Source organism: Serratia sp. NA_112.1 (assembly GCF_052691715.1).
Genome location: NZ_JBQZFO010000002.1, coordinates 633,646 through 682,835, shown reverse-complemented (window position 1 = coordinate 682,835; position 49,190 = coordinate 633,646). Strand labels below are relative to the sequence as shown.

The window sequence follows — 49,190 nt, the reverse complement described above, 5'->3', positions numbered from 1 at the left end:
TATCGGCCTCTACTCGCTCTGGGCAGGAATGAGGTTTGTCATCAGTCTGAGGGCGCCATGAAAGGCGCCCTTTTTATTACAGCATTTTCCTGATCACGTAGTGCAGGATGCCGTCATTTTCATAGTAGGTCAGCTCATTGCCGGTATCGATACGGCAACGGGTATTAACCACTTCCTTACGCCCATCGGCATAAGTGATCAGCACAGGCACCACTTGCCCTGGTTTCAGCGTTTGTAACCCGCTGACGCTGATCTGCTCATCACCACTCAGCCCCAGGGTTTTGCGCGTCACACCTGCCGGGAACTCCAGCGGCAAAATGCCCATACCAATCAGGTTGGAACGATGAATACGCTCGAAGGACTCGGCAATCACCACGCGAACCCCCAACAGACGTGGCCCTTTCGCAGCCCAGTCACGGCTGGAACCGGAACCGTATTCTTTACCGGCTATCACCGCCAGCGGTACCTGCTCCTGCTGATACTGCATCGCAGCATCGTAGATCGACAACTGATTCTGTGACGGGATATGGCGGGTATAACCCCCTTCAACTCCCGGCACCATTTCGTTACGGATGCGGATGTTGGCAAAGGTGCCACGCATCATGACTTCATGGTTACCACGGCGTGAACCGTAGGAGTTGAAATCCAGCGCCGCAACGCCGTGATCGCTCAAATAGCGGCCTGCCGGGCTGTCGCGTTTGATGTTCCCTGCCGGTGAGATATGGTCGGTGGTCACCGAGTCGGCCAGAATTGCCAGGATGCGGGCGTCCTTGATGTCCTGCACCGGATCCGGCTGCACTTTCATGCTGCTGAAGAACGGTGGATGGCGAATATAGGTAGACTCCGCCTGCCATGGATAGGTGGCCGAACCGGCAACCTGAATCGACTGCCAGTTGGCGTCACCGTCAAATACCGCGCCGTATTCCTTATGGAACATCTCGGTACGCACTTCCTCGACTGCCAGGGCAATGTCCTGGCTGCTCGGCCAAATATCCTTCAGATAAACCGGCTGGCCGTCACGGCCTTCACCCAACGGCTCTTTGGTCAGATCAATCTTCATACTGCCGGCCAGTGCATAGGCAACCACCAGCGGTGGCGAGGCCAGCCAGTTGGTCTTCACCAGCGGATGAATTCGGCCCTCGAAGTTACGGTTGCCTGACAACACCGCACCTACGGTCAGATCGCCCTCTTTAATCGCCTGCTCAATAGGCTCAGGCAATGGCCCAGAGTTACCGATACAGGTGGTGCAGCCGTAACCCACCAGGTTAAACCCAAGTTCTTCCAGGTAGGGCGTCAGCTTGGCGCTGTCGAAATAGTCGGTTACCACTTTGGATCCCGGCGCCAACGAGGTTTTCACCCAGGGTTTGGTTCGCAGCCCTTTTTTCACCGCATTTTTCGCCAGCAGGCCGGCTGCCATCATTACGCTGGGGTTGGAAGTGTTGGTACAGGAGGTAATGGCGGCGATCACCACAGCGCCGTTATGCAGGTCGTGCTGCTGCCCATTAAGGGTGAAGGGCTTGAATTCGGATTTTCGTTGCTGATTGCTGATCTCCAGTTCGGTAGCGGCATTGAATGCCTTGGGCACCTCTGGCAGCGCCACGCGATCCTGCGGGCGCTTCGGTCCTGCCAGGCTGGCGACCACCGTCGACATATCCAGTGCCAGGGTACTGGTAAACACCGGTTCGTCGCCAGGATTACGCCACATGCCCTGCACTTTGGCGTAGGCTTCCACTAGCGCGATCTGCTCATCGCTGCGGCCACTCAGTTTCATATAGCCCAGCGTCACTTCGTCCACCGGGAAGAAGCCGCAGGTCGCGCCAAACTCCGGCGACATGTTGGCAATGGTCGCTCGGTCAGCCAGCGGCAAATCCGCCAGGCCATCCCCATAAAACTCGACAAACTTGCCCACGACTCCGTGCTTACGCAGCATCTGGGTGACGGTCAACACCAGGTCGGTAGCGGTAATGCCCTCACTGAGCTTACCGGTGAGTTTAAAGCCCACCACGTCCGGGATCAGCATCGACACTGGCTGGCCAAGCATCGCCGCTTCTGCTTCGATACCACCCACGCCCCAACCAAGAATGCCCAGGCCGTTAATCATGGTAGTGTGGGAGTCGGTGCCCACCAGCGTATCCGGATAGGCAATGCGCTGACCGTTTTCGTCGGTGTGCCACACCGTTTGGCCAAGATATTCCAGGTTAACCTGGTGACAAATACCGGTGCCCGGCGGCACTACGCGGAAACGGTTGAAAGCTTTCTGCCCCCAACGCAGGAAGGTATAGCGCTCGTGGTTGCGCTCCATTTCGATACGCACGTTTTCTTCAAACGCTTCATCATCACCGAACTCATCAACGGTGACCGAGTGGTCAATCACCAGATCGACCGGTGACAGCGGGTTAACCTGGTCAACATTGCCGCCCAATCGCTGCACTGCTTCACGCATCGCGGCCAGGTCCACCACCGCAGGCACGCCGGTAAAGTCCTGCATCAGTACGCGGGCCGGGCGGTAGGCAATCTCGCGGTCGGCATGGCCGGTCTGTAACCAGTCAACGATAGCTTTCAGGTCGTCAATCTGCACGGTGTCGCCATCCACATGGCGTAACAGGTTTTCCAACAGAACTTTCATTGATTTTGGCAGCCGGTCGATATCACCCAGCTGTCTCGCGGCCAGTGGCAGACTGTAATAGTGATACTCACTATTGAGCGCAACCAGCTTATCCATACTCGTTTCACGAAGATCGGACGACATAGCTCCTCCATTTCTTATTATGCATAAAACAGGGTAATCACTGAGGTCTTACTTAAAGATAACACAAAGATGATGTAACGTTTTGATAACAACACGTTTTGATCATAACGATAGGCAGAAGTAATCAAGAATGGAGAAGTCGTTTTTTCCCAACGAGTTAGACCTGGTCTGCACTGAGCACAGAAAAGCAAGGGAGTCATGTTCCCGCGTCGATAGCTATCTGTTAAGGTTCCTTTCCAGCCGTTCGATGAACAACTTGCGACTTACCGTGCAGCATTAGACGATAACGATTTATGGCCCAACGCCTTACTGATTACAGCGATATCCGCCCCATCTTCATATCCGATTGTAGGTTTAGATTTCCGCATGCTGTGAGTGGACAGGTTCAGCCCCAGCTTATACCCCGCGTGACTAATCTCCTCATGTAGTTTAGAACGGCTCACCGGCTTGCCTGTGGAGCGCTTGGAGCTTTGGAGCTTTGGAGCTTTGGAGCTTTGGAGCTTTGGAGCTTTGGAGCTTTGGAGCTTTGGAGCTTTGGAGGGAATGTGTGGCTAGATGGGTAACGTGTCGACAACGCCGTAGCACTGTGCTCCAACGATAAGCGAAATGGGAAGGGTTGAATTCCCCTTCCCGTTGAGGCAAGCTCACCGCCTGTTTAGATCAACAGGATCGAAACAGGACACAAACAGGTGAGCGAACACCAGAGAATCGAAACCTGCGGTAAGTAATTGGTTTATCGGATTATTTCTCCGGCAGCTTGATGTCTTTAAACATCGCTTCAATCTCTTCGTTGGAACGCAGCGCAACGGCGCTATCGACCACATCGCGCGTCAGATGCGGAGCGAAGCGCTGGATGAAATCGTACATATAACTGCGCAGGAAGGTGCTACGGCGGAAACCGATTTTGGTGGTGCTGTAGGTGAAGATATCACGCGCATCCACCGTCACCAAATCTGGATCCTGAACCGGATCCACAGCCATGCTGGCAATCACCCCCACACCAAGCCCCAGGCGCACGTAAGTTTTAATAACATCGGCGTCGGTCGCGGTGAACACGATGCGTGGCGTCAGACCGGCGCGGTTAAACGCAGTATCCAACTCGGAACGGCCAGTGAAACCGAAGGTATAGGTGACGATCGGGTAAGCCGCCAACTCTTCAATGGTGATGTGGCTTTTACCGGCTAATGGATGATCGGGCTTTACTACCACCGCGCGATTCCAGTGGTAGCACGGCAGCATGATTAAATCGTCGTAGAGGTGCAGCGCTTCAGTGGCAATGGCAAAGTCTGCGGTACCTTTTGATACGGCTTCGGCGATTTGCGTCGGCGACCCCTGATGCATATGCAGCGAAACACGCGGATAACGCTCAATGAAGCCTTTAATCACGTTAGGTAGCGCGTAACGTGCCTGGGTGTGGGTAGTGGCTACATACAGTGAGCCTTTGTCCGGGTAGGTGTGCTCGCCGGCAACGGCTTTGATGGCATCTACTTTGGACAGGACTTCACGGGCGATCCGGATGATTTCCAGGCCTGCCGGAGTCACCTGAGTCAGGTGCTTACCGCTACGGGCGAAAATCTGGATGCCCAGTTCATCTTCCAGCATCCGCACCTGCTTGCTGATACCGGGTTGTGAAGTGTAAAGCCCTTCGGCCGTCGAGGAGACATTCAGGTTGTGGTTAACCACTTCCACGATGTAACGAAGCTGCTGCAATTTCATATCTTATACCATCCTAGGTTAAACACTGCGTTGAGCCGCAGCCAGGTATATCGGTGTCGCCCCGGTATGCTGAAAAGTAACAAGCCCTAAACCCCGCGTTTCACCCAGACGCTGAAGAAACCGCCGTTGTTAATAAGCTTTAATCATAAAAAAAATTTTTATATAACCACTATATCACGCTACAGCTTCAAGTATAGATCCACGTCACACTGTGGTAACGATTATTTTGCATTGCGATCAAGATGGAACCCTGGCCCCAGGAGGAAAAAAACAGCCAAGAATAGATCCGTTAGCCCTCTTTGGCCAATAAAAAAACCAGCCACATGGGCTGGTTTTTAATGTTGCATGCAGGCTGCAAATTTACTTTTTGCCTTCAACCCATTTGCCATCGATGTAGAAAGCGGACCAGCCGGTGGCTTTGCCGTCTTTCTCTGCAGAGACGTATTGCTGCTTGGTCTTGCGGCTGAAACGCACCAGCGTTTTGTTACCTTCTGCATCTGCCACCGGCGCATCGGCCAGATAACGCAGTTTTTCAGGCAGACGGTCCTTGAAGCGGGCCAATTCTTCCACCAAGGGCGCACGAGTTTCACGCGATTTAGGGAAGGTATTGGCCGCCAGGAACACACCGGCAGCGCCGTCACGCAGGACAAAGTAAGCGTCCGACTTTTCGCATGGCAGTTCCGGCAATGGAACCGGATCTTCCTTCGGCGGTGCAACATCACCATTACGCAGGATCTTACGGGTATTTTTGCAGCTCTCGTTGGTGCAACCCATGTACTTGCCGAAGCGCCCCATTTTCAGGTGCATTTCAGAGCCGCACTTATCGCACTCAACAACAGGACCGTCGTACCCTTTCAGGCGGAATTCACCCTCTTCGATCTCATAGCCGTCGCACGCCGGGTTGTTACCGCACACGTGCAGTTTGCGCTGGTTATCGATCAGGTAGCTGTCCATCGCCGTGCCGCATTTCTGGCAGCGACGCCGAGCACGCAACGCGTTGGTTTCCGCGTCATCCCCTTCGAGAATGTTGAGCACTTCCGTTTCCGGCACCAGGTTAATGGTGGTTTTACAACGTTCCTTCGGCGGCAATGCATAGCCGGAGCAACCCAGGAAAACGCCGGTGCTGGCAGTACGGATACCCATCTTACGACCGCAGGTTGGGCAATCGATGCTGGTCATCACCATCTGATTCGGGCGCATACCGCCTTCTTCCGGCTCTTTCTCGGCAGTTTCCAGCTGTTCGCTGAACTCGGCAAAGAACTCATCCAGCACCGCTTTCCACTCAGCCTGGTTGTTGGCTACCTGGTCCAGACCGTTTTCCATGCGTGCGGTGAAGTCATAGTTCATCAGCTCGCGGAAATTTTCTTCCAGACGATCGGTAACGATCTCACCCATTTTTTCAGCGTAGAAACGGCGGCTTTCGACTCTCACATAACCACGATCCTGAATGGTGGAAATGATCGAAGCGTAGGTCGATGGACGCCCGATACCCCGTTTTTCCAGCTCTTTTACCAATGACGCTTCACTAAAACGCGCTGGCGGCTTGGTAAAGTGCTGACTTGGGATCAGCTTCTGCAGTTCCAGATCGCTGCCTACTTCAACATACGGCAAGGTGCGGTCTTCATCACCCTTACGCAGAGCAGGCATCACTTTGGTCCAGCCATCGAAACGCAGCGTACGGCCTTTGGCACGCAGCTGGTAATCAGCGGCTTTCACCGACAGCGTGGTGGAGTCGTACTGCGCCGGCGTCATCTGACAGGCAACAAACTGTCGCCAAATCAGCTGATACAGTTTTTGCGCATCCGCTTCCATATCTTTCAACTGCTCGGCCAGCACGTTGACATCCGACGGACGGATAGCTTCGTGAGCTTCCTGCGAGTTTTCTTTGCTGCTGTACTGATTCGGTGCTTTCGGCAGGTACTTGTCGCCGAAGTTGTCACCGATGTAACCACGCACCATCTCGAGCGCATCCTGGCTCAGGTTGGTGGAGTCGGTACGCATATAGGTGATGTGACCAGCTTCATACAGGCGCTGAGCCATCATCATGGTTTTCTTCACGCCAAAGCTCAGACGGGTACTGGCCGCCTGCTGCAACGTAGAAGTAATATAAGGTGCACCCGGCTTGCTGCTGGTCGGCTTGTCTTCGCGATCCAGTACCGTATAACGGGCTTTTTCCAGCACTTTGAGTGCGGCGTGAGTCTGCTCACGGTTAACCGGTTTGAAGGGTTTGTCGTGGACATGCGTCACTTCCATCTGCAGCGCGGTATCCCCCTTCGCCAACAGATCGGCGTGTAACTCCCAGTATTCTTCCGGCACGAAGGCTTTGATGTCGCGCTCACGCTCCACCACCAGTCGAACCGCAACGGATTGCACCCGCCCAGCGGACAAGCCACGGGCAATTTTTTTCCACAGCAGTGGCGAGACCATGTAACCCACTACGCGGTCCATAAAGCGACGCGCCTGCTGTGCGTTGACACGGTCGATATTCAGTTCGCCGGGCTGTTTGAACGCGTTTTGGATCGCGTTCTTGGTAATTTCGTTAAACACTACGCGGCTAAAGCGTTTGTCGTCACCACCGATAACTTCCCGCAGGTGCCAGGCAATGGCTTCCCCTTCGCGGTCAAGGTCGGTTGCGAGATAAATATGGTCGGCGTTTTCCGCTAACGACTTTAACTCGGCAACAACTTTTTCTTTACCCGGCAGGATTTCGTAATGTGCTTTCCAGCCATGGTAAGGATCGACGCCCATACGATTTACCAGCGCCGTCGTTGGATCTTTTTTAACTTTCTTCTTGGCTTTGTCTTCGGTTGAGTCAGCGCTCTTTTTGCCGGCTGAGCCACTGGTCGGCAAATCACGGATATGACCGACGCTGGACTTCACCACGTAGTCATTACCTAAATATTTATTAATAGTTTTGGCTTTTGCCGGGGACTCAACTATTACGAGAGCTTTACCCATATTTACCTTTACCTAATTTTATTTCTTCTAAAAAGAAGTCATTTATCTCGCCTTGCCGCAGCGATTCGTATCTCTTTTTTATATTGCGGCACTCTGGCAAGAGATCAACATGTTTTTTTCTATTGGCTGCTTAACTGCTCAACCTGAACGCAAGTTGTTGATCCTGGCCGCTATTCACCCATGCCCCAGAAGTATGGCTGTGTGAAACTCATTTATGGCGTAAACAAAACCTTCCACCCGACGCCGCAAAATCCCACACTGTACCTGATAAAAAGCGTCACGCAACCTAATTAGCACGGAAAGGCAGATTTCGCCAATCGGCAGATTGTGCTGGCCATCCAGACGGCAAATAACCCTTAGTCTGTTTGCGGATAAATGCGAACTGGCGTTAGAATATGTGCAGAATTTTTCATTGGAGTGTAATAAATGCGCACTGAAACCTCACCTATTGCCCGTGAAGCCCTGCTGGAAGAAGCCAATAATCTAATTCGTCAGCATGATGATTATCTGCAAGGTATGGTTGCCACAGATGTTGAACAAAAAGGCAGCGTTTTAGTTTTCCGCGGTGAATTCTTTTTGGATCCGGATGGATTGCCAACAATAAAAACTACCGCAGTATTTAATATGTTTAAACACTTGGCCCACGTGTTTTCTGATAAATATCATTTAGTCGACTAAGCATTAAAAAGGGGGTGTTAGCCCCCCTTGATGTTTAATCATCCGGTTTAAAACAGTGGCTTTTCACCACGCTGCCACCAGCGTAACAGCAGACGATCGACACTTTCTGCCGCACTGCCGGTAAAACGATCCATCATGCGTTTGCGACGTGCATAGCGCACCCCGACCACCTCGTGATTCTCCATTTCAGCGATCAGTAAATCATCACTGGTGCCAATGGCGTCAATCAGTCCTTTCTCTTTTGCCTGGGTACCGAACCAATGTTCACCGGTCGCCACGCTGTCGATATCCAGCGATGGACGTTGCTGATGCACAAACTGTTTAAACAACTCATGGGTGTCGTTCAGATCTTCACGGAATTTCTCACGCCCCTGCTCAGTATTTTCACCAAACAACGTCAGCGTGCGTTTGAACTCACCGGCAGTGTGCAGCTCTACATCAATATCGTTCTTTTTCAGCAGGCGGTGAAAGTTGGGGATTTGCGCCACGACGCCGATTGAGCCGATGATGGCAAAGGGAGCCGCAACAATGCGATCCGCCACGCAGGCCATCATATAGCCCCCGCTGGCCGCCACTTTGTCTACCGCTACCGTCAGGCGAATACCGCCGGTGCGTAAACGTGCCAGTTGCGATGACGCCAGGCCGTAACCGTGTACCACCCCACCCGGGCTTTCCAACCGCAGCAACACTTCGTCTTGCGGCGTCGCCACCGCCAGCACCGCCGAGATTTCCTCACGCAGAGAGGCCACCTCATGGGCATCCATGCTGCCTTTGAAATCCAGCACGTACAAGCAAGGCTTGGTGGCTTCAACCGCACCGGCTTTAGCACGTTGTTTCTTCAGTTTATCGTCGGCCTTGGTCTGTTTTTTAAACTGCTTGTTCCAGGCCTTTTGTTCCGCATCGCCCATGCGCGCAAGGCGCATATCACGCTGCATGTCGCGATATTGTTCACCGAGGTCAGTCAGCTGCAGTTCCCCTTTCTGGCGGTTCTTACGTTGCCCCAGGCTGACCGCCAGCAACGCCAGCGCGGCGATGGCAATCACTACCGTCGCGACTTTGGCCAAAAACAGGCCGTAAACAGATATAAACTCCACAGATTCCGCCTTTATTAACAGGTTGTTAGTATGATCTCATTCATTCTAGCCAACCGACGCAGTGGCTGTCGCGGCTAAATAAAAATTCCTTGTGATACCTCTTTACTATGTGGGCGCACTGGGGCTTAACCAAGCTGCTGCTGTTCCATTTTTGTTACAAAAGAATGCCGATTCTGCAGCCTAATCATTGAAAATACGATCCATTTAAGGCATATAACACGGATTATTCATCAACATGATGAGCCAAATTCGCTGTGGGGCCTGCATGCGGTCGAGCCTTAGCTCCTGTTATGGCCTCTCAACCCACTCCGCTCCCCGATACAAGCGGGAGACCAGCCACCAAGGCGCGAGGAATTATTGTGCATTACCAACCTAAACAAGATTTGCTGGAAAAACGTATTATTTTGGTCACAGGTGCCGGTGATGGCATCGGTCGCGAAGCGGCACTCACTTACGCCAAGTTCGGCGCGCAACTGGTGCTGTTAGGCCGAACCGAAAGCAAACTGCAGGCGGTGCAAGCCGAAATCGCCAAACTCAGCAGTGCGCCAACCTACATCATCACGCTGGATCTGCTGCATACCACTCAGGAACAATGCCAACAGGTAGCCGATAAATTGGCTACTCATGTCCCCCGCCTCGACGGTGTGCTGCATAATGCCGGACTGCTGGGCGATATCGCCCCGATGGCCGAACTGTCGATGGAGATGTGGAACGAGGTGATGCAGGTGAACGTCAACGCGACCTTGATGCTCACCCAGGCGCTGTTGCCGCTGCTATTGAAATCCAATGCCGGATCGCTGGTATTTACCAGCTCCAGCGTAGGCCGTAGTGGGCGCGCTAACTGGGGGGCCTATGCGGTGTCCAAGTTCGCCACAGAGGGCATGATGCAGGTGTTGGCCGATGAATATAAAAGTCGCAATCTTCGGGTAAATTGCATCAATCCTGGTGGAACGCGCACTCAAATGCGCGCAACTGCATTCCCGCATGAAGACAAAAGCAAGCTGAAAACCCCGACGGATATTATGCCGCTTTACCTCTATCTGATGGGCGATGACAGCCGCCGTAAAACCGGCATGAGCTTCGACGCCCAGCCAAACCGTAAACCCGGCGCCGCCGAATAAAAGGGGCTTTACCATGGCTGAAGATCGCCACCAACAACGTCAGCAGCGCCTGAAAGAACAGGTCGATGCCCGTATCGCTGCCGCCCAGGACGCACGGGGTTTGCTGCTGGTCTTCACCGGCAATGGCAAGGGCAAAACCACCGCCGCATTTGGCACCGTTACTCGCGCCGTCGGCCACGGAATGAAAGCCGCCGTTATTCAATTTATCAAGGGTGAATGGCCAAACGGGGAAAAAAACCTGTTGCAGCAACATGGCGTTGAATTTCAGGTAATGGCTACCGGATTTACCTGGGAAACCCAGGATAAAGCCAGCGATACCGCAGCTTGTCAGAGCGTATGGCAACACGGCAAGCGCATGCTGGCCGACAGCAGCCTGCATCTGGTGCTGCTGGACGAACTGACCTATATGGTCAGCTACGGCTATCTTGAGCTGGATGAGCTGCTGGAGGCATTACAACAACGTCCCGCGCACCAAACGGTGATTATCACCGGGCGAGGATGCCATCGGGAGCTGTTGGAACTGGCGGATACGGTCACGGAAATGCGGCCGGTGAAACATGCGTTTGACGCAGGTATCAAGGCACAGCAGGGAATTGACTGGTAACAGGACGAAAACGCCGCAGCCCGAAGAGGGTTGCGGCGTGATGATTAACTGCGCTTGCTTGGTTTACCAGGCTTGCTGCCTGCCGTGCTGCGGCGACCGCTGCCGGCAACCTGGGTATGGCGCTTGACGGCACGGCGGATCTGATTGGCTTTCACGCGGCGACGTTCGCGCTCAATCGGCATCTTGCTAACGGTTTCCGGCTTCAATTCAACCAGTTCACGCAGATAGTTAATCGCCGGCAAATCCAGTTCAGTCCAGCCACCACGCGGCAGGCCTTTTGGCAGATCGATATCACCGTAGCGTACACGGATCAGGCGACTAACCTGAACGCCAACCGCTTCCCAAAGACGACGAACTTCACGGTTACGCCCTTCGGTCAGGGTCACGTTGTACCACTGGTTGATGCCTTCGCCACCCTGGAAGCTGATGGTGCGGAAAGCGGCCGGGCCGTCTTCCAGTTGAACGCCCTTGCTCAGTTGCTTGATTTTTTCGTCATCAATCTGACCAAAAACACGCACCGCATATTCACGCTCAACTTCACGGCTTGGGTGCATCAGGCGGTTCGCCAGTTCACCGTCGGTGGTGAACAGCAGCAAGCCTGAGGTATTGACGTCCAGGCGCCCTACTGCCACCCAGCGTGAGCCACGCAGCTTAGGCAGGCGGTCAAACACCGTCGGGCGGCCTTCAGGATCGCTACGGGTGCAGAGTTCACCTTCCGGCTTGTAATACGCCAGCACACGGCAAACTTCTTCCTCGGATTCTTTAATCGAGACAACGTGACCATCCAAACGGATTTTCATTGAAGCGGTCACTTCAACGCGATCACCTAGTTTGGCGACTTTACCGTCGACGCTGACGCGGCCGGCTTCAATAATGGTTTCGATTTCACGACGCGAACCATGGCCGGCGCGCGCTAAAACTTTCTGTAACTTCTCGCTCATTGAGCAACCTCTAGTGTCGCCTTCACAGGCGTCGGGGGGATGACTGCTGCGGCGTCAGGCGCCACAGCAGTAACAATACGTTTACATAGATCGAACCGCACATTATACAGGCTTTCTATGGGGTTGAAACCCACTTTATTGCGGGTCGATTATCGAAATATCAGCACGCGAGGGTAAAACAGGCACGGAGCCGTTTAGATTAATAACCGCGGTCGATTAATTATCGAGGAAATTGACGACCTCGCGATACACCACCTCCGGCTGTTCGAGAATACCAAGATGGGTACGAGCATGCTCCAGCCGCGCCACCGAGAAAAAAGGATGGTTAGCAGCAAATGCCTGTTGTTGACGCAGGTTATCTTCGTCACGATCCAGTGAATAAATATGCCGACAAGCTGGAGGGGAGCTTAATTCGCTCAACCGGTTAAGCGGCGAGGAATATTGCCGATAGGCTTGTTCAATAGCAACACCAGCCGCCTGCCAGACGCGGAAGTCCTCCTGGGCCATTTCAACGGTCAAATGATGCTTTACTTGCGGTTGCTCAGTGCCACCCTGCCAGAAGTCAAACAAGGCATCACGCGCCGCCAGCCACTTTTCTGGCCATTGCATTTGTTGCACCAACGCGAAAAATGCCGGCTCGGGCGGTGTCATTATCCAATCGAGAAACACCATGCCTTGCACCTGCTGTGGCAAGCCTTCGGCCAGTGCCACCGCAATCCAGCTGGCGTGAGCCACCGACAAGGTGACAAATCGCTCCACCTGCAGCTCAAGTAACAGTTGACGGAGATCTGCCAGCAGATCTTCGGCGTCCAACGACAACGTGGCATCGCGCCCTGACAGGCCGTGCCCACGCCAGTCAAGACTGATCACCCGGTATTGTTGTTCCGCCAGGAGGATAAAAGGATCAAAAACGGTTTTTGGCTCACACCAGCCGGGCAGCAAAACCAGCGTCAGTGGGCCTGAACCGGAATCGTGATAATCGAGAGAAAGAGTGCCATGGCGAAACGCTGTCATTTTGTCTCCTAAACGTCCTGCCCCTAAATCAAACAGGGGCTTGTGTGCTAGGGGTAAAATGACAGCGTTTATCGAGCTCATCTATGGAAAATCGTGCTAACAAACAGGCTTCGCACCTAATGAAATAATACGCACTAAACGAACAATTTTAATGACGTTCGCATGGATAGGCGGAGGTTAACGCCAGCATAATCACCGAAGGTGCTGAATAGTGCAGTTGTTCCGGGTGTTCATTTAAATACTGCATGACCGCATCCGATGCCATGCCAACGCTCATACCGGCATCCGGGCAAATATTGCGGTTGCCTTGCATCGTAAAGGTATCGAATACTCCAGCCACATAGCCCATAAACAACCCGCCATCGAGCGCTTCGGCAACGGTGGCTGCCCCATCTTTATTTTTCACATAGCCGCTGGTCTCAGACAGCAAGGCGCTGCCAGAATAAAAACCTGCACTGGCCGCAGAGGAAAACAATATGGCCGCTAAAAGAGAAACGCGTTTAATCATCGCTATGCATCCTGCCTGATTATCAATTTTTGATATTGTAGAATAGCTGCTTTAACCCTAAATGACGCTGTCTCAGCCACTTTTCAGAATAATGAGCAAAAATCCCGGCAATGAATCAGCGAAAAGGCGCTGGATCGCCCGCGCCCTCGCGCACTACTTCCGGCGCGGACTCGGTCAGATCGATGACTGTAGTTGGCTGCTGGCCCAGGAAGCCGCCGTGGATCACCAGATCCACCTGCTTACCCAGATGATCGCTAATCTCTTCCGGATCGGATTCGGCAAAATCATTGCCCGGCAACATCAACGTGGTCGACATCATCGGCTCGTTTAAGACTTCCAGTAACGCCAACGCAATCGGGTTAGACGGCACACGCAACCCTATGGTTTTACGTTTGTCGTTCATCAAACGACGCGGCACTTCTTTGGTCGCTTTCAGAATGAAAGTGTAGTTGCCGGGGGTGTTGTTCTTGATCAGTCGGAACGCGGTATTGTCGACATAAGCGTAGGTCGACAGCTCGGACAGGTCGCGACACATCAGCGTAAAGTTATGATTGCCGTCCAATTGACGGATGCGGCAGATACGTTCCATTGCCGACTTCTCTTCCAGCTTGCAACCCAGTGCGTAACCTGAATCTGTGGGATAGACGATCACCCCGCCCTTACGCAGCACATCCACCGCCTGATTAACCAGGCGCGGTTGCGGATTGTCGGGATGAATATAAAAAAGCTGACTCATGACTTGCTCCTAAAAATGATGCACGCGGGCGGCGTCACCCACGTTAAATCAATCGATCTTGGCCAGTTGTGGCTGCGGCCAGTCACGCCACACGGGTTCAACACCACCGGGTAACCACAGTTTGCGGCCCAGTTCGATCCACGAGCAGGGTTGATGGAAATCAGAACCCTGCGATGCCAGTAATTGATATTCTTGCGCATACTTTGCCAGTTGCGAGCGCTCATGCGGTGCCTGCTGACACTGCGCAACTTCCATGGCATCACCGCCATGTTCAGCAAAGTGCGCCAGCAACCGCTTCAGCCATTTGGCCGTCAGATCGTAACGACCCGGATGAGCGATCACCGCCTGGCCACCGGATTGATGAATCACATCAATGGCTTGTTCTATTGTACACCACTGTGGCGGAACGTAACCGGTTTTGCCTTTGGCCAGGTATTTCTTGAACACCTGAGCCATATTATCGGCCATGCCGATCTGCACCAGATAACGGGCAAAGTGGCCACGGGTCACTGCACCACCGTCCGCCAGCTTTTGCGCACCTTCAAAAGCACCGTCGATACGCGCTTTAGCCAGCCGCACGCCTATTTCCTGAGCACGCAAGTTACGGCGTTCGGTCTGTTCGGCCAACAGTTGCACCATCGCCGGGTGTTCGGCCTCAATCCCGAGGCCCACGATATGAATCTCGTGATTTTCCCACAGCGTGGAGATCTCCACCCCGTTAACCAGCTGCAACGGCAGCGACAATTCAGCAATGGTGGCGGCCGCAGCAGCCAGGCCGGAGGTGGTGTCATGATCGGTAATCGCCAATACACCCACCCGCATTTCAACCGCTCGCTGCACCAACTGCGTCGGCGTCAAATAGCCGTCAGAGGCAGTGGTGTGGCTGTGTAAGTCGTAGAGAGTAAAGGCGGAGGGCTGGGGGCTGCTGTCTGTCAAAAGGAATATCCGGCAATGGCTTGGCCTTCTATCATACCCGCGATCGCCCACCGGACGGAAATCTATTCTGGGTCACGGCCCCTTCCCCTTGATGAAAACAATTCACGCCTGGTGCTAAAACATTGTGCGAAAAGAGGGTTGACTTTGTTCCTGCGAACCAGTTAACTAGTACATAAGTTCAGGGCAGTTCCCTGGTTGGATGATAAATAAGAGAGCACAGAAATGAATAAGCAAACTTCTCTTCTTAGTTGGTGGCGCCACTCCCTTTCTCGGGCGGAGTAATCACGCATACCTGTCATCTGACACTGCAGATTTCCTAAGCTCGCTGGTAACGCGGGCTTTTTTATGGACAAATTTTAACTGGAACCACCAATGATGAACATCAAACCACAACTCAAATTACTGAAGGCGGAGGCCAGTTACCGGGGCGATCCAACCACTATTTTCCACCAGTTGTGTGGCGCTCGCCCGGCTACCCTGCTGCTGGAATCGGCTGAGATCAACAGCAAGCAAAACCTGCAAAGTCTGTTGGTGCTCGACAGCGCTCTGCGCATCACCGCACTGGGCCGCACCGTGACGCTACAGGCGCTGACCGCCAACGGCGCGGCGATGCTGACACTGCTGGATGAGGCCCTGCCGGCAGAAGTCCAGATCCAGGTGCGCCCTAATGGACGAGAACTGACCTTCCCGGTGATTGACGCCATTCAGGATGAAGATGCCCGCCTGCGTTCGCTGTCAGTGTTTGACGCACTACGCACCTTGTTAACCTTGGTTGATTCCCCGGCTGACGAACGTGAAGCGGTGATGCTTGGCGGCCTGTTTGCCTACGATCTGGTCGCCGGGTTCGAAGAACTGCCGGCACTGCGCCAGGAAAGCCGCTGCCCGGACTTCTGCTTCTATCTAGCGGAAACCCTGCTGGTGCTGGATCATCAGCGCGGCGTTGCCCGTCTGCAGGCCAGCGTTTTCACGGCCGATATGGCGGAAGAACAGCGCCTGCAACAGCGCCTGGAACAGCTACGTGTGCAATTGAAACAGACACCGCAGCCTATCCCGCACCAGAAGCTGGAAGATATGCAACTGAGCTGTAACCAGACCGACGAAGAATACGGTGCGGTGGTTAGCGAATTGCAACAGGCCATCCGTCAGGGCGAAATCTTCCAGGTGGTGCCGTCACGCCGTTTCTCACTGCCGTGCCCGGCCCCGTTGGCCGCTTACCAGACGCTGAAAGACAACAACCCAAGCCCATACATGTTCTTTATGCAGGATGACGAATTCACCCTGTTCGGTGCTTCGCCGGAAAGCGCGCTGAAATACGACGCCGGCAACCGCCAGATCGAGATCTACCCGATTGCCGGTACCCGTCCTCGCGGCCGTCATGCCGACGGGTCACTGGATCTGGATCTCGACAGCCGTATCGAACTTGAAATGCGGACCGACCATAAAGAACTGGCCGAGCATCTGATGCTGGTCGATCTGGCGCGTAACGATCTGGCGCGCATCTGTCAGGCCGGTAGTCGCTACGTGGCCGATCTGACCAAAGTGGACCGCTACTCTTTCGTGATGCACCTGGTTTCCCGTGTGATCGGCACCCTGCGCGCCGACCTCGACGTGCTGCACGCCTATCAGGCCTGTATGAATATGGGCACCCTGAGCGGCGCCCCCAAAGTGCGCGCCATGCAGTTAATCGCCGCCTCTGAAGGCACCCGTCGTGGCAGCTACGGCGGTGCGGTCGGTTATTTCACCGCCACCGGCGATTTGGATACCTGTATTGTCATCCGCTCCGCGTATGTTGAAGACGGCATTGCTACCGTGCAAGCCGGCGCTGGCGTGGTGCTGGATTCTGTTCCTCAGGCGGAAGCCGATGAAACCCGTAATAAGGCACGTGCCGTGCTACGTGCCATTGCCAGCGCGCACCATGCCAAGGAGGTGTTCTGATGGCCGATATCTTGCTGCTCGATAACGTCGATTCCTTTACTTACAACCTGGTCGATCAACTGCGCGCCAGCGGTCATCAGGTAGTGATTTACCGTAACCAGATCTCTGCCGACGTGATTATCGAACGCCTGCATCAGTTGGAACAGCCGGTGTTGATGCTGTCACCGGGTCCAGGCACCCCGTCCGAGGCCGGCTGCATGCCGGAACTGTTGCAGCGCCTGCGCGGACAGTTGCCGATTATCGGCATCTGTCTGGGGCATCAGGCGATTGTCGGAGCCTACGGTGGTCACGTCGGCCCGGCCGGTGAGATCTTGCACGGCAAGGCCTCGGCCATCAGCCACGATGGCGAAGGCATGTTTGCCGGTATGGTGAATCCCCTGCCGGTGGCACGCTACCACTCACTGGTTGGCAGCAATATCCCGGCCGAGCTCACCGTTAACGCCCAGTTTGGCGAAATGGTGATGGCAGTCCGTCATGACCAGCATCGCGTATGCGGTTTCCAGTTCCATCCGGAATCGATCCTGACCACCCATGGCGCACGTTTGCTTGAGCAAACTCTGGCCTGGGCGCTGGCGAAACAATGAGGGGAAACGACGATGCAAACTATTCTTGAAAAACTGTACCGTTCAGAATCGATGAACCAGCAGGAAAGCCAGCAGTTATTCAGCGCCATCGTGCGTGGTGAACTGGAGCCAAGCCAATTGGCCGCCGCGCTGATCAGCATGAAAATCCGCGGCGAACACCCGGAAGAGATCGCCGGTGCGGCCAAGGCATTGCTGGCCGATGCCCTGCCGTTCCCGCGCCCTGACTACCCGTTTGCAGATATCGTCGGCACTGGGGGTGACGGTACCAACAGCATTAATATCTCCACCGCCAGCGCCTTTGTAGCGGCGGCGTGCGGCGCAAAAGTAGCCAAACACGGCAACCGTAGCGTATCCAGTCGGTCGGGGTCATCGGATCTGCTGGCAGCATTTGGTATTCGTCTGGATTTACCGGCAGACGAAGCGCGTAAGGCACTGGACGAACTGGGCGTGTGCTTCCTGTTCGCCCCGCAGTACCACACCGGATTCCGCCATGCGATGCCGGTTCGTCAGCAGTTGAAAACCCGCACGGTGTTCAACGTGCTCGGCCCGTTGATCAACCCGGCGCGTCCACCTCTGGCGCTGATCGGCGTTTACAGCCCGGAACTGGTGCTGCCGATTGCTGAAACCCTGCGCGTACTCGGTTATCAACGGGCGGCGGTGGTACACGGTGGCGGTATGGACGAAGTGGCGATCCACGCGGCAACCCACGTGGCCGAGCTGAACAACGGCGAAATTGAAAGCTATCAGTTGACGCCACAGTCCTTCGGGCTGCAAAGCTATCCGCTGGAAGCCCTGCTGGGCGGCACGCCAGAAGAAAATCGTGACATTCTGGCAAGGTTGTTACAAGGTAAAGGTGACCCGGCGCACGCCGCTGCGGTAGCCGCTAATGTGGCGCTGCTGTTGAAGTTATTCGGGCAAGAAGACCTGCGCCAAAATGCGCAGCAGGCACTGGACATGATTCACAGCGGGCAGGCTTACGAGCGTGTCACCGCACTGGCAGTAAGAGGATAAATGATGCAGGAAACCGTGCTCAACAAGATTGTTCGTGATAAAGCGCAATGGGTCGCAGCACGACAGCAACAACAGCCACTGGCCAGTTTTCAAAATGAAATCGTCCCAAGTGAACGCGGTTTTTACCACGCGCTAGAGGGAGCCAGAACGGCGTTTATTCTTGAATGTAAAAAGGCATCCCCTTCCAAAGGGCTGATCCGCGAAAACTTCGATCCGGTAGAAATAGCTTCGGTCTACAAGGATTTTGCCTCGGCAATTTCGGTGCTGACCGACGAAAAATATTTCCAGGGCAGCTTCGATTTTCTGCCGCTGGTCAGTAAAACGGTGACACAGCCGGTGCTGTGTAAAGATTTCATTATCGATCCGTATCAGATTTACCTGGCGCGCTTCTATCAGGCCGATGCCATCCTGCTGATGCTGTCGGTGGTTAATGACGATCAATACCGCCAGTTAGCCGCAGTGGCCCATAGCCTGAATATGGGCGTTTTGACTGAAGTGATAAGTTTTGAAGAACTGCAACGGGCCATTGCTCTGGAAGCACGCGTGGTGGGCATCAATAACCGTGACCTGCGCGACCTTAGTATCGACCTGGAGCGCACTCGTCAGTTGGCGCCACGTGTGCCACACGGCGTGACGGTGATCAGCGAGTCCGGCATCAACAATTACGGTCAGATCCGCGAATTGAGCCACTTTGCCAACGGTTTCCTGATTGGCAGCGCATTAATGTCGGAAACCGACCTGCGTGCTGCCGTACGCAGAGTGATACTCGGCGACAATAAAGTTTGCGGATTGACCCGTCCGCAGGATGCTGCCGCGGCTTATCAGGCCGGTGCCGTCTACGGTGGTTTGATTTTTGTCGGACGCTCGCCGCGCTATGTTGATATCAATCGTGCCCGCGAAGTGATTTCCGGTGCACCACTAAAATACGTCGGCGTGTTCTGTGACGCACTGGTAGAAACGGTAGTTCAGACCGTCGAGCGCCTGGGTCTGAAGGCAGTGCAGCTGCACGGTGCAGAAGATCAGGCCTATATCACCGCCTTGCGTGCCGTACTGCCGACCGACTGCCAAATTTGGAAGGCGCTGAGCGTGAAAGACCATTTGCCAAAGCGCGATTTGCAGCACGTTGACCGCTACCTGCTGGATAACGGCGCGGGCGGTACCGGGCAGCGCTTCGACTGGTCGGTACTGCACGGCGAAAACCTTGAAAACGTAATGCTGGCCGGTGGCCTGGGCGCGGATAACTGTGTTGACGCGGCCAAACTTGGCTGTGCCGGTCTGGACTTTAACTCCGGCGTTGAGAGCCAGCCCGGCATTAAGGATCCTGCCCGCCTGTCGGCGGTGTTCCAAACCCTGCGCGCTTACTGAAAATCATTAACGGATAATAACGGGAACTATAATGACGCTGCTTAACCCCTACTTCGGCGAATTTGGTGGCCAATATGTGCCGCAGATTCTGATGCCGGCCTTAAAACAACTGGAAGAAGCCTTTGTCAGCGCTCAGCGCGATCCAGAGTTTCAGGCTGAATTTATCGACCTGCTGAAAAATTACGCCGGTCGTCCAACGGCGCTGACGCTGTGCAGAAACCTCACTGCCGGTACCAAAACCAAGCTGTATCTGAAACGTGAAGACTTGCTGCACGGCGGCGCGCACAAAACCAACCAGGTGTTGGGTCAGGCATTGTTGGCCAAACGCATGGGTAAAACCGAAATCATCGCCGAAACCGGTGCAGGTCAGCATGGCGTGGCCTCGGCCCTGGCCTGCGCCTTGCTCGGTCTGAAATGCCGCATCTATATGGGTGCCAAAGATATTGAGCGCCAGTCACCAAACGTATTCCGCATGCGCCTGATGGGGGCGGAAGTGATCCCGGTGCACAGCGGTTCTTCTACGCTGAAAGACGCCTGTAATGAAGCGCTGCGCGACTGGTCCGGCAGCTACGAAACCGCCCACTATATGTTAGGCACCGCTGCCGGCCCACACCCGTACCCTACTATCGTGCGTGAATTCCAACGTATGATCGGTGAAGAAACCAAAGCGCAGATGCTGGAACGTGAAGGCCGCCTGCCGGATGCGGTACTGGCCTGCGTCGGTGGCGGCTCCAACGCCATAGGTATGTTTGCCGACTTTATCGATGATACCAACGTAGGGCTGATCGGCGTTGAGCCTGCCGGCCTCGGTATCGAAACCGGCCAACACGGTGCGCCGTTGAAACACGGCCACGTCGGTATCTATTTCGGCATGAAAGCACCGATGATGCAGACTTCCGAAGGCCAGATTGAAGAGTCCTATTCCATTTCCGCCGGGCTGGATTTCCCTTCCGTTGGGCCGCAGCACGCCTACCTGAACAGTATCGGTCGCGCCGAGTACGTGTCGATTACCGATGACGAAGCGCTGGACGCATTCAAAGCGCTGTCACGTAGCGAAGGGATTATCCCGGCGCTCGAATCTTCACACGCCCTGGCTCATGCGCTGAAAATGATCCGTGAAACGCCGCAAAAGGAACAGATCCTGGTGGTTAATCTGTCCGGCCGCGGCGACAAAGACATATTTACCGTTCACGACATTCTGAAAGCACGGGGAGAAATCTGATGGAACGTTACCAGCAACTGTTCGACCGCCTGGCAAGCAACAAGGAAGGCGCCTTCGTCCCGTTCGTGACTCTCGGCGATCCTAACCCGGCACTGTCATTACAAATCATCGATACTCTGGTTGAAGCCGGTGCCGACGCACTGGAGCTAGGTATCCCCTTCTCCGATCCGCTGGCTGACGGCCCAACCATTCAAAGTGCGGCGCTGCGCGCATTCGCCTCTGGCGTCACGCCGACTCAGTGTTTCGAAATGCTGGCCGCCATCCGCCAGAAACACCCCGGCATTCCTATCGGTCTGCTGATGTACGCCAACCTGGTATTCCATAAAGGTATCGATGCGTTTTACCAACGCTGTGCCGAAGTGGGCGTAGACTCAGTGCTGATTGCCGACGTGCCGTATGAAGAGTCAGCGCCCTTCCGCGCCGCCGCTATCCGTCATGGTATCGCGCCAATCTTTATCTGCCCGCCAAATGCAGACGACGATTTACTGCGTGAAATCTCCTCACATGGCCGGGGCTACACCTACCTGCTGTCACGTGCAGGCGTAACCGGAACCGAAAGCCGTGCCCAGCTGCCGCTGCATCATCTGGTGAACAAACTGCGTGAATACCATGCTGCACCACCGCTGCAAGGCTTTGGTATCTCTGAGCCGGCCCAGGTGCGTGATGCGCTGCAGGCAGGGGCTGCAGGGGCGATATCCGGTTCCGCGATCGTCAAGATTATCGAACAAAACCATACGCAACCGGCCGAAATGCTGGCGCAATTGGCGACCTTCGTCAGTGAAATGAAAGCCGCAACCCGGGCATGATTGACCAGCAACGGGCATAGATAATCTACGCCCGTTGTTAACATATTGTTTCTCTTCAAAGTTGTGCTATTTTTTTACACCTTCGATTTGAACAAACCTGATTCTTGTCTCACAATTAACCCTGCGCGTCGGGCATTTCTTTATTTGGGGAAATGCGCTACGTTTTCAGGTGAAAACCCGAATATAGTTTCAACAATAACATTGCATGGAGAGTAATTTATGAAGCTATTTAAAACTCTTTCGGTCTTATGCATGGCAGCCGTTGTGGCATTCGCAGTGAGTGCCTGCGCGCCAACAGCGAAATCTGAAGGGACTGGTGGTTATATTGACGATACGGTAGTGACCACCAAGGTGAAGTCAGCGCTGCTGGCGGATAAAACCATCAAGTCCACCGAAATCAGTGTCGAGACCTTTAAAGGTCGTGTGCAACTGAGCGGCTTTGTCAGTTCAAGCGCCGATGCCAACCGCGCAGTGCAGGTGACTCGTGGCATCGCGGGTGTAAAATCCGTTGAAAACGTCATGAATATCAAGTAGTAAAAATAAAACGGAGGCGCTGCATGCGCCTCCCTGTTTCATCCCTGTCAGAAGCGATACCCTGCCCCGAACATAAACACCCACGGATCCAAACGCGTATCAATGCTGTGATGATTACCGTCCGCATCGTCAAAACGAGCTTTGGTTTCGATGTTCATCCACCACACTGACATATTCAGCATCCAGTGCTCATCCAGGTTGTAATCCAGGCCCGCCTGCGCGGCTACGCCCCAGGAGTCTTTCAAACTCAGGTTGCTCAGCCCGGCGCTTTTGCCGTTATCGTTAAATTTTTCATCGAAGAAGGTGGTGTAGTTAACGCCAAGCCCCAGGTACGGACGCAGTTTGTCCTGCTTGTCGCCAAAATAATATTGCGCCATCAAGCTCGGTGGCAGGTGGCGTACCGTCGCGATATTCCCGTTCACCGCGGAACCGTTCAGTCCTACCTTGTGACGGAACGGCGTTGCGGCCAGCAGTTCGACGCCAATATTGTCCGTTACCATATAGCCGAAGGTCAGACCAAGCTGAGTATTATTGTCGGCACTGAATGAGCCTTGCCCCAACACGTCGTCCGATCCGGCATTTGGCCGCACAGTAGCAGCACCTGCGCGGAACAGAAAATCACCTGCCTGATGCGCACTTGCCAACATAGGCGTCATCATTGCCGCCAATACCACCAGAGTTGTCTTTTTCATTATCCATTCCATTTGTATGGTTATCATCCAGAGGGAATATACCTACTTACGGGTGTTTATGATCCCATCGAGATCACATCTTATGTGTAAAAGTTTTAATTTCTACTAAAAACAAGACTACCTAAGAGGCTAATAAATCAAGGATTGATCTGAATCAAAAAATGCCTTTTGTTGCAAATTATCTGCATGTTCAGGCTCAAGAACACAGCTTGAAAGGTGGCAAAGGATGGCGATAAAGCCGATTGCAGAAGAAATCGTCACAGTGCACTTCGCGGGGTGCCACAGCGGCCTGGAACAGGGTACAATCGCCCACTGATTTTGCTTTATCTCTGTTTCTCAATGCCAAGGAGTCTGCATGCCTATCACGGCCAACACGTTGTACCGTGACAGTTTTAATTTTTTCCGTAACCAACTGACCAGTATCCTGATGCTGGCGCTGTTGACCGCGTTCATTTCTGTGCTGCTCAACCAGGCTTTCAGCCCTGACGTCGAACAGTTGAAGATCCTGAGCGCAACGGAAGGTGACTTTGCTGCATCCGCCGGTATGGGGATCCAGGAAATCATTCAACAAATGACGCCTGAGCAACAGATGGTGTTATTGAAGGTTTCAGCCGCCGCCACCTTTTCCGCATTAGTGGGCAACGTGTTGCTGGTTGGCGGGATGCTGACATTGATTCGTCTGGTTTCTCAGGGGCAGCGCATTAGCGCCCTGCGCGCTATCGGTGCTTCCGCGCCGGAACTGCCGCGTTTACTGCTGCTGCTGTTTATCTGCACGCTGTTGATCCAGCTGGGCCTGACGCTGTTTGTGGTGCCGGGCGTGATCATGGCGATCGCCTTCTCGTTGGCACCGGTGATTACCGCTACCGACAAGAAAGGCGTGTTCGCCTCGATTAAGCTGAGCTGCAAGTTGGCGTTCGCCAATGCGCGGGTGATTGTTCCGGCGATGATGTTGTGGCTGGCAGCCAAGCTGCTGGTGCTGTTTATGGTGAGCCATCTTTCGGTGCTTACCCCGAACGTCGCCAGCGTGGTGCTGACCGCCCTGAGCAACCTGGTTTCGGCCTTGTTGCTGATTTACCTGTTCCGTTTGTATATGCTGCTGCGCAGCTAAATCTTGCGGTAGAAATCCAAAAGGCACGCTTCGGCGTGCCTTTTGCTTATTGAGCCACAGCAGGTTCCGCCTGCTCCTTACTTTGAATCAGCTTCAGCGCCAGGTACAAGTCCGGCACCAGTATCAACTCCCGATCGCGCCCCAACCTATTGATGCGGAACCAGCGCGTCAGCTCGGTTCGCCGTCCTGCCAGTACCAACTTCACGTTACGCTGTAACAAATCACGTTTCAATTCATCGATGGCCGCCAGTACGCTGATATCAGCATGGGTAAAGCTGGCAACGGCGTCCACCACTACCCAACGCGGCTGGAACGGTGTGCTGTCCACCAGGTTCAGGATCCGCCGTTTGAAATACGCCACATTGAAATAGGTCAGAGGCGAATTGAAGCGATACATCATCACACCGGGTACCGCTTTAATGCCGTTATTGTTGCCCATCGAATGGATCATGCCTTCGTCATTAACGCCCAGCAGTTGTTCCGTTGGGCGGAACACCGTGCGCAGGAACTGCATCAGGCCCAGTAAAACCGCCAGGCCAATACCGCTGATCACCCCCACCAGCAGTACGCTAAGGAAGGTAAACATCGCCAGACGGAAGGCTTGAGCATTGCGACGCCGCATGAGCCAGATGCCACGAATATCCAGCAGCGACCAGGCGGCATACATCAGCACTACGCCCAACCCCGCGACTGGAATAAACTGTAGCGGTGCCATCAGGAACAACAGTACGAAGGCAATCACCGCCGCCGCAATGATCGACACCAATTGGCTCTTGCCGCCGTTGGCATCATTGACCGCAGTGCGCGAATCTGCCCCGCTGATGGCGAACCCCTGCGACAGCGCCGAGACGATATTCGCCAGGCCGAGCGCACGAAATTCGGCATCCGCATTCACCTCATAGCCGTTTTTCGCCGCAAAGCTTCGGGCGGTCAGCATCATGCTGACAAAGCTGACCACGGCCAAGTTAAGCGCCGGGATCACCATGTCACGCAGCAAACCCGGTTGAAAATCCGGCCACTGCACTATCGGCAACACATCACTAAACCCGCCGACCGTCACCACACCATGCTGTTGCAACCCACCAGCCCAGGTAACAAAAGTGACCAGAACAATGGCAAATAAAGGTGCCGGCCAGTTGGGCCGCCATTTTTTAAACCCGATCAGCGTAACCAGCGCCAGTAAGGAGACCGCCATCGTCAGCCAATCACTGTGCATCAGGTTGCCAGGCAACGCATAAATACGCTCGATCAACTGCGCCGGATGCACACCAAATCCGAACACCTTGCCAATCTGATCGACCATGATGGTAATCGCCACGCCATTCAGTAAACCGCTGAGTATCGGCCGTGAGAGTAAGTCAGCCAGTGCACCCAGCTTGAAGCGGCTGGCCAACAGACACCAGGCGCCCATCATCGCAGTCATCATAATGGTCAATTGCCAATGGCGTTCCATATTACCCGCTGCCAATGGGGTCACGACGGCGGCAATGACCGCGCAGGTCGCCGCATCCGGGCCCACAATCAGTTGGCGTGATGAGCCAAAAAATGCGTAGGCTACCATTGGCAGAATACAGGAATATAACCCCACTATCGGACTGACTCCGGCCAATTCGGCGTAGGCAATCGCTACCGGCAATGCCACGGCGGCGACAGAAAGCCCGGCGCGGATGTCCGGTTTGAGCCAGTTGCGTTGATACCCTAATAAATGCGTCAAACCGGGCGTAAGCGCCAGGAGAGATTTCCACTGCATAAACTGTTTTCCGTTATAAATTATCCGGCTATTATTGCGCATATCATGCGATGCCAATGCCGTGCTGGCAATCTGCCCGCCGCGAACTGGGGATCTCAATCGTAAGTTTACGCAAATTCCTACTTTCATGGCGGAAATCCGGCGGCCAAACGCCGATAATCAGCAGTTGCCAGCGGTACACAGAGCCCGCCAAATCCGGTATAGTCGGCCGATGAACAGATGATGGATTGATTTATGAAGCAGTTTCTTGATTTCCTCCCGTTAATTGTCTTTTTCGCTTTTTATAAGCTTTACGATATCTATGTTGCCTCTGGCGCATTGATTGTTGCTACCGCGCTGGCGCTGGTGTTCACCTGGTTCAAATACCGCAAAATTGAGAAGATGACGTTGATCACCTTCCTGATGGTGCTGGTGTTCGGCACTTTGACGCTGGTGTTCCATAACGATTTGTTTATCAAATGGAAAGTGACCATCATTTACTGCCTGTTCGCGCTGGCGCTGCTGATTAGCCAACTGGTGCTAAAAAAGCCGTTGGTTCAACGCATGCTGGGCAAAGAGCTGACGTTGCCGGATAAAGTCTGGAATAACCTCAACCTGGCCTGGGCAGTATTTTTCCTGGCCTGTGGTCTGGCGAATATTTACGTTGCCTTCTGGTTGCCCCAGAGCGTTTGGGTTAACTTTAAAGTCTTCGGTCTGACCGCGCTGACGCTAGTATTTACCCTGCTCAGCGGCGTTTATATTTATCGGCACATGCCGGAAGAACAGAAAAAATAGTTACAAAATTGTTAATGCCCGTAGCCTTTGCTACGGGCAGTATAGTGAAATCCCTTCTTTGATAAGCAGACATCTATGACTCAACAACGACCTTTACCCAGTGGCGAAATGGTGCTGCGAACGCTGGCGATGCCGGCAGATACCAACGCCAACGGCGATATTTTTGGCGGCTGGCTGATGTCGCAGATGGATATTGGCGGCGCTATTCAGGCGAAAGAAATTGCCGAAGGCCGCGTCGTCACCGTGCGAGTGGACGGTATGACCTTCCTGAAACCGGTCGCGGTGGGTGACGTGGTATGTTGCTACGCGCACTGTATTCGCACCGGGCGCAGCTCAATCACCATCAATATTGAAGTGTGGGTCAAAAAAGTGTCTTCGGCCCCTATCGGCCAGCGCTACCGCGCAACCGAAGCGGTGTTTACCTATGTTGCAGTGGATGATGAAGGTAATGCACGCGCCCTGCCCGATGGCAAGATGAACTTCCGCGTGGGTTTTGAAGAATAAGCCGGAATGCAAACAGCAAAAAGGGTCGCCTAATCAATGACGACCCTTTTTATTGGCAATGATTTCAATCAGTTCATTTCAGTGGTACCGTTAATTTTAAAGCGGATATTCATGGTGAGATTCTTCCCTTCCTTCGCTTCATAACGCCACTTACGCATTGCCTGCTTCACTTCTCGCTCGAACATATTGCGTGGTTCTGCAGCCAGAATACGCACATTACTCACACGACCATCGCTGTCGACATCAAACTGCACCCGCACATTGCCTTCAATCTGCAATGCCCTGGCACGCGGCGGATAAATCGGGTCGGGACGGCTGAGCGCTCTCGGCGTCACATCTCGCGAATTGCCCGCAACCGGTGCTGACGGCGCCTGCTTCACCGGAGCCCTATCGACAGGCTTGGCCGGCTGGTTATTTTCAAACGGTGACGGCTCACGCGGCTCGGTTTTCTGTGGTTCACGCTTAACCGTTTTTTCGACCTTCGGTTTCGGTTTTGGCTTGGGCTTGGGTTTTACCGGCTCAGGTTTTAGTATCGCCTTCGGCGGTGGCTCTGGGAGCGGTTCTGGCTCGGGTTCTGGCTCTACCTGCGGCTCTGGCTCAGGTTCGGCCGGTGCTGGCGGAGGCGGCTCTGCCATCGCGGCGGTATTAACCATCATGACGCTGATCGGCGCATCTTCAGGTTTCGGCAACTCCATCACCTCCTTGACAGAAGCATAGAGCAGACCCGCCACCAGGGCGCTATGTAAGCCAACAGACAGGATAATTGGCACGGACAAACGGCGATTAAGGAACATCTTTTTTAGCGACATAATGATTCTGCTTCCTCTGGTTCGCCAAGTTTAAATGCAAATAGCAATCATATTCAATAACGAATGGCAAACTATCGCTCTAATCGTCATTATTCATCGCTAAAACCTGCAAGCTCATGGTGATATTAACCTTTCGTTTGCCTATTTACTGAAGCATTCACACGCTTCATTAACTTGATTTACCTGGCCAAAACGAAAAAACCCGCCGTAGCGGGTTCAGACTGATGACAAACTTCATTCCTGCCCAGAGCGAGTAGGCCGATAAACAAAAATCAGGAAAATCAATTTATTGATTTTCGGCTGCTCACCACAAAGCAGGAAAAACCACGCTTTTTCCTGCTTTGTCAGCAACCTAAACCCGCCGTAGCGGGTTATCTTTGACCAATGCAGCATTATTCTTCATCGCCGTAATACAACACGCCCAGTTTGATCAGCGGCCGGCCCTGCGCCTTACGATGCAAATTAGTGTCACGCAGCGAATAGACGCAGCCGCAGTACTCCTGCTGATAAAAGCGTTCACGCTTACTGATTTCAATCATCCGCGAGGCACCGCCCTTTTTGCGCCAGTTGTAATCCCAATACTCCAAATCTGGATATTTTTCCGCTGCGCGCACGCCACAGTCGGTGATTTGCTGCATATTCTTCCAGCGGGAAATTCCCAGCGAACTGGATATGGTGTCGTAGCCATGCTCATGCGCGTACAGCGCGGTGCGTTCAAAACGCATGTCGAAGCACATGGTGCAACGGATCCCACGCTCAGGTTCGTGCTCCATGCCTTTGGCACGGGCAAACCAGTTATCGGTATCGTAATCGGCATCGATGATAGGCACCCCATGCTGCTCGGCAAAACGGATGTTCTCATCCTTGCGCAGCAGATATTCTTTTTGCGGATGAATGTTCGGGTTATAGAAGAAAATGGCGTATTCGATGCCAGAAGCCTGAATAGCTTCCATCACCTCTCCGGAACAGGGCGCACAGCAAGAGTGCAGCAGCAGTTTGCTTTTGCCCTCAGGCAACGCGAGTTTATCTCTAACCAGTTCCGTCATTTCCTCACCGCTGAATCCTTTTCCCATTAAATCACGCGGCCGCACTATACGAATAAAAGCTAGTCGCTTCAAGGTATAAGCACCAGCCGCAGGCAAATTCCAGCGGCCAGGCATTCCCATGAATCCCCTTTTGCGCTACTTTAGATTTACCGTTCTATAGCAATGATTTTAAAGGTGAAACATGCTTTATCTTATCTACGCACAAGACGTACCCAATTCATTGGAAAATCGCCTGTCGGTACGCCCGGCACACCTGGCACGCTTGCAGGCACTGCGTGATGAAGGCCGCCTGGTCATTGCAGGCCCCAATCCGGCCATCGACAGCAACGACCCAGGCAGTGCGGGATTCAGTGGTTCTACGGTGATTGCGGAGTTCGCTTCATTGGCGGAGGCCCAAGCCTGGGCCGAGCAGGATCCCTACGTCGCCGCCGGCGTTTATGCTGAGGTGACGATCAAACCCTTTAAGCAAGTGCTGTAATTCAATCACGACACGCGGGTAAGGCATTGTTACCTTCCCGCTAATTCCAGACAAAAAAAGCCAGCACGGAGAGGCTGGCCAAAGGGTTCTTCGAGGGCATATATTGTTAGATAAAGTTACACTCTTCGCTTGCCGGTCTGCCAGCTATCGCTGTGATAGGTGAACTATTTTTTCGCCAGAATCAGCGTCTGCATATCCGCAAACATGGCATCCCATTCCGCTTGATTTATCTCCATCAGGCCAAAGAAACGCAACATAAATGCCCCTTCGGTAGCCAGAAAAGCCAACCGCGCCCGTTTGCCCTCCTCGGTGGTTAAATCCAGACCGGCGATCCGACTGTGGTACCACTCTCGCGTGCTGTCCAGATGCTCTGGCGTTTGGATCAAGGTTGCCATCAGCCCTGCAGCCTTGGCGCTGGATGCCTGATCGGAGCTTCGGGTGGCCTGCATATGTGCCTGCACTGTCGTTGTGGCCGAGGGGGTTTCCCCGGCAATAGCATCAAATACCCGGTCATAGACCTTACCCCAGCGTTCGAACATCGCATCAATTAACGCGTCTTTGCTGCCAAAGCAATACTGCACCCCGCCCTTGGAAATCCCCATCGCCTTGGCGACAGAATCAATGGTCAACCCGGCCGCACCCTGCCTGGCGACAATCTCCTCGGCCATATCCAGAACCTTGTCGCGATCGATGCTCCGTTGCCGTCCCATTGAGAAACCCTCTTTTAAATACATACGTATGGATATATATTACACCAGTATACCACCCGGCACGTTCGGGGGGTGACCTTATAGCAACGCATCCGCGTCGCCTGCTTTTTTGGAATAATATTATGCACGCAAACAACCGCTGGTTGATCCTGGCAATGATCTCCAGCGCGCTATTTTTGATCATTATCGATATGACGGTGCTATACACCGCATTGCCACGGCTGACCCAGGCGCTGGACGCCAGCGCCTCACAAAAATTATGGATTGTGAATGCCTACCCGCTAGTGGTCGCCGGTTTACTGCCCGGTGCGGGTATGCTGAGCGATCGCATTGGTCATAAACGGCTGTTTATGGCCGGATTACCGGTGTTTGCCGTCGCGTCCCTTTGTGCGGCCTTTTCTCCTTCAGCCCAATGGCTGATCGCCGCCCGCGTATTTCTCGCGGTAGGTGCGGCGATGATGATGCCGGCTACCCTGTCCATTGTCCGCCATGTGTTTACTGACGAACGCGAACGCGCCCTGGCGATTGGCATTTGGGCTGCGGTCGCTTCCGGTGGTGCCGCTATCGGCCCGGTGGTCGGTGGAGTCTTGCTGGAGTATTTCTGGTGGGGATCGGTATTTTTGATCAACGTCCCTGTCGTCATGGTGGTGCTGCCGCTGGCCTGGCGATTGATACCACACTGCGGTGGGGAAAATAAAAGCCCTTACGATATCATCGGGTCAGTGCAGATCATGGCCGGTCTGGTGGGCAGTATCTATGCACTGAAAGAGCTGAGCAAGGCAATGCCCTCCCTTTCTGCGCTGGTGATCGCCGCCGCCATCGGCGTTTTGTCGCTCTGGTTGTTTGTTCGTCGACAGCGTCAGGCGCGCTACCCGATGATCGACTTCTCGTTATTCCAGAATCGGTTGTTTGCCGGCGGTGTCGGCGTGGCGCTGGTGTCGATGATTGTGCTAGTCGGTGTGGAGCTGGTACTGACTCAACGCCTGCAACTGGTGCTTGGGCTGAGTCCATTACAGGCCGCGCTGTTTATTCTGCCAATTCCGGTGGCGTCCGCACTGGCTGGCCCGCTGGCCGGTTTACTGCTGCCGCGCTACGGCGAGCGCAACATGATATTCGGTGGATTGTTCCTGACCGGCCTGGGCATCGCCGGGCTGGCCCTGCTTTACCAGAACAGCCTGATGTCGCAGTTGGTTTGTCTGTTTATCGCCGGTTTTGGCATCGGTGGTGCCATAACCGCCGCGTCGACCGCCATCATGCTCAATGCTCCGGAAGAAAAATCCGGTATGGCTGCCTCGATCGAGGACGTGTCCTATGAGCTGGGTGGCGTGCTCGGTATTACCTTGCTGGGTGGGTTGATGACCGCTATCTATAGCCACAGCCTGGTGTTACCTGACAGTCTGCCGGCGGGCAACGTCGCCTACGACAGCATTGATGAAGCCCTGCGGCTGGCCGCCAATCTGGCTGTCGATCAGGCTGAACAAATGAGGCAACTCGCCCGGCTGGCTTTCGACCGCGCATTTATCGTGGTGCTGATTGCGGCGGCATTACTGATGACGCTAAGTGCCGGCGTGGCAAAAATGGTCTTACGCAAGTAATGATACCAAGCCGCTGTTGTTGTTAACGCATTGTGCTTAAACTTAATGGGCAATTTGCTTATCGGATTTATCGTTATTGGTTTCAGCGATTGCATTGATGCTTTTGAACGTCTTTAACCCTGCGATAAATCCGGTTACTGTGTTTGTTATGGATATTGTGTAAATCATCGAATCAAATAATCAGGAGAAGATTATTATGGCAACGACGAAGAAAACAGCGAAAAACCATATCGGCCTGGACAGCAAACAAGCGGCAAAACTATCGGAAGCGTTGAATGCGCTGCTGGCAAATTATCAGGTGTTGTATATGAATGTGCGCGGCTACCACTGGAACATTTCCGGCCCGCATTTCTTTGAACTGCACGTCAAATTTGAAGAAACCTATAACGATCTATTAACCAAGGTTGATGAGTTGGCAGAACGTATTCTGACTCTGGGGTCGCAACCGCGTCATGCCTTTAGCGATTATCTGAAAACTTCGGATATCAAGGAAGACACTAATGTCACCAACGATAAAGGCACGCTGGGTGGTTTGCTGCACGGCTATTCGGTGCTGCTGCAACAGCAGCGTGACCTGTTGACTCTGGCCGCCGATGCGGGGGACGAAGGCACCGCTTCCCTGATGAGTGACTACATCAAAGAACAGGAAAAACAGGTGTGGATGCTTAACGCCTATCTGGGGAAATAACCCCCGGCAGCCAAAGCCGGGTTTTCCTTCTTTGTGGTGAGCAGCCGAAAATCAATAAATTGATTTTCCTGATTTTTGTTTATCGGCCTCTACTCGCTCTGGGCAGGAATGAGGTTTGTCATCAGTCTGAAACAGTCCCCTTGGGGACTGTTTTTGTTTTACCACTCGTAGGCCACCACAAACAGCAATGAACGCCGGTGCTGGTCATCCAGGCGACGGCGCACCCGAATAATATGCCGATTGCTGCAAGACTGGCGTTCCAACCAGCGATGCCTGCGGCGCTGACTCTGCCGCAGCATCCGCCAGCGACCCACCTCGTTTCTACTGCGTCTCATCGTTTTGTCACTCATTCGTCAAATGCCAACGGCGGGCATTATAGTCCTTTCATTACAGGATCCAAGCCACAGTGCCGTCTATTTTAATCAGACTGGGCGACCTTCTCTCCCAGCCAAAATGTTTTTTTGTTTACAGCAAGTGCCTTAAGCCAATCATATTTTTGCAACATAAGCGCCGAGAAAAGGTTTCCCCTTTAGCGTTCTGTGCGTACACTCATCGTTGGTGGTTTGCGAACGGGATTTTTCGCCTTTATGACAACATTTTATACCGTAATCAGTTGGCTCATGGTGTTCGGTTACTGGCTGCTTATCGCTGGTGTGACATTGCGTATTCTGATGAAACGCCGCGCCGTACCTTCCGCTATGGCCTGGCTGCTGGTGATCTATATCCTGCCGCTGTTCGGTATTGTGGCTTATTTATCTTTTGGTGAATTGCATCTGGGCAAACGCCGGGCCGAACGCGCCAAGGCAATGTGGCCTTCTACCGCACGCTGGCTGAGCGAATTAAAAGAGAGCCAGCGCATCTTCGCCACCGATTACAGCGAGGTCGCCAGACCCCTGTTCCAACTGTGCGATCGCCGTCAGGGCATCGATGGCGTTAAGGGCAACCAACTTCAATTGCTCACTACTACCGACGCAACGCTGAAAGCGCTGATCCGTGATATTGAGCTGGCACGTCATAATATTGAGATGGTGTTTTACATCTGGCAGCCCGGCGGGTTGGTCGATCAGGTGGCCGAATCGCTGATGGCCGCTGCGCGCCGTGGCGTACATTGCCGCCTGATGCTGGACTCTGCCGGTAGTTTGCAATTCTTCCGTAGCCCCTATCCTGGCATGATGCGCAATGCGGGTATCGAGGTGGTGGAGGCGCTCAAGGTAAATCTGTTCCGCGTATTCCTGCGCCGAATGGATTTGCGTCAGCACCGTAAAGTGGTGCTGATTGACAACTATATTGCCTACACCGGCAGTATGAACATGGTTGACCCACGTTATTTCAAACAGGACGCCGGTGTCGGTCAGTGGATCGACCTGATGGCCCGCATGGAAGGCCCGGTCGCCAGTACCATGGGCATCGTATATGCCTGTGACTGGGAGATTGAAACCGGTAAACGGATCCTGCCGCCGCCGCCGGACGTCAATATCATGCCGTTCGAACAGGAAAGCGGCCACACCATCCAGGTTATCGCCTCAGGCCCGGGTTTCCCAGAAGAAATGATCCACCAGGCGTTGCTGACCGCGGTTTACTCAGCACGTGAACAGCTGATCATGACCACCCCCTACTTCGTACCCAGCGACGATTTGCTGCATGCGATTTGTACCGCCGCCCTGCGCGGGGTTGAAGTCAGCATCATTGTCCCGCGTGACAACGATTCAACCATGGTCCGTTGGGCCAGCCGCTCATTCTTCTCCGAACTTCTGGAGGCTGGCGTGCGCATCTATCAGTTTGAAGACGGCCTGCTGCATACCAAAAGCGTACTGGTTGATGGCCAGCTCAGCCTGGTCGGCACGGTGAATCTGGACATGCGCAGCCTGTGGCTGAACTTTGAAATAACTCTGGTGATCGACGATGACGGTTTCGGCAGCGATCTGGCCTGCGTGCAGGACGACTATATTGCTCGTTCGCAGTTACTGAATGCCGCAGAGTGGCAGAAACGGCCGTTCTGGCACCGTATTGTTGAGCGCCTGTTCTACTTTTTCAGCCCGCTGCTATAAATGCCGTAGCGAGCATGCTTTAATAATGCCAAATCATTTGTTATCGGGATTTAATTATGGATTTGAATAACCGCCTTACTGAAGACGAAACGCTGGAACAGGCTTACGACATCTTTTTGGAGTTGGCCGGCGACAATCTGGATCCGGCGGATATTCTGCTGTTCAATCTGCAGTTTGAGGAGCGTGGCGGCGCAGAGTTGTATGACCCGGCGGAAGACTGGTCGGAACATGTGGACTTTGACCTGAACCCTGACTTTTTCGCCGAAGTGGTGATTGGCCTGGCGGATAGCGATGGAGAACCGATCAACGACGTGTTTGCCCGCGTGTTGTTGTGCCGTGAGAAAGACCACAAGCTTTGCCACATTCTGTGGAAAGAGTAAGCGGCCGTAAGGCATAAAAAAACCCGCCAATTTTTGGCGGGTTTTTTGTTGGCGAAAAACACCGGTTACAGCGGATCGACCTTCAGACAAGAAACCGCATGGCGGAAGCTGCCCTCCAGCAACGGACGCGTCTTGGCACATTCCGGCCCGGCAATCGGGCAACGGGTGCGGAACACGCAGCCGGATGGCGGGTTAATTGGCGAAGGCAGTTCCCCTTCCAGCAGTTGGATCTGTTTGTCCTTTTCCTTATCCGGATCCGGGATTGGCACCGCTGACATCAACGCTTTGGTATAAGGGTGCTGAGGGTTGTGATACACCTCGTCATAGGTGCCCAATTCCACCGCATGACCCAAATACATCACCAGCACGCGGTCAGAAATATGTTTTACCACCGCCAGGTCATGGGCGATAAATATCAGCGACAGGCCCATTTCGCGCTGCAGTTGCTGCAACAGGTTCACCACCTGAGCCTGAATCGACACGTCCAGTGCCGAAACCGGTTCATCGCAAATCACCAGTTTCGGCTCCAGGATCAGGGCACGGGCAATGCCGATGCGCTGGCACTGACCGCCGGAGAACTCATGCGGATAGCGGTTGATCAGGTTTGGCAGCAGGCCAACCTTCAGCATCATCGCCTTGACCTTGTCCTTCACTTCCTGACGCGGCATTTTTGGGTAATAGGTGCGCAGTGGCTCGGCAATGATTTCACCAATGGTCATGCGCGGGTTCAGCGAAGCCAACGGATCCTGGAAGATCATCTGGATATCACTACGGGTTTTGCGCCAGTCAACGTCACTCATACCGAGTAGGTCTTTACCCAGCCAGGCGACGCGCCCGCTGGTGGCCTTCACCAAACCGATGATGGCGCGGGCGAAGGTTGACTTACCACAACCAGACTCACCCACCACACCCAGAGTTTCCCCTTCGAACAAGCGCAACGTCACGCCGTCAACGGCCTTCAGCGTTTTCGGCGGCTGCCAGAACCACTGCTTGTCATCATGAATGTCAAAGTGCACTTTCAAATCGGCCACTTCAAGCAGAACTTTCTTGTCGGTTACCGTACTCATACCAACGCCTCCACCGGTTTAAAGCAGGCACGCAAGCGCCCTTCACCAAACTGCTCCAATGGCGGAGCGCTAGAACATTGCGGCATTGCGTACGCACAACGCGGCTGGAACGGGCAGCCTTTCGGCAGGCGCAACAGGTTCGGCGGGTTACCTGGAATGGTCATCAGCGCCTCACCTTCGGCGTCCAGGCGCGGTACCGCACTCAGCAAACCGATGGAATAAGGATGGCTTGGGTGATAGAACACGTCACGCGCGCTGCCGTATTCCATGGTACGCCCGGCGTACATCACCAGCACTTTGTTACAGATACCGGCCACAACACCCAGGTCGTGAGTGATCATAATAATGGCCGTATTGAACTCGCGCTTAAGCTCATTGAGCAACGTCATAATCTGCGCCTGAACCGTCACGTCCAATGCAGTGGTAGGCTCATCAGCAATCAGCAGCTTCGGCCGGCATAGCAGCGCCATGGCAATCATTACACGCTGGCGCATACCGCCGGAAAACTCATGCGGGTACATACGCATGCGTTTACGCGCTTCCGGCATTTTAACCGCATCGAGCATGCGAACCGACTCTTCAAAGGCTTCGCCTTTGCTCATTTTCTTGTGCTGCATCAGCACTTCCATTAACTGCTCGCCAACGCGCATATAAGGGTTGAGCGAAGTCATTGGGTCCTGGAAGATCATCGAAATCTCTTCTGCCCGCAGCTTGTTGAGCTGTTTTTCCGGCAGGTTGAGGATTTCACGGCCATTAAATTTGGCTGAGCCGCCAATACGGCCATTGCTGGCCAACAGCCCCATCAGCGCGAAAGCGGTCTGGGATTTACCGGAGCCAGATTCCCCCACGATCCCCAGCGTTTCGCCGGCGCGCAGGTCAAAGTTCAGGTCGTTAACGGCCGTCACATCACCGTCCGGAGTACCGAAGGTCACGCGCAAATCTTTGACATCCAGCAACAACGGCGATTTAGCGGCGGTGCTGGTTTGCAACTGCGGATTTTCAATGGTGCTCATGATTGCACTCCTTAACGATCTTTCGGGTCGAGGGCGTCACGCAGACCATCGCCGATAAAGTTGAAACAAAACAGAGTGACAACCAGGAAACCCGCCGGGAACAGCAGCAACCACGGTGAAACTTCCATCGAGTTGGCGCCATCGCTCAGCAATGCACCCCAGCTGCTTAACGGCTCCTGGGTACCCAACCCCAGGAAGCTAAGGAAGGATTCGAACAGGATCATGCTCGGCACCAGTAATGAAGCGTATACCACCACCACGCCGAGCACGTTCGGCACGATGTGACGCAGTACGATATTGCGGCTGGAAACCCCGCATACCAACGCCGCTTCGATAAACTCTTTGCGTTTCAGGCTCAGGGTTTGGCCACGCACGATACGCGCCATGTCGAGCCAGGACACCATGCCGATCGCCACAAAGATCAGCAGAATGTTTTGACCAAAGAAGGTCACCAGCAGGATCACGAAGAACATAAACGGGAAGGAGTTGAGGATCTCCAGCAAGCGCATCATGACCGAGTCAATTTTACCGCCCAGATAACCCGACATTGCACCGTACAGGGTGCCGACGATGACCGCCACCAGCGCAGCGGAAACGCCAACCATCAACGAGATACGCCCACCAATCGCTACACGTACCAGCAAATCACGCCCTGAGGAATCGGTACCGAAGTAGTGCCCCGCGTCAAAAGACGGTGCTGCTGACATCATCGCCCAATCGGTATCGTCATAGGCAAACTGTGACAGCCAGGGGGCTACAATCACAAACAGGGTAATCAGCGCCAGCACAAACAGGCTGCTGACTGCCGCACGGTTGTGCACAAAGCGGCGACGGGCATCCTGCCACAGGCTGCGCCCTTCCACTTCAAGCTTTTCGCTGAAGTTCTCCAGAGCCTCGCTGTTCTTTTTCGTCAACATCATTTGCGTGCTCCAGCTTAATAACGGATTTTTGGATCGATAACGGCGTACAACACGTCGACGATCGCGTTAAACAAAATGGTCAGGCCACCCACCAGAATGGTCAGACTCAATACCAAAGAATAATCGCGGTTCAGCGCACCATTAACAAACAGCTGGCCAATACCCGGCAGGCCGTAGATGGTTTCGATCACCATAGAACCGGTAATGATGCCGACAAACGCCGGGCCCATATAGGAAAGCACGGGCAATAACGCAGGTTTGAGCGCATGGCGGAAAATGATGCGACGCATCGGCAACCCTTTGGCTCGGGCTGTGCGGATAAAGTTTGAGTGCAGCACTTCAATCATCGAGCCACGCGTAATACGGGCGATACTGGCGATATAGGCCAGTGACAACGCCACCATCGGCAAGATAATAAACTTCGGCGCGCCACCGTTCCAACCACCGCCAGGTAACCATTTCAGCGTGATGGCGAAAATCAATACCAGTAACGGCGCCACCACGAAACTGGGTATCACCACCCCGGTCATGGCAAAGCCCATCACCGTATAATCCCATTTGGTATTTTGATTCAGTGCAGCCACTACCCCGGCACTAACCCCCAAGACGACCGCCAACAAGAATGCGGCAAGGCCGAGTTTGGCGGATACCGGGAATGAAGCGGCGACCAGATCGTTAACCGAGTAATCCTTGTATTTGAACGACGGGCCGAAATCGCCCTGCGCAAGCTGCCCCAAATAATTGAAGTATTGTTTGTAGATAGGATCGTTGAGGTGATACTTCGCCTCAATGTTGGCCATCACTTCAGGCGGTAATGCACGCTCGCCGGTAAATGGACTGCCCGGTGCCAAGCGCATCATAAAGAATGAAATGGTGATCAGAATAAACAGCGTCGGAATCGCTTCCAGACAGCGGCGTAGAATAAATTTTAACATTGCCCGTACCTGTTCCATGAATCTGCTGGCCGTCGATATACACATCGGCGACAGATTTCTAGCCTTTACATCAGCTTTATCATTATCAGTCGATCAGTGACGAAGCGCCGCAGCGCCCCGCCATTAAAATCAATGTTTGATAATATAAAGATCTTTAACGTGGATATTATCCAGCGGGTCTTTACCGGTATAACCGCCAACGTAAGGTTTCACCAGACGAGCGTTCACATAGTAATAAACCGGTACGATGGCTGAATCTTTATCCAGTTGCACTTCGGCCTTTTGGTACAGGGCTGCACGTTCTTCGTCAGTTTTGGCTTTCAGCGTATCGCCGATCAGCTTGTCGAATTCTGCGCTCTTATAGTGTGCAGTATTGTTGCTGCTGTCGGACAGCATAGTGTTCAGGAAAGAGGAAGGTTCGTTATAATCCGCACACCAGCCGGCACGCGCGATATCAAAGTTACCTTGGTGGCGGGTATCCAAGAAGGTTTTCCACTCTTGGTTCACCAGTTTCACATCCACACCCAGATTTTTCTTCCAGATAGAGGCAGCGGCGATCGCCAGCTTCTTATGCAGATCCGAAGTGTTGTACAGCAGGTTCAGTGTCAACGGCTTACCTGGGCCATAACCCGCTTCGGTCAGCAGTTTCTTCGCTTCTTCGTTACGTTTGTCCTGTGTCCAGCCAAACCACTCTGGCGGCGTCAGTTTGGCACCATCGGTATAAGGTGGGGTGTAACCGTAGGCCGCGAGGTCGCCCTGGTTTTTCACTTTATTGACGATAATGTCGCGGTCCATGCCCAATTTCAGGGCGGTACGCACACGCACATCAGTCAACGGTGATTTCTGGTTGTTGATTTCGTAGTAATAGGTACACAGATACGGGTCGACATGAACTTCAGTCGGGATCTCTTTCTTCAGTTTCTGGAACAGCTCGATCGGCATGTTGTTATAGGTCATGTCGATTTCGCCGGTGCGGTAACGGTTAACGTCAGTCACTTCCGAAGAGATTGGCAGGTAGGACACCTGATTAATGATGGTTTTCGCGTTATCCCAGTATTCCGGGTTACGCTCCAGGACAATACGTTCGTTCACCGTCCAACCTTTCAATTTGTAAGCACCATTGGCCACGAAGTTCTGCGGCTGGGTCCATTTCTCGCCAAATTTTTCTACTGCGGTTTTATTTACCGGCGACATGGATGGGTGTGCCAACAGTTTCGGCAGGTAAGGTACCGGCTCGCTGAGCGTCACTTCGAAGGTATGATCATCAATCGCTTTCACGCCGAGGGCATCAGGCTTTTGTTTACCGACGATGATGTCATCGATATTGGTGATATGTGCATATTGTACATAGCTGGCATAAGGCGATGCCGTTTTAGGATCTGCCAGGCGCTGCCAGCTATACACGAAATCTTGCGCCGTTACCGGATCGCCATTCGACCACTTGGCATTTTTACGCAGGTGGAAGGTCCAGACTTTGAAATCTTTGTTATCCCAGCTTTCTGCCACGCCAGGGACGATAGCACCGTTTTGATCGTTGATGGTCAGGCCTTCGAGCAAGTCTCGCGAAACATTGGACTCTGGCACCCCTTCAATTTTATGTGGATCCAACGACTGCACTTCTGCACCGTTGTTTCGTACCAGCACTTGCTTCTCTGCCAGTTGTACGCCCGCCGGCACAACGGCCGCAAAAGCACTTCCGGTTGCTGTGATACCCAGCGCGGCAATGATGCCGGCCGCAAGGATGGTTTTTTTCGTGATGTTGGTCATGTGTGTATACTCCAGTTTTTATTATCACAGGCTCATCAAAGAGCCTGTGTTGCCCCGTGAGCGGACCTTGTTATACCGGCTGCCGTTGAACGAATACGGCAGGCGGACTCCCTTGTATTACTCACCCCTGTTGGCGTGGCGTAATACCCCTCGTTACTGCTTGATGATGTACAGGTTTTTCACATCGGTGTAATCCAGAGGGTCTTTACCGGTGAAGCCCCCCACCGACGGTTTGATCAGGCGTGCACTGACGCGGTAATACACCGGGATTAACGCCGAGTCTTTATCCAACTGAGCCTCCGCCTGCTGATAAAGGGCAGCACGCGCAGCCTCGTCCGGCGCTTTTAGCGTGCTGGCCATCAGGGAGTCAAACGCCGGGCTCTTGTAGAAAATGGTATTGATACTGCTATTGGAGACAACCAGATTCAGGAAAGCGCTGGGCTCGTTATAGTCCCCGCACCAGGTGGCCCGTGCCACGTCGTACTGCCCCTGATGGCGGCTTTCCAGCGAGGTTTTCCACTCCTGATTGCGCAGCGTGACATCCGCGCCGAGGTTTTTCTTCCACATTGACGCGGCAGCGATCGCCTGTTGTTTATTTTGATCTGAAGTGTTGTACAGCAATGTAAACTTCAGCGGTTTAGTCGCGCTGAAGCCTGCCTCGGCCAACAGTTTTTTCGCCTCGGCATTGCGTTGCTCCTGGCTCCACCCTGCCCATTCCGGCGTCGTGAATTTGGCACCTTCGGTAAAGCTCGGGGTAAAGCTGTAGGCCGGGATCTGCCCCTGCCCCATGATCTTGTTGGCAATGATGTCGCGATCCAACGTCAGTTTCACTGCAGCTCGCACTCGGGCATCGGTAAAAGGTGCGCGCTGGTTGTTAATCTCGTAATAAAAGGTGCACAGGTAAGGGTTAACGTGCAATTGCTCAGGGATCTCGCTTTTCATTTTCGCAAACAGGTTCGGCGGGATGGCGCTGTTGGTGATATCGATTTCACCGCTGCGGAAGCGGTTGACGTCACTGACCTCTGAGGAAATCGGCAGGAAAGTGGCCTGATCGATAACCGTTTTCTTGTTGTTCCAGTAACTCGGGCTGCGTTCAAACACAATGCGCTCATTCACCACCCAATCTTTCAAGCGATAGGCACCATTACCGACATAGTTTGCCGGCAGCGTCCACTTGTCACCAAACTTCTCAACCACCGAGCGTTTTACCGGTTTCAATGAAGTGTGGCTCAGCATACTGATAAAATACGGCACCGGCTCGCTCAGCGTGACCTGCAACGTTTTATCATCGACAGCTTTAATCCCGAGCGTTTGCGGGCTTTGCTTGCCTGTCAGAATGGCGTCGATATTTTCAACTTTGGCGTACTGCAGGTAGCTGGCATAAGGTGAGCCAATTTTCGGATCGGCCAGGCGCTGCCAACTGTAAACAAAATCCTGCGCGGTAACTGGCGATCCGTCACTCCAAACTGCGTCGGGACGTAGGTGGAAAGTCCAGGTTGTAAAATCCTGGTTTTCCCAATTGATCGCCGCAGCCGCGACCACGTGGCCATTAGCGTCAGTGCTGACCAGTCCTTCCAGCAGGTTCAGAATAATATTGCTTTCCGGTATGCCTTCAACCTTGTGCGGATCCAATGAAGCCACTTCCGAGCCGTTGTTAATGACAATTTTCTGCTGCTCAGCCAATTGCACCCCGGTCGGAACATCAGCCGCCTGAACAGAATAAACAGCGCTGATACTCAGCAAGCCGGCAATCAACATAGCCAATGGAGTGTGCTTTAGGGTTTGCTGCATGGTCGAGGCTCCTTTTCACCAACAAGCATTGCTTATCGATATTCGTGAAGTATTTATAAGAATTCTAAATAAACAGACACCAGCAAAAATCATTCCCACTTTGTCGACGCGAGACCATTAATTACGCGTAGAAAGTTGCTCGGAAATTAGCAGAAGGCAATTTCCATAGCCAATAATTTTTACAGAAATGTTAAGCAATTCTCTTTTATTGCACCAGGCGGGTTTTGTCCCCCTGACGAAGGGGTAACGAATCCTCAAATCAACCAATTGATTTTAATCATTAAAATTGAAATTGGCACTATCAAAGCCGTACGCAGCGAACCCACACACCAGATAAAGAAACATTCATTTAACAAAGACGTCGTTCAAAGAACAAACACCTGCTTATGTGCGGTTAATCACTAATAACACCTGGATGAAAGCGAGACAAGCCCTACAGAATGATGTGATTAAATTAACAACAAATTTGATATCCGGGAGGCAAAAAAGGGCAGAAAGTGAGGAAGATAAGGGGTAAAAACAACGCTTAGAGCTTTTATTGAGCAACAAGTTGAGATTTATGCCACATTATGGTGCAAGTGAAGAAAATTCATTCATATTTCGCACTATATTAATGCGAGTTAATAATAGTTTTTATTTTTAAAATTAATTTGAGTCGCGAATCATCCTATTCGCGACTCATTCGGCTGATTACAACAAGCCGGGGAATATCGCCTTGATGCCAGTCACGATAAACTCGATACCCAACGCCATCAGCAGCAACCCCATGATACGGGTGATGACGTTAATGCCGGTTTGCCCCAACAAACGTACCAGTAAAGGTGCTGCCCGGAACAACAACCAGCAGCAAAAGGCAAACAACGCGATAGCCAGGCTAAACCCCAGCAGATTCTGCCAGCTATGGTAACGGGAACTCCAGACAATGGTGGAACTGATAGCGCCCGGTCCGGCCATCAGCGGCAATGCCAATGGCACGACCCCAATGCTCTCACGGATCGCGCTCTCTGATTTTTCCTGTTTGTTCTGTTTGTCCTCACCCAGTTTGCCGCTGATCATCGACATGGCAATGCTGACCACCAGGATACCGCCGGCAATGCGGAACGAGTCAATAGAGATACCGAACATGCGCAAAATCCCTTCCCCCAAAAACAACGAGGTCCACAGGATGATGGCAACTGACAGGTTGGCGGTCAGGTTGGTTTTATTACGTCCAGCCGCCGCCTGGTAGCTGGTCATGCTGATAAATACCGGCAAAATACCCACCGGGTTTACCAGTGCAAACAGGCCGACAAAAAACTTAATGAAGCCGGAAAAATCCAACAGAGATTGGCCCACAAATGACTCCGCTTTAATAGCTCTAAAAGTGACACTGCCTTCGCGCGCTAATGTAATAGAATTGCCACGGGTAATCCATTGTTCATGGGCGAGATTTATCTCTATTTACATCCACTTCGATAAGATAATTCTCTATTGTTAATAGCAATGTACGGTTTATGATTTTTTATGTTGAGAAAAGTGCCTACATCGCAGTTATCAAGAATGATTCTCAAAAACCATGGCTGAATGGTGTCAGCTTGCATTTTTTATGATTTAAATCACAAAATAGCTAACCAATAGTAGTTAAGCTCTTAGTCGTAGTCAGGGAGTAGAACAGGTTAAGGAAAAAGTGGCATCTCTGTTCGGCCCGCTGTCTTCTCCTGCTGAAGCATCGGGTAAAGCTCTTTAAGCAAATCAGCAGCATGCGACAAAAAATGGCGGAAAGCCTTTGTTTTTTAAACGGCATTGCCCATCGGTCTGTCTATACTACTTGCTCGCACGACTGATTTACTGAAAGAGTTTAACATTATCAGGAGAGCATTATGGCTGTAACAAATGTCGCTGAACTGAACGAGCTAGTTGCACGTGTCAAAAAAGCCCAGCACGAATATGCCAACTTCACCCAAGAACAAGTTGACAAGATTTTCCGCGCTGCTGCCCTCGCCGCTGCCGATGCCCGTATTCCTCTGGCCAAACTGGCCGTTGAAGAGTCAGGTATGGGGATCGTTGAAGATAAAGTGATCAAGAACCACTTCGCATCAGAGTTTATCTACAACGCTTATAAAGATGAAAAAACCTGCGGTATCCTGGCCGAAGACCATACTTTCGGTACCATCACCATTGCAGAGCCTATTGGCCTGATTTGCGGTATCGTGCCTACCACCAACCCAACTTCTACGGCCATTTTCAAAGCGTTAATCAGTCTGAAAACCCGTAACGGCATTATCTTCTCTCCGCACCCACGTGCGAAAAACGCTACCAACAGGGCAGCGGATATTGTATTGCAGGCCGCGATTGCCGCCGGTGCACCGAAAGACATCGTCGGCTGGATCGACCAACCTACCGTTGAACTGTCCAACCAGTTAATGCATCACCCTGACATCAACCTGATCCTTGCGACCGGTGGCCCAGGCATGGTTAAAGCCGCCTACAGCTCCGGTAAACCGGCTATCGGCGTTGGCGCAGGTAACACCCCGGTTGTGGTTGACGAAACTGCGGATATCAAACGCGTTGTCGCCTCAATTCTGATGTCTAAAACCTTCGACAGCGGTGTGATTTGCGCCTCTGAGCAGTCGGTCATCGTGGTTGACTCCATCTATGATGCAGTTCGTGAACGTTTCGCTAGCCACGGCGGCTACATGCTGCAGGGTAAAGAACTGAAAGCCGTACAGGACATTATCCTGAAAAACGGCGGCCTGAACGCGGCTATCGTTGGCCAGTCTGCACCGAAAATCGCTGAAATAGCAGGCATCACAGTACCGGCAAGCACCAAGGTACTGATCGGTGAAGTGAAACTGGTTGATGAAACCGAGCCTTTCGCTCACGAAAAGCTGTCTCCTACGCTTGCCATGTACCGCGCCAAAGATTTTGCCGACGCCGTCAGCAAAGCGGAAAAACTGGTTGCCATGGGGGGTATCGGCCATACCTCTTGCCTGTATACCGACCAGGATAACCAACCAGAACGCGTTGCCTTCTTCGGCGACAAGATGAAAACCGCACGTATCCTGATTAACACCCCAGCGTCTCAGGGGGGTATCGGTGACCTGTACAACTTTAAACTCGCTCCGTCTCTGACGCTGGGCTGCGGTTCCTGGGGCGGTAACTCCATCTCTGAAAACGTCGGTCCAAAACACCTGATCAACAAGAAAACGGTAGCGAAGCGAGCAGAAAACATGTTGTGGCATAAACTTCCGAAATCAATCTACTTCCGCCGCGGCTCACTGCCTATCGCGCTGGAAGAAGTAGCGACCGACGGGGCAAAACGCGCCTTCATTGTGACCGACCGCTACCTGTTCAATAACGGTTATGCTGACCAGATCACTTCCGTTCTGAAGTCTCACGGCATTGAAACAGAAGTGTTCTTTGAAGTTGAAGCAGACCCAACGCTGTCCATCGTGCGTAAAGGCGCTGAGCAGATGAATTCCTTTAAACCAGACGTGATTATCGCGCTGGGCGGTGGTTCACCGATGGACGCGGCGAAAATCATGTGGGTGCTGTACGAACATCCTGAAACCCATTTCGAAGACCTGGCGCTACGCTTTATGGATATCCGTAAGCGTATCTACAAGTTCCCGAAAATGGGCGTCAAAGCGAAAATGATCGCCGTGACCACCACCTCAGGTACCGGTTCAGAAGTGACCCCGTTTGCAGTAGTGACCGACGACGTGACCGGCCAGAAATACCCATTGGCGGATTACGCTCTGACTCCGGATATGGCCATTGTTGACGCCAACCTGGTGATGAACATGCCAAAATCCCTGTGCGCCTTTGGCGGCCTGGATGCTGTGACACACGCACTGGAAGCTTACGTTTCAGTACTGGCGAACGAATACTCTGATGGTCAGGCGCTGCAAGCGTTGAAACTGCTGAAAGAGTATCTGCCAGCCAGCTATAAAGAAGGTGCCAAGAACCCGGTCGCCCGTGAACGCGTGCACAATGCAGCGACCATCGCCGGCATCGCGTTCGCCAACGCCTTCCTGGGGGTTTGCCACTCAATGGCCCACAAACTGGGTTCTGAGTTCCACATCCCGCACGGTCTGGCCAACGCCATGCTGATCTCCAACGTTATTCGTTATAACGCGAACGACAACCCAACCAAGCAAACGGCCTTCAGCCAGTACGACCGCCCACAGGCTCGTCGCCGCTACGCTGAAATCGCTGACCACCTCGGTCTGGGCGCACCAGGCGACCGTACCGCGCAGAAAATCGAGAAGTTGCTGACCTGGCTCGATGAGATCAAAGCTGAACTGGGTATCCCGGCATCAATCCGTGAAGCCGGTGTAACAGAAGCCGATTTCCTGGCGAAAGTCGACAAACTGTCTGAAGACGCCTTTGACGACCAATGTACCGGTGCCAACCCGCGTTATCCGCTGATTGCCGAACTGAAGCAAATCATGCTGGATACCTTCTACGGCCGTAAGTTTAGTGAAGCGGAAGATGAAGAAGTTTTGGTAGTTCCAGCGGCGGCCAAAGCAGAAAAAAAGGCCAAAAAATAACGGTTCATTGAACCAATAAAAAAACCGCCGAAATGAACTGCACCCCAAAAGTTGGATCCCCAACTGAGTAAGGTGCAGTTTTTTATGAGCAAGTATTCTCTCAGCTTCAAGCTTAAGGTCGTGCAGCACTATCTTTCCAGCCGGGAAGGTCAGAAGGCGACGGCAAAGCGTTTTGGTATCGATCACAGCGCCGTTCGTAAGTGGTCTGCAGCCTGGGGCTTCATGGCGACGCAGGGTTAAAGGCCGGTATGGATACCGCAGGATAGCGCTTGCCGTTCGCCGGGAAGGAAGTCAGTTGAATCATAAAACGGTTCAGAGTCTGATGCAGAAAATGGAGTTAACTTCCTGTATCAGAAGGAAGAAATATGCCTTTTACAAAGGCCGATACGGAAAAGCCGCGGGTAATGTACTGAACCGTCGGTTCAGCGCGGACAAACCGAACCAGAAGTGGGTAACGGACGTGACGGAATTTAAAATTAGTGGGGAAAAACTGTATTTATCGCCGGTCCTTGACCTGTATAACGGTGAAATCGTCGCGTATCATATGGAACCTCATCCGCGCCTGTCGATGGTGGACGAAATGCTGACTAAGGCACTGTCAGCGCTGAATGAAGGTGAATATCCATTACTGCATTCAGATCAGGGCTGGCAGTATCAGATGGCGCATTATCAGAAGCGGCTTAAGGAAGCAGGGCTGAAACAAAGCATGTCACGAAAGGGAAACTGTTATGACAATGCGGTGATAGAAAGCTTCTTCGGCACGCTGAAATCGGAGTGCCTGTAACTGGGTGACTACAGTAATATTAGTGAGTTACGAACAGCAATCGACAAATATATCTACTATTACAACCATGAAAGAATAAAACAGAAACTGAAAGGCCTGAGTCAGGTAGAGTACCGAACCCAGGCCCAAATAGCCGCCTGATGTAAACCGTCCAACTCTATGGGGGTCAGTTCAGAAAGGCGGTTTTTTTATGCAGTACGTTGACCAGTATTTACCTGAGTGCGCAATAGCGTTTAAACACGCCACAAGGCTCCCTGTAGCGTTCTAAACGCTACTCCAGTGCCTGTATGGCTTCCTTGTAATGCTTGCGGCAAACGGAGACGTAGCTCTCATTCCCCCCTATCACGACCTGCTCACCAGCATGCATCGCCTGTCCGTTCTCATCCAGCCGTAGCACCATATTAGCCTTGCGTCCGCAATGACAGATAGTTTTCAGCTCTACCAGTTTGTCTGCCCAAGCCAGCAAGTATTGGCTGCCAATGAACAGCTCTCCCAGGAAGTCGGTGCGCAAGCCATAACACAAAACCGGAATATCCAGTTGGTCGACGACATCACACAATTGCTCAACCTGCTGTTTCGTCAGGAACTGACTTTCATCCAACAACACGCAATGTACCGGTTGCTGTTGATGTTCCTGTGCAATCATCGCATAGATCATCGACTCATTATTATAGAGCTGCGCCTGTGACGACAGCCCGATCCGCGAGCTGACCTTGCCGACACCAAAACGATGATCTATTTCGGCGGTAAACACCAGCGTACGCATACCACGCTCTTGATAATTATATGAAGATTGCAACAACGCAGTAGATTTCCCTGCGTTCATAGCAGAGTAATAAAAATAAAGTTGAGCCATGGGCCCGCAACTCCAATGGTATAAGAAATATTCGAAGGTTGATTCAGAGGTAAAGTGTACCATAACCTGCCGACCTGCTCACGCCTCTGGGTTAATCAACATCCCGCAAAACGAATGCCAACTTTCAAGTGAAACATTCCGTTTTCTGTACAACGTACTTTTACATCTATTTACAGGATGACTTCAGTCTGACATCACATTTAATTACGGCTAATGATTAGCACGCGGCATTAATGGTTATGCCAACACCCTGCATTAATGGTTATGCCAACACAGTAAAGCCCCAACCGGTCCGAGCCGGGAGGAATTAAAGCTATTAACACCACTTGGCACCATGCCAGAGTATTTAATGACAGAAAACAGCCTGGGTACAGTTCTTGACGTTATCTTTACTCGTATACCCCCATTGTTTACAGTGTTTGCATACTTGG

Annotated in this window: 42 protein-coding genes, 2 pseudogenes and 1 other annotated feature; of the genes and pseudogenes, 20 read left to right on the top strand and 24 right to left on the bottom strand. The window is 53.0% G+C overall.

Features of this window, described 5'->3' with window-relative positions; genetic code table 11:
- Positions 1 to 76: 76 nt before the first annotated feature.
- The 4 genes from acnA to topA all read right to left on the bottom strand — a co-directional run bounded on the left by acnA (position 77) and on the right by topA (position 7,423).
- Positions 77 to 2,749 (bottom strand): aconitate hydratase AcnA, encoded by a 2,673-nt coding sequence (acnA, locus tag ACUTQ5_RS07600; protein WP_445650730.1) that lies wholly within the window; start codon positions 2,747 to 2,749, stop codon positions 77 to 79.
- Between the two features lie 263 nt (positions 2,750 to 3,012).
- Complete coding sequence (locus ACUTQ5_RS07595) at positions 3,013 to 3,294, bottom strand: tyrosine-type recombinase/integrase (protein WP_445650748.1); 282 nt, start codon at positions 3,292 to 3,294, stop codon at positions 3,013 to 3,015.
- Positions 3,295 to 3,490: 196 nt separating this feature from the next.
- Complete coding sequence (cysB, locus tag ACUTQ5_RS07590) at positions 3,491 to 4,465, bottom strand: HTH-type transcriptional regulator CysB (protein WP_012145383.1); 975 nt, start codon at positions 4,463 to 4,465, stop codon at positions 3,491 to 3,493.
- Positions 4,466 to 4,825: 360 nt separating this feature from the next.
- Entirely contained in the window at positions 4,826 to 7,423 is a 2,598-nt protein-coding gene (gene topA / locus ACUTQ5_RS07585; protein ID WP_445650729.1) for a type I DNA topoisomerase, read from the bottom strand.
- Between the two features lie 426 nt (positions 7,424 to 7,849).
- Between topA and ACUTQ5_RS07580 the strand changes: the two genes are divergently transcribed.
- Positions 7,850 to 8,101 (top strand): YciN family protein, encoded by a 252-nt coding sequence (locus ACUTQ5_RS07580; protein ID WP_135316794.1) that lies wholly within the window; start codon positions 7,850 to 7,852, stop codon positions 8,099 to 8,101.
- Positions 8,102 to 8,148: 47 nt separating this feature from the next.
- Here ACUTQ5_RS07580 and sohB read toward each other — a convergent pair whose 3' ends face one another.
- Complete coding sequence (gene sohB / locus ACUTQ5_RS07575; RefSeq protein WP_445650728.1) at positions 8,149 to 9,195, bottom strand: protease SohB; 1,047 nt, start codon at positions 9,193 to 9,195, stop codon at positions 8,149 to 8,151.
- 359 nt (positions 9,196 to 9,554) lie between these two features.
- Here sohB and ACUTQ5_RS07570 point away from each other — a divergent pair, with 359 nt between their 5' ends.
- Both ACUTQ5_RS07570 and cobO read left to right on the top strand, forming a co-directional pair.
- A complete protein-coding gene (locus ACUTQ5_RS07570; protein ID WP_445650727.1) occupies positions 9,555 to 10,316 on the top strand; it encodes a YciK family oxidoreductase in 762 nt (253 codons plus the stop codon).
- A gap of 13 nt (positions 10,317 to 10,329) precedes the next feature.
- Positions 10,330 to 10,920, top strand: coding sequence for a cob(I)yrinic acid a,c-diamide adenosyltransferase (gene cobO, locus ACUTQ5_RS07565; protein WP_445650726.1), 591 nt, complete (start codon positions 10,330 to 10,332; stop codon positions 10,918 to 10,920).
- A gap of 44 nt (positions 10,921 to 10,964) precedes the next feature.
- On the opposite strand, the gene rluB is transcribed toward cobO, so the two are convergent.
- The 5 genes from rluB to rnm form a co-directional block, all read right to left on the bottom strand.
- Positions 10,965 to 11,861 (bottom strand): 23S rRNA pseudouridine(2605) synthase RluB, encoded by an 897-nt coding sequence (gene rluB / locus ACUTQ5_RS07560; RefSeq protein WP_135316797.1) that lies wholly within the window; start codon positions 11,859 to 11,861, stop codon positions 10,965 to 10,967.
- 216 nt (positions 11,862 to 12,077) lie between these two features.
- On the bottom strand, positions 12,078 to 12,875 hold the full coding sequence (locus ACUTQ5_RS07555; protein WP_445650725.1) for an alpha/beta fold hydrolase: 798 nt from the start codon (positions 12,873 to 12,875) through the stop codon (positions 12,078 to 12,080).
- A gap of 148 nt (positions 12,876 to 13,023) precedes the next feature.
- Positions 13,024 to 13,383, bottom strand: a complete 360-nt coding sequence (locus ACUTQ5_RS07550; RefSeq protein WP_135316798.1) for a Rap1a/Tai family immunity protein — start codon at positions 13,381 to 13,383, stop codon at positions 13,024 to 13,026.
- Positions 13,384 to 13,498: 115 nt separating this feature from the next.
- Entirely contained in the window at positions 13,499 to 14,119 is a 621-nt protein-coding gene (locus ACUTQ5_RS07545) for an L-threonylcarbamoyladenylate synthase (RefSeq protein WP_445650724.1), read from the bottom strand.
- Positions 14,120 to 14,167: 48 nt separating this feature from the next.
- Positions 14,168 to 15,055 carry an RNase RNM gene (rnm, locus tag ACUTQ5_RS07540; RefSeq protein WP_445650723.1) on the bottom strand — a complete coding sequence of 296 codons (888 nt, stop codon included), beginning with the start codon at positions 15,053 to 15,055 and terminating at the stop codon, positions 14,168 to 14,170.
- A gap of 243 nt (positions 15,056 to 15,298) precedes the next feature.
- Positions 15,299 to 15,402, top strand: a sequence feature (Trp leader region).
- Between the two features lie 25 nt (positions 15,403 to 15,427).
- Here rnm and ACUTQ5_RS07535 point away from each other — a divergent pair.
- The 6 genes and pseudogenes from ACUTQ5_RS07535 to ACUTQ5_RS07510 all read left to right on the top strand — a co-directional run bounded on the left by ACUTQ5_RS07535 (position 15,428) and on the right by ACUTQ5_RS07510 (position 22,512).
- Positions 15,428 to 16,990 carry an anthranilate synthase component 1 gene (locus ACUTQ5_RS07535; protein WP_445650722.1) on the top strand — a complete coding sequence of 521 codons (1,563 nt, stop codon included), beginning with the start codon at positions 15,428 to 15,430 and terminating at the stop codon, positions 16,988 to 16,990.
- Positions 16,990 to 18,585: pseudogene (gene trpD / locus ACUTQ5_RS07530) on the top strand (bifunctional anthranilate synthase glutamate amidotransferase component TrpG/anthranilate phosphoribosyltransferase TrpD). Before ACUTQ5_RS07535 ends, trpD begins: the two are co-directional and overlap by 1 nt.
- Before the next feature lie 3 nt (positions 18,586 to 18,588).
- Positions 18,589 to 19,950, top strand: a complete 1,362-nt coding sequence (gene trpCF, locus ACUTQ5_RS07525) for a bifunctional indole-3-glycerol-phosphate synthase TrpC/phosphoribosylanthranilate isomerase TrpF (RefSeq protein WP_445650747.1) — start codon at positions 18,589 to 18,591, stop codon at positions 19,948 to 19,950.
- Between the two features lie 28 nt (positions 19,951 to 19,978).
- Positions 19,979 to 21,172 carry a tryptophan synthase subunit beta gene (trpB, locus tag ACUTQ5_RS07520; protein ID WP_445650746.1) on the top strand — a complete coding sequence of 398 codons (1,194 nt, stop codon included), beginning with the start codon at positions 19,979 to 19,981 and terminating at the stop codon, positions 21,170 to 21,172.
- Positions 21,172 to 21,978: a tryptophan synthase subunit alpha gene (gene trpA / locus ACUTQ5_RS07515; RefSeq protein WP_445650721.1), complete on the top strand. Its 807-nt coding sequence runs from the start codon at positions 21,172 to 21,174 to the stop codon at positions 21,976 to 21,978. The genes trpB and trpA overlap by 1 nt, the downstream gene beginning before the upstream one ends.
- Positions 21,979 to 22,197: 219 nt before the next feature.
- Positions 22,198 to 22,512, top strand: coding sequence for a BON domain-containing protein (locus ACUTQ5_RS07510; RefSeq protein WP_445650720.1), 315 nt, complete (start codon positions 22,198 to 22,200; stop codon positions 22,510 to 22,512).
- Between the two features lie 47 nt (positions 22,513 to 22,559).
- Here ACUTQ5_RS07510 and ompW read toward each other — a convergent pair whose 3' ends face one another.
- Complete coding sequence (gene ompW, locus ACUTQ5_RS07505) at positions 22,560 to 23,204, bottom strand: outer membrane protein OmpW (protein WP_445650719.1); 645 nt, start codon at positions 23,202 to 23,204, stop codon at positions 22,560 to 22,562.
- A 355-nt stretch (positions 23,205 to 23,559) separates the two neighbouring features.
- Here ompW and ACUTQ5_RS07500 point away from each other — a divergent pair, with 355 nt between their 5' ends.
- Entirely contained in the window at positions 23,560 to 24,312 is a 753-nt protein-coding gene (locus tag ACUTQ5_RS07500; RefSeq protein ID WP_012145402.1) for a YciC family protein, read from the top strand.
- 46 nt (positions 24,313 to 24,358) lie between these two features.
- On the opposite strand, the gene ACUTQ5_RS07495 is transcribed toward ACUTQ5_RS07500, so the two are convergent.
- Positions 24,359 to 26,062: a SulP family inorganic anion transporter gene (locus ACUTQ5_RS07495; RefSeq protein ID WP_445650718.1), complete on the bottom strand. Its 1,704-nt coding sequence runs from the start codon at positions 26,060 to 26,062 to the stop codon at positions 24,359 to 24,361.
- 234 nt (positions 26,063 to 26,296) lie between these two features.
- Here ACUTQ5_RS07495 and ACUTQ5_RS07490 point away from each other — a divergent pair, with 234 nt between their 5' ends.
- The gene (locus tag ACUTQ5_RS07490) at positions 26,297 to 26,836 is read left to right on the top strand and encodes a septation protein A (protein ID WP_135316807.1); all 540 of its coding nucleotides are present in this window, start codon (positions 26,297 to 26,299) and stop codon (positions 26,834 to 26,836) included.
- Between the two features lie 75 nt (positions 26,837 to 26,911).
- Positions 26,912 to 27,340 carry an acyl-CoA thioester hydrolase YciA gene (gene yciA / locus ACUTQ5_RS07485; RefSeq protein ID WP_445650717.1) on the top strand — a complete coding sequence of 143 codons (429 nt, stop codon included), beginning with the start codon at positions 26,912 to 26,914 and terminating at the stop codon, positions 27,338 to 27,340.
- A 68-nt stretch (positions 27,341 to 27,408) separates the two neighbouring features.
- Here the strand turns inward: yciA and tonB are convergent, their stop codons facing one another.
- Complete coding sequence (gene tonB / locus ACUTQ5_RS07480; RefSeq protein WP_445650716.1) at positions 27,409 to 28,149, bottom strand: TonB system transport protein TonB; 741 nt, start codon at positions 28,147 to 28,149, stop codon at positions 27,409 to 27,411.
- 392 nt (positions 28,150 to 28,541) lie between these two features.
- Positions 28,542 to 29,195: an epoxyqueuosine reductase QueH gene (locus tag ACUTQ5_RS07475; protein WP_445650714.1), complete on the bottom strand. Its 654-nt coding sequence runs from the start codon at positions 29,193 to 29,195 to the stop codon at positions 28,542 to 28,544.
- Between the two features lie 181 nt (positions 29,196 to 29,376).
- Between ACUTQ5_RS07475 and ACUTQ5_RS07470 the strand changes: the two genes are divergently transcribed.
- Positions 29,377 to 29,673 (top strand): YciI family protein, encoded by a 297-nt coding sequence (locus ACUTQ5_RS07470; RefSeq protein ID WP_445650713.1) that lies wholly within the window; start codon positions 29,377 to 29,379, stop codon positions 29,671 to 29,673.
- A gap of 164 nt (positions 29,674 to 29,837) precedes the next feature.
- Here ACUTQ5_RS07470 and ACUTQ5_RS07465 read toward each other — a convergent pair whose 3' ends face one another.
- Complete coding sequence (locus ACUTQ5_RS07465) at positions 29,838 to 30,383, bottom strand: TetR family transcriptional regulator (protein WP_445650712.1); 546 nt, start codon at positions 30,381 to 30,383, stop codon at positions 29,838 to 29,840.
- A 122-nt stretch (positions 30,384 to 30,505) separates the two neighbouring features.
- Here ACUTQ5_RS07465 and ACUTQ5_RS07460 point away from each other — a divergent pair, with 122 nt between their 5' ends.
- Both ACUTQ5_RS07460 and ACUTQ5_RS07455 read left to right on the top strand, forming a co-directional pair.
- A complete protein-coding gene (locus tag ACUTQ5_RS07460; RefSeq protein WP_445650711.1) occupies positions 30,506 to 31,978 on the top strand; it encodes an MFS transporter in 1,473 nt (490 codons plus the stop codon).
- Positions 31,979 to 32,174: 196 nt separating this feature from the next.
- Positions 32,175 to 32,666, top strand: a complete 492-nt coding sequence (locus ACUTQ5_RS07455; protein ID WP_445650710.1) for a Dps family protein — start codon at positions 32,175 to 32,177, stop codon at positions 32,664 to 32,666.
- Positions 32,667 to 32,824: 158 nt separating this feature from the next.
- Here the strand turns inward: ACUTQ5_RS07455 and ACUTQ5_RS07450 are convergent, their stop codons facing one another.
- Positions 32,825 to 33,001, bottom strand: coding sequence for a YciY family protein (locus ACUTQ5_RS07450; protein ID WP_071593055.1), 177 nt, complete (start codon positions 32,999 to 33,001; stop codon positions 32,825 to 32,827).
- Positions 33,002 to 33,253: 252 nt separating this feature from the next.
- Between ACUTQ5_RS07450 and cls the strand changes: the two genes are divergently transcribed.
- Both cls and ACUTQ5_RS07440 read left to right on the top strand, forming a co-directional pair.
- Positions 33,254 to 34,714, top strand: coding sequence for a cardiolipin synthase (cls, locus tag ACUTQ5_RS07445; protein WP_012145416.1), 1,461 nt, complete (start codon positions 33,254 to 33,256; stop codon positions 34,712 to 34,714).
- A gap of 56 nt (positions 34,715 to 34,770) precedes the next feature.
- Positions 34,771 to 35,094: an HI1450 family dsDNA-mimic protein gene (locus ACUTQ5_RS07440; protein ID WP_004945300.1), complete on the top strand. Its 324-nt coding sequence runs from the start codon at positions 34,771 to 34,773 to the stop codon at positions 35,092 to 35,094.
- A gap of 65 nt (positions 35,095 to 35,159) precedes the next feature.
- Here ACUTQ5_RS07440 and oppF read toward each other — a convergent pair whose 3' ends face one another.
- From oppF to ACUTQ5_RS07405, 7 genes are all read right to left on the bottom strand, one after another.
- Positions 35,160 to 36,161, bottom strand: a complete 1,002-nt coding sequence (oppF, locus tag ACUTQ5_RS07435; RefSeq protein WP_012145423.1) for a murein tripeptide/oligopeptide ABC transporter ATP binding protein OppF — start codon at positions 36,159 to 36,161, stop codon at positions 35,160 to 35,162.
- Positions 36,158 to 37,174 (bottom strand): ABC transporter ATP-binding protein, encoded by a 1,017-nt coding sequence (locus ACUTQ5_RS07430; RefSeq protein ID WP_445650709.1) that lies wholly within the window; start codon positions 37,172 to 37,174, stop codon positions 36,158 to 36,160. Before ACUTQ5_RS07430 ends, oppF begins: the two co-directional genes overlap by 4 nt.
- 11 nt (positions 37,175 to 37,185) lie before the next feature.
- Complete coding sequence (gene oppC / locus ACUTQ5_RS07425; RefSeq protein WP_445650708.1) at positions 37,186 to 38,094, bottom strand: oligopeptide ABC transporter permease OppC; 909 nt, start codon at positions 38,092 to 38,094, stop codon at positions 37,186 to 37,188.
- Positions 38,095 to 38,108: 14 nt separating this feature from the next.
- Positions 38,109 to 39,029, bottom strand: coding sequence for an oligopeptide ABC transporter permease OppB (oppB, locus tag ACUTQ5_RS07420; RefSeq protein ID WP_218216551.1), 921 nt, complete (start codon positions 39,027 to 39,029; stop codon positions 38,109 to 38,111).
- 129 nt (positions 39,030 to 39,158) lie between these two features.
- Complete coding sequence (gene oppA, locus ACUTQ5_RS07415) at positions 39,159 to 40,796, bottom strand: oligopeptide ABC transporter substrate-binding protein OppA (RefSeq protein ID WP_445650707.1); 1,638 nt, start codon at positions 40,794 to 40,796, stop codon at positions 39,159 to 39,161.
- Positions 40,797 to 40,949: 153 nt separating this feature from the next.
- Positions 40,950 to 42,587 (bottom strand): ABC transporter substrate-binding protein, encoded by a 1,638-nt coding sequence (locus ACUTQ5_RS07410; RefSeq protein ID WP_445650706.1) that lies wholly within the window; start codon positions 42,585 to 42,587, stop codon positions 40,950 to 40,952.
- 690 nt (positions 42,588 to 43,277) lie between these two features.
- A complete protein-coding gene (locus tag ACUTQ5_RS07405; RefSeq protein WP_012145429.1) occupies positions 43,278 to 43,922 on the bottom strand; it encodes a YchE family NAAT transporter in 645 nt (214 codons plus the stop codon).
- A gap of 524 nt (positions 43,923 to 44,446) precedes the next feature.
- On the opposite strand from ACUTQ5_RS07405, the gene adhE reads away from it, so the two are divergent.
- From adhE to ACUTQ5_RS07390, 3 genes and pseudogenes are all read left to right on the top strand, one after another.
- The gene (gene adhE, locus ACUTQ5_RS07400) at positions 44,447 to 47,119 is read left to right on the top strand and encodes a bifunctional acetaldehyde-CoA/alcohol dehydrogenase (protein ID WP_445650705.1); all 2,673 of its coding nucleotides are present in this window, start codon (positions 44,447 to 44,449) and stop codon (positions 47,117 to 47,119) included.
- Positions 47,120 to 47,203: 84 nt separating this feature from the next.
- Entirely contained in the window at positions 47,204 to 47,359 is a 156-nt protein-coding gene (locus ACUTQ5_RS07395; protein WP_445650704.1) for a helix-turn-helix domain-containing protein, read from the top strand.
- Positions 47,358 to 48,044, top strand: a pseudogene (locus tag ACUTQ5_RS07390) (IS3 family transposase); the annotation flags it as partial. The gene ACUTQ5_RS07395 and the pseudogene ACUTQ5_RS07390, both read left to right, overlap by 2 nt.
- Before the next feature lie 130 nt (positions 48,045 to 48,174).
- Here ACUTQ5_RS07390 and ACUTQ5_RS07385 read toward each other — a convergent pair.
- Positions 48,175 to 48,759: a thymidine kinase gene (locus ACUTQ5_RS07385; RefSeq protein WP_445650703.1), complete on the bottom strand. Its 585-nt coding sequence runs from the start codon at positions 48,757 to 48,759 to the stop codon at positions 48,175 to 48,177.
- Positions 48,760 to 49,190: the final 431 nt, after the last annotated feature.

Coding starts and splice junctions, on each gene's coding strand:
- acnA (WP_445650730.1), bottom strand. CDS start 2,749: ATGTCGTCCGATCTTCGTGAAACGAGTATGGATAAGCTGGTTGCGCTC.
- cysB (WP_012145383.1), bottom strand. CDS start 4,465: ATGAAATTGCAGCAGCTTCGTTACATCGTGGAAGTGGTTAACCACAAC.
- topA (WP_445650729.1), bottom strand. CDS start 7,423: ATGGGTAAAGCTCTCGTAATAGTTGAGTCCCCGGCAAAAGCCAAAACT.
- ACUTQ5_RS07580 (WP_135316794.1), top strand. CDS start 7,850: ATGCGCACTGAAACCTCACCTATTGCCCGTGAAGCCCTGCTGGAAGAA.
- cobO (WP_445650726.1), top strand. CDS start 10,330: ATGGCTGAAGATCGCCACCAACAACGTCAGCAGCGCCTGAAAGAACAG.
- rluB (WP_135316797.1), bottom strand. CDS start 11,861: ATGAGCGAGAAGTTACAGAAAGTTTTAGCGCGCGCCGGCCATGGTTCG.
- ACUTQ5_RS07555 (WP_445650725.1), bottom strand. CDS start 12,875: ATGACAGCGTTTCGCCATGGCACTCTTTCTCTCGATTATCACGATTCC.
- ACUTQ5_RS07550 (WP_135316798.1), bottom strand. CDS start 13,383: ATGATTAAACGCGTTTCTCTTTTAGCGGCCATATTGTTTTCCTCTGCG.
- ACUTQ5_RS07545 (WP_445650724.1), bottom strand. CDS start 14,119: ATGAGTCAGCTTTTTTATATTCATCCCGACAATCCGCAACCGCGCCTG.
- ACUTQ5_RS07535 (WP_445650722.1), top strand. CDS start 15,428: ATGATGAACATCAAACCACAACTCAAATTACTGAAGGCGGAGGCCAGT.
- trpCF (WP_445650747.1), top strand. CDS start 18,589: ATGCAGGAAACCGTGCTCAACAAGATTGTTCGTGATAAAGCGCAATGG.
- trpA (WP_445650721.1), top strand. CDS start 21,172: ATGGAACGTTACCAGCAACTGTTCGACCGCCTGGCAAGCAACAAGGAA.
- ACUTQ5_RS07510 (WP_445650720.1), top strand. CDS start 22,198: ATGAAGCTATTTAAAACTCTTTCGGTCTTATGCATGGCAGCCGTTGTG.
- ompW (WP_445650719.1), bottom strand. CDS start 23,204: ATGAAAAAGACAACTCTGGTGGTATTGGCGGCAATGATGACGCCTATG.
- ACUTQ5_RS07500 (WP_012145402.1), top strand. CDS start 23,560: ATGCCTATCACGGCCAACACGTTGTACCGTGACAGTTTTAATTTTTTC.
- ACUTQ5_RS07495 (WP_445650718.1), bottom strand. CDS start 26,062: ATGCAGTGGAAATCTCTCCTGGCGCTTACGCCCGGTTTGACGCATTTA.
- ACUTQ5_RS07490 (WP_135316807.1), top strand. CDS start 26,297: ATGAAGCAGTTTCTTGATTTCCTCCCGTTAATTGTCTTTTTCGCTTTT.
- yciA (WP_445650717.1), top strand. CDS start 26,912: ATGACTCAACAACGACCTTTACCCAGTGGCGAAATGGTGCTGCGAACG.
- tonB (WP_445650716.1), bottom strand. CDS start 28,149: ATGTCGCTAAAAAAGATGTTCCTTAATCGCCGTTTGTCCGTGCCAATT.
- ACUTQ5_RS07475 (WP_445650714.1), bottom strand. CDS start 29,195: ATGACGGAACTGGTTAGAGATAAACTCGCGTTGCCTGAGGGCAAAAGC.
- ACUTQ5_RS07470 (WP_445650713.1), top strand. CDS start 29,377: ATGCTTTATCTTATCTACGCACAAGACGTACCCAATTCATTGGAAAAT.
- ACUTQ5_RS07465 (WP_445650712.1), bottom strand. CDS start 30,383: ATGGGACGGCAACGGAGCATCGATCGCGACAAGGTTCTGGATATGGCC.
- ACUTQ5_RS07460 (WP_445650711.1), top strand. CDS start 30,506: ATGCACGCAAACAACCGCTGGTTGATCCTGGCAATGATCTCCAGCGCG.
- ACUTQ5_RS07455 (WP_445650710.1), top strand. CDS start 32,175: ATGGCAACGACGAAGAAAACAGCGAAAAACCATATCGGCCTGGACAGC.
- ACUTQ5_RS07450 (WP_071593055.1), bottom strand. CDS start 33,001: ATGAGACGCAGTAGAAACGAGGTGGGTCGCTGGCGGATGCTGCGGCAG.
- cls (WP_012145416.1), top strand. CDS start 33,254: ATGACAACATTTTATACCGTAATCAGTTGGCTCATGGTGTTCGGTTAC.
- ACUTQ5_RS07440 (WP_004945300.1), top strand. CDS start 34,771: ATGGATTTGAATAACCGCCTTACTGAAGACGAAACGCTGGAACAGGCT.
- oppF (WP_012145423.1), bottom strand. CDS start 36,161: ATGAGTACGGTAACCGACAAGAAAGTTCTGCTTGAAGTGGCCGATTTG.
- ACUTQ5_RS07430 (WP_445650709.1), bottom strand. CDS start 37,174: ATGAGCACCATTGAAAATCCGCAGTTGCAAACCAGCACCGCCGCTAAA.
- oppC (WP_445650708.1), bottom strand. CDS start 38,094: ATGATGTTGACGAAAAAGAACAGCGAGGCTCTGGAGAACTTCAGCGAA.
- oppB (WP_218216551.1), bottom strand. CDS start 39,029: ATGTTAAAATTTATTCTACGCCGCTGTCTGGAAGCGATTCCGACGCTG.
- oppA (WP_445650707.1), bottom strand. CDS start 40,796: ATGACCAACATCACGAAAAAAACCATCCTTGCGGCCGGCATCATTGCC.
- ACUTQ5_RS07410 (WP_445650706.1), bottom strand. CDS start 42,587: ATGCAGCAAACCCTAAAGCACACTCCATTGGCTATGTTGATTGCCGGC.
- adhE (WP_445650705.1), top strand. CDS start 44,447: ATGGCTGTAACAAATGTCGCTGAACTGAACGAGCTAGTTGCACGTGTC.
- ACUTQ5_RS07395 (WP_445650704.1), top strand. CDS start 47,204: ATGAGCAAGTATTCTCTCAGCTTCAAGCTTAAGGTCGTGCAGCACTAT.
- ACUTQ5_RS07385 (WP_445650703.1), bottom strand. CDS start 48,759: ATGGCTCAACTTTATTTTTATTACTCTGCTATGAACGCAGGGAAATCT.